We start from the raw sequence: 57,671 nt of genomic DNA on the forward strand, positions 1-57,671 counted from the left end.
AATCCTAGTACCCCAGCCATTATTACCTGTCATTGACTATGTTGATGACTTGCTGTGGTAAGCGTGCGAGATCTTGATCTCGTCAACGTGCCTAGGTTCAAACCCGGTACCCAGCGATTTTTGCTTGTATTTGACTCTGGTCGAACACAAGAAGGCTATGTAGCTCAGTTGGTTAGAGCATCGCACTCATAATGCGAGGGTCACAGGTTCGAATCCCGTCATAGCCACCATTAGTATTGCGGAAGTGGCGAAATTGGTAGACGCACCAGATTTAGGTTCTGGCGCCGTAAGGTGTGAGAGTTCGAGTCTCTCCTTCCGCACCATTATTAGTAGTAACAATCAGACCAGCCCAGGCTGGTTTTTTTGTATCCGCGATTTGGCTTTTCTCTCGAACCAATACCGCCATCCTGCGCGGCAAACCCCCTCCTCACTCATCCCGAACAGCCATTGCCAATCCCGTCTCACAGCCACAAAAAAGCGGCCCGCAAGCCGCTTGTATGCACCTCCATCCACCCGCTGATCAGAACGGGAAGAACCAGGGGATCGCCACCACACTCACCGCCATCACCAGCAGCGTAAAGGGGACGCCAATCCGCATAAAGTCGGCGAACCTGTAGTTGCCCGGCCCCAGCACCAGGGTATTGACCGGTGATGAGACCGGCGTCATAAAGGCAGCCGAAGCGGCAATGGCGATGGTCATGGCAAACGGATAGGGCGAGACCCCCATCTGTTGCGCCGTGCCCAGCGCAATGGGCGCCATCAGCACTGCGGTGGCGGTGTTGGAGATAAACAGCCCGATCACCGCACAGAGGGCAAACAGGCTGGCCAGCATCACCCGCGGCCCCATCTCCCCCACCGCATTCATCAAGCCGCCGACGATAAGGTCCACCCCGCCGGTTTTTTGCAGCGCCAGCGCGAAGGGGAGCATGCCGACGATGAGGATCAGGGTCGGCCAGTGGATCGACTTGTAGGCGCTCTCCATGTCGATGCAACGAAACTTGCCCATCAGCAGACAGGCGATCAGCGCCGCAATCACGTTGGGCACCGGATCGGTCACCATCAGCAGGATCATCACCCCAAGACAAAAGAGGGCATGGATCGCCTGGCTGCGGGCGGGGGCCATCTCGTCTACCTCGGCGGGCAGCCCCATCAGCAGAAAGTCGCGGCTGTGGGTCTGCAACTGTCTGATGTGACTCCAGTTCCCTACCACCAGCAGGGTGTCCCCCATCTGTAGCGATTCATCCACCAGCTTGCCCGCCAGCGCCTCGCCGTTGCGGCGCAGCCCTACCATGCTCAGACCATAGCGGGAACGAAAGGCCACCTCCCGCACGCTTTTGCCCAACAGTTTGGACTCGGGGATCAGTGACACCTCGGCCATCCCCACCTCCCGAGCCTGATCGGAGAAGTACTCCCCGCGCAGGATCATCGGTTCGAGCCGCGCCTCGCTGCAAAATTCCCGCACATCCACCGCAGGATCTGACATGTCGATCAGCAGCACATCCTTGGCCTGAAATTCACTGATCCCCGACACCGGCACCATCACCCGGCGAAACTTGCGCCAGCGCTCCACCCCGATAACGTGGGCACCATAACGGGCGCGCAGTTGCAGCTCGTCCAGGGTGTGACCAATCAGCGGGGAGTCAGGCCGCAGCGCCAGACGACGGGCCCTACCGGCCAGTCGGTAGTCTCGGATCAGATCGCGCAGAGTGCGGCGCCCGGTCGGCTTGCCTTTACCCTCTTCCCCTTCACCCACCAAGGAGCCGCGCACCAGCAGCATGTAGAGGATGCCCAGCCCCAGGATCAGCACGCCCATGGGGGTGAAATCGAAGAACCCGAAACCGTGAATGCCGTGACGCATCAGCTCGCTGTTGACCACCATGTTGGGGGGCGTGGCCACCAGCGTCATCATGCCGCTGATCAGCCCGGCAAAACCGAGGGGCATCATCAGGCGACCGGCCGGGATCCCCATCCGGTTCGCCACGCTCAGCACCACCGGGATAAAGATGGCCACCACCCCGGTGCTGCTCATCACAGCCCCCAGACTCGCCACCGCTACCATCAGCAGCACCAGCAGCTTGGTTTCGCTGCTGCCCGCCACCTTCACCAACGCGTCCCCCACCTGATAGGCTATGCCGGTGCGCACCAGCCCCTCACCCACCACAAACAGGGCGGCAATCAGAATGACGTTGGGATCGCTAAAACCCGCCAGCGCCTCCGGCAGGGTGAGGGTGCCGCTCAGCACAAACAGGATGACCACGCCCAGGGCGACCACGTCCATGCGCACCTTGTTGGTCATAAAGAGATAGATGGCGCCAGCCAGCAGACAGAGCACCCAGACAAGCTCGGAATTCAATACAACCTCCTGTAATCACGTGATTCTCCTCCCGGAGAGTGGACTCTATCAGACCACAGCCATGGCGCTATCATCTTGCTACATATCAATAAAGTCCGGCCCGCCGGGCCCCCATAACCCATCACTGCTGGAATAACCGGGCACCAGCGGCGATTTCTTTGATATGGGCCAAGCCCGGGGCGGACAAAAGTCCTGCCCCTCCTCCCCCTCACCCCTTAGAATGGCGCCCTCGCATACTAACCCTCATGCCCAAGGATCAGAAAATGAGCATATTCGAGCTGTTCAGCATCAATAACACGCTAGTGACCATCCCGCTGGGTGGCGGCTATGCCATGTCATGGATTGAAGCCATCGGCACCCTGTTCGGGCTGGCCTGTATCTGGTTCGCCAGTCAGGAGAAGACCATCAACTACCTGTTCGGTCTGATCAACGTCAGCCTGTTTGCCATCATCTTCTTCCAGATCCAGCTCTACGGACTGTTGATGTTGCAGCTGTTCTTCTTCTGCGCCAACGTCTACGGCTGGTACGCTTGGACCCGCCCGGCCAACGATCAGGGGGATACCCTGCAGATCCGCTGGCTCAGCAAATCCAAGCTGATAATGACCGCCGCCGTGAGCGTGCTGGCCATCGCCCTGCTGACCCGCTATATCGACCCGGTCTTCGCCACCCTGGCGCGCACCTCGGTCTCCCTGCTCAACCTGTTTGGTGCCAACCTTGCCACCCCCGAGCCCTCCCCCGATGCCTTCCCATTCTGGGATGCCAGCATGACGGTGCTCTCGGTCGTCGCCCAGATCCTGATGACCCGCAAATACGTGGAGAACTGGATCCTCTGGGTCGTCATCAACATCATCAGTATCGGTGTCTATGCCGCGCAGGGCGTCTACGCCATGTCGCTGGAGTACCTGATCCTGCTGTTTATCGCCGCCAACGGCACCCGCCTCTGGGTGATTGCCGCCAAGCGCCAGCCACAAGGTCTGTAAGCCATGACGCTATTACCCCATCTTCAGTGCCGCCCCGACCAGATTGCCGAGCGGGTGGTACTGTGCGGCGACCCGGCCCGGGTCGATCGCATCGCCAGCCAGCTTGAAGAGTGTGAGGTGCTGGGGCAAAACCGGGAGTTTCGCCTCATCAACGGATCCTATCAGGGGCAGCCCATCACGGTTTGCAGCACCGGCATTGGCGGTGCCTCGGCCATCATAGCGCTGGAGGAGCTGGTGCAAGCCGGCGCCCACTCGCTCATTCGGGTCGGCTCCGCCGGTGCTCTGCAACACGACATCGGCCTTGGCGACCTTATCGTGGTAGAAGGCGCTGTGCGCAATGAGGGGGCCTCACAGGCCTATCTGCCCGCCGAGTACCCTGCCTGCGCCGATATCTGGCTGCAAGCGGCCCTGCTCAACCATGTGGCGACCGGCAGCCAGCCTCATTGGCACGGGCTGGTACGCTCCCACGACAGCTTCTATCGGGATGATGAGCAGGAGGTGTGCCGCTACTGGCATGCCCGTGGTGTACTGGGCGCTGACATGGAGACCGCCTCCCTGTTGACCGTGGGTCGCCTGCGCAAGGTGCGGGTCGCCGCCGTGCTCTGCAACGTGGTGCTGTTCGAGCAGGATGTGCAGCAAGGGGTAGCGGATTACGCCAGCGCCGAACAGGCGATGATGGCCGGTGAGCAGCAAGCCATCGCCGCCGCCCTCCACGCTCTGGTGCAATAAACCGCAAACCGTTAACTGCGGCACATCCGCTACCGTGCGGGCTGGTATCCGGCCCGCACTCTTGCTAGCCTCATGGCCCTCGTCATCCGGTGCGACAGGCAAGTCATGCAGCAACAGCCCTACCCCCTCGGCCGTTTTCACGCCGAACTCCAGCAGCTTGAACCCCGCTTTGCCGCGGCGCTCGACGCCTGCACCCTGTTTCTGCGCCGCTACCTGCCGGGCGAATTGATCATGCGCCAGGGGGAGCAGAGCGAGCAGCTCTATCTGGTCGAACATGGCCGGGTCTCCCTCAACAGCACGGTACACTCTGGCCGCCGCTTCCAGCTTGGCGAAATTGAGTGCCACAGCCAAATCTTCGGCGAGATGGAGTTCTTCAGCGCCACCCCGGTACAGTGGAACGTGGTGGCCGAGACCGAGCTGGATGCCCGAGTCATCTGCGCCCACAAACTGGCCCAGCGCCTGCTGGCAGAACCCGAGTTGACCCTCTTTTTCGCCGCCGCACTCGCCAGCGACTATCTCGATACGCTGGAGATCACCACCAGCCGACTGCTCCATCCCATCGCCTACAACATCGCCTATGAGCTATGGCGTGAGCGCCAGCGCACTCCGATGCTGGGATCACGCAAGCGGGCCCACGAGGCGGCGCGCTTCGGCACCACAGAGCGGGTCTACCGCCGCGCCCTCAAGGAGCTGGTCGAGCAGGGCATAGTCGCCGACAGCTGCGACGGCCCCGTCATCGCCGATCTGGCCAGGCTGCGCGCCTATCTCGATCTTTGATTTCCATTAACCTCATTTCAATTCACCCTGTCAGGAGGCACCATGTCTGCCCATCCCTATCCCGAATTCACCTTCTTCAGCCGCTTCGTTGCCGATATCCAGGCGGGCCGCAAGACCATCACCATCCGCGACGAGAGCGAGGCCAACTGGCAACCCGGCCAGCGGCTGGCGCTGTTTACCAACCCGGAGCACCAGCCCTTTGGCACCATCGAGGTGATCTCCGTCAACGCAATAGCCTTCGATGAACTGAATGACGAGCATGCCCGTCAGGAGAACATGACCCTCCCAGAGCTCAAACAGGTGATCCGCGATATCTACCCCGATCTGCCGCCGCTCTATGTGATTGAATTCAAACTGATTGCCTGAACCGGATTTGGCCTTTGCCGAGCGATGTGTTAATAGTTTCCTCTTTTGAATCATGGAGGTGACCCGAGTGTTTGAGATAGCGAGCCTGAAAGAGGGGATGATGCACGGGGTCGAGCTGTTCCAGCTGCTGCTGGAGATCATCTCCATCGCCTGTGTGGTCATTGGCCTTGGCAAGACCCTCTGGCTGGCGGCAAGAGTGCGGGATCACCAACCCGGCTTTCCGCGCATTCGCCTCTGTTTTGGCAGCTGGCTTATTCTGGCGCTGGAGTTCCAGCTGGCCGCCGACATCCTGGCCACCACGATCGCGCCGAGCAAGGAGGAGCTGATCCGTCTTGCCATCATCGCGGTGATCCGTACCTTCCTGAACTACTTCCTCGGCAAGGAGCTGGAAGCACAAGCGGAACGCCAACAAGAGAAGGCAGAGCGCCAGCAGGAGCAGCGCAGCGAGCAGGCCAAGGCTGCTCAATAACCTGTATTCCTGCAGAGTATCAGCGCTAAGTGCCGTGTCATCCCGACCACAGCCGTGGCCCGGGATGGCACCTTTGTGACCCTTCCCGCACTTTTGGCAATCAGCCAACAATGGAACCCTTTTCAAGGTTTCCTCAGCCCTGTTGACTGCCCGTTCATCTGCGTAAGATAGAAAATCTTCTCCCCAACCGGCCACGCTGATGAATACGCACTCCCTCCACACTCCCGATATCGACCTCGATAGCTGCGTCATCTACCAGGTCTACCCAATGAGCTTTCAGGACAGCGATGGCGACGGACTGGGCGATATCAACGGTATTCGTCAGCGCCTCGGTTATCTGGCCACCCTCGGGGTCGATATGCTGTGGCTCACCCCCATCTATCGCTCCCCCAAACGGGACAACGGTTACGACGTGGCGGACTACCGTGCCATCGACCCCGTCTTCGGCACTCTGGCCGAGATGGAGCTGCTGATAGCCGAAGCGGCCGCCCACGGCATCGGCATCATGATGGATATCGTTGCCAACCACACCTCCACCGAGCATGAGTGGTTTATAAAGGCGCAGGCCGGGGATCCCCGTTATCAGGGTTATTACGTATTCCGGGATCAAGCCTTTGTCGATGCTCACCCCATTACCTCGATTTTTGGCGGCAGCGGCTGGCAGTATGTGCCAGCGCTTGATCGCTACTACCTGCACAACTTCGATCCCAGTCAGGCCGATCTGGACTGGGACAACCCGGCGGTGCGTGCCGAAATGGCAGAGGTGATCAACTTCTGGCTGGGCAAAGGGATCAAGGGATTTCGCTTCGATGTGATCGATATGGTGAGCAAGGAGTGGGACCGGCTTGCCATGAGCAGCGGCCCGCACCTGCACGACTATATCCGCGAGCTCAATGCCGCGAGCTTCGGCGGCAAGGGGATCATCACGGTGGGGGAGACCTGGGGAGCCGATCTCGCCCATATGCAGCGCTACTCCAGCATAGATGGCAGCGAGTTCAGCATGGTGTTCAACTTCGAGCATCTGGGGCTGGGCAGTGACAAGTGGTCATCCCGCTTCGATCCCCTCGCCTTCAAGCGAGCCATGGCCCGCCACCAGCAAGGGCTACACGGGCGTGGCTGGAACAGCCTGTTTCTCGGCAACCACGACCTGCCCCGCGCCGTCTCCCGCTTTGGCGATGACAGGCCCGAATGGCGTGAAACCAGCGCCAGGCTGTGGGCCATGGTGCTGCACATGATGCAGGGCACCCCCTTCATCTATCAGGGGGAGGAGCTCGCCATGACCAACCGCCACTGGCAGCCGGGCGAGCTGCGCGATGTGGAGGCCATCAACTACCGCGCCAGCCAGTCAGGGCTGGATCCTGCCGAGCTGAGTCGGCGGCTTGATGCCATCGGCCGCGACAATGCCCGCACCCCGATGCAGTGGAACGCTGGCCCCCACGCCGATTTCAGCACCATCACGCCCTGGATTGCCCTCAATGCCAACCACGTCGAGATAAATGCCGCCGAGCAGCTGACCCGCCCCGACTCGCCGTTTCACTGCTATCGCCAGTTCATCGCCCTGCGCAAGGCTCACCCTGTCGTTCGCCACGGCAATTTCGAGCTGCTGGATGGGGATGATCCCGAGCGCATCAGCTATCGCCGCCACTGGCAGGATCCGGCCAGCGGAGAGCAGCACACCCTGCTGCTGCTCGCCAATCTCACGGCGAACCCCTTGCCGATGCCCCACTTCGATAAAGTCGAGGGCGATATAGGCCTGCTGATGAGTAATTATCCAAACGAACCTGCTCAGCTCTTCGCCCCTTACCAATGTGTGGTGTGCCTGTTACTGAATTAAAACAGCCGGATAACTCTGATTCAAAATCTAGAAGATAACGAGTCACGTAGCATCTCGATAAATTCAGAGATTCTGGCTGGCAAAAGGCGACGAGTAGGAAGAACACACCACACAGAAGCTGTAGGTAACCACCATTCAGGTAAAACACGAACTAGCTTGCCACTATCCAAGAATGGCTTTGCTTTATGTTCACTTAATCCAGTAATACCAAAGCCTCGCAGAGCCATATCGCGAAGCAAATAAGGTGAATTAACAATAAGTGGCCCCGTCGGAACTCCTTGCCAAATATCACCATCGTTATTTTTCAATAACCACTTTTGAACATTACGAGCATTCCCCCCCAATCCAAGACCGATATGTTCGTTTAAGACATCAGGGGTGGTTGGGACGCCATAACGAGCAAGATAGTCAGGGCATGCATATAAAGCACACTTAATATCACAGATTTTTCTTGACAATAAAGTAGCTTCTTCTGGCCGTTGCTTTGATACTCTAATAGCCAAATCAAATTTTTCTTCAACAAGATCCACTCGGCGTGAAGATATATCCAACTCCAACCGTACATTAGGTAGCTTGGTTGAATATCGCTCAATTAGAGTCGCCAAATCCAGCTCATCAAAATCAACCGGCAATGAAACTCGCAGAAGCCCCGACGGAGTAGTCTGCCTACCCTGTATGAGTCCATCTACAGCATCCAATTCGCTAAGAATACATCTAGACGACTCTAGTATCTGTTCACCAAAGGCGGTAATGACAATCTGTCTAGTATTGCGGGTTATCAACCGCTCCCCTAAAGAGGCTTCGAGTGATGCCACACGTCGAGAAAGGGTTGATTTTGGCAAACCAATTTTATCTGCGGCTTTAGTGAAACTACCAGCTTCGATCAGTTGCGCGAATAGTGTCAAATCATTTGCATCTACAGGCATAAATGAGCCCCCATTATTCCATTAATGGAACAATATAACTCATTTTTGATAGTTGTCGCTATTGTTTACGCACCTTATCATTGGCGTATAACTTATTTTGACATCAATATATTGGGGTGGTTATGGATACTCGAGAAAAAAATAGCCAAATCATGATTGATTTTTTATCTACTGTTTTCGTGGTGACAGTATCTTTAGTTATATCACTTATCACACCAATTGATATTCTCGCAGGTGTAATGACGATAATTATCGTTTCCATGGTCCCCAGCTTTATGTTAATAAGCATTGCTTGGGAATGTAACTATCCACAATTTATTTCTAGCCTCCCACAACCATGGAGAGGATTGTCATATCTTTTTATGTGTATTTTCGTTGGAAGTTTTGTTGTTGTTGGACTATGGATATTCATCGACTCGGAATTGATGAAAGGCCATGTGAATACGGCTGTCTTTGTAATTGGTTCAGTGCCTGTTTGTCTTTATATGTTAACAATATTTCAATCATGGCCATTTAACAAGCTATCTGGAAATAAATTTATCATCGGCTTATGTTTATTGATTTTTACATATTTTTTAAATTATTTCGTTTATTCTTTTCTTATGAACTTTCAAAATTCAACTAGTATTGATATGCCAAAAGGACTATACCCATACGAGATCGTATTGGCTGTTATGGTTAGCGCAGTTATACCCATGATGCTAATCAACCAGTTTGATTCTTGGCCAATAACATTATTATACGATCGAGCACCTATTTTAGCTACGCAGCCATTTAGTGGTATGTTAAAAACAGTTTTTATTACTCTCTTTACATTCTGTTTTTACTATAGCTTTATAATTCTTGGCGAGGTAAATATAACTTACTTTGTCAATATACTATGTGTGTCATTGATTTTCGGTTGTTTTATTATACAGGTCATGTTTAAAGGTCTACCATCCATTAATATAAGACAGCCATGGCGAGGCATTATATTAACAACACTATCTTTTTTACTCAGTATTGGCATGTCATCACTATATATAAAATTAGCAACTCTGTGGCTAGGGAATGTTGAACAGTCGACCATAGCAATGTGGTTAGCACCTAGTCTGTTATCTGTCACATTTCCGCTGATGGTAATATTTGCAGATCTTTTTCAAGGGTGGCCGATAAAAAGGCACTAAACTCCATAAACGACAATGTATGAGGTTGTAAAATGAAACTATTACAAATCACTTCTAGTCCAAGAGGCTCCGAATCATCATCAACCATGTTGGCCAATAAAATAACCAATAAAATTAAGGAAGCCTATCCTGATATTCAGGTAACGCAAAGGGATTTGATTAAAGAACCACATCCACTCATTGATACATTTACGTTAAACGCATTATTTACGGAACCACAAGATCGTACCATTGAGCAAAAAAACAGAGTCATGCTTGATGACATTTTGATTGAACAAGTAATGGACGCTGACATTATCGTGATCGGCTCGCCGATGTATAACTTCGGCATACCTGTACAACTTAAAGCATGGCTTGATGCTATTTGTCGTGTTGGCACAACGTTCAGTTATGACGAGAATGGTTCGATGGGGTTAGTACATGGAAAAAAAGTCTATCTGGCAGCCAGCCGAGGAGGTAATTATCTTGGTATGCCAGAAGACTACCAACTACCATATCTGCAACATGTCTTGGGTTTTCTCGGCATGACCGATATTAATTTAGTGGTTGCAGAAGGGCTTGATATGGGGCCAGATGCTCAACAGGCTGGTTATGCCAATGCGCATGAACAGTTAAATAACATATCTATTGGATAACCAAACAGCTTAACAATAAATCAATATACATATCTAGCAGCATGATAGATATTTATTAAAAAATATTTAATCCATCCTGTCTGGTGAAAATCCAGACAGGATTAATAAATTAACTTTCAAAATAACATTTCTCCTCATAAAAATGGGGAAACACTTTACTCTGACAGCTGAACATATTTTTCTAATCATTAAGTAAATTACACATGATCACCACAGACGGGAATAACGCAGTCGCCTCGGTGGCGTACCGCACCAGCGAAGTCATCGCCATCTACCCCATCACCCCCAGCTCGTCCATGGCTGAGCAGTCGTCGGCCTGGTCGAGCGAGCGGGGCAAGAACCTCTGGGGGGATGTGCCCCGGGTTGTCGAGATGCAGTCGGAAGGGGGCGCCATCGCCGCCGTCCACGGCGCCCTGCAAACCGGCGCGCTGGCGACCTCGTTTACCTCGTCGCAGGGGCTGCTGCTGATGATCCCCAACCTCTACAAGCTGGCGGGTCAACTGATTCCCTTTGTGCTGCATGTGGCGGCGCGCACCGTGGCGACCCATGCGCTATCGATCTTTGGCGATCACTCGGACGTGATGGCTGTGCGCCAGACCGGCTGTGCCATGCTCTGTGCCAGCAATGTGCAGGAGGCGCAGGACTTTGCCCTGATCTCCCAGATATCGAGCCTCAACAGCCGCCTCCCCTTTATCCACTTCTTCGACGGCTTTCGTACCTCTCACGAGATCGCCAAGATAGCGCCGCTCGCTGACGACACCCTGCGCGCCCTGCTACCCGCAGATGCCATCCGTGCACATCGCGACCGGGCGCTCACCCCCGACAAACCGGTCATTCGCGGCACCGCTGCCAACCCGGACACCTACTTCCAGTGTCGGGAGGCGAGCAACCCCTGGTATGACGCCGCCTATGGCCATGTGAGCGAGGCGATGCAGGCTTTTGGCGAGCAGACCGGCCGCCACTACCGGCCGTTTGAATATGTCGGCCACCCGCAGGCGGAGCGGATTGTGGTGCTGATGGGCTCGGCCATCGGCACCTGTGAAGAGGTGATCGAGCGCCTGCTGGCCCAAGGTGAGAAGGTAGGTCTGGTGAAGGTGCGGCTGTTCCGTCCCTTCTCGGCCGAGCACCTGTTGGCCGCGATTCCCGAGAGTGCCCGCTCCATCGCCGTACTGGATCGCACCAAGGAGCCGGGTGCACAGGCCGAGCCCCTCTATCTCGACGTGATGACGGCGCTGGCCGAAGCGGTCAGCCGGGGCGAGCGGACAAGCCTGCCGCGGGTCATCGGCGGTCGCTACGGCCTCTCCTCCAAGGAGTTCGGCCCCGCCTGCGCACTGGCGGTGTTTGCCGAACTGGCACAAGAGAACCCGCGCCCGCGCTTTACCGTCGGCATCTTCGATGACATCACAGGTCTCTCACTACCGCTGCTCGCGCTGAATTCGCAAAGCCTCATTCACGGCCAGCAACACAAGCTGGAGGCGCTCTTTTACGGCCTTGGCAGCGACGGCACCGTCTCGGCGGCCAAGAACAGCATCAAGATCCTCGGCAACCACACCGACCTCTATCCGCAGGGCTATTTCGTCTACGACTCCAAGAAGGCGGGCGGCCTCACCGTCTCTCACCTGCGGGTGGGCGAGCGGCCGCTGCAATCGGCCTATCTGGTGGAAGAGGCGGACTTTATCGGCTGCCATCAGTGGCAGTTTGTCGACAAGTACCGGATGGCGGAACGCTTGAAAGCGGGCGGCATCTTCCTGCTCAACACCCCCTACAGCGAAGCGGAGATCTGGCAGCGCCTCCCCAGCGAGGTGCAGCATGCCCTGCGCGAGAAAGAGGCGCACTTCTACATCATCAACGCCGCCAAGATTGCCCGCGACTGCCAGCTCGGTAACCGCATCAATACCGTGATGCAGATGGCCTTCTTCCAGCTCAGCGCCATCATTCCCCCCGCAGAGGCGACCAGCCTGCTGAAGCAGGCCATCGCCACCAGCTATGGTAGCAAGGGACAAGCGCTGGTCGAACGCAACTGGCAGGCTCTGGAGGCAACCTGCGCCGCCCTGACCCGGGTGCCACTTGGCGAGCTGGATCCCGCCAGCCGCCCGCGCCCGCCGGTGGTTTCGGCCAAGGCCCCCGACTTTGTCCAGACCGTCACCGCCGCCATGCTGGCGGGGCTGGGTGACAGCCTGCCGGTCTCCGCCTTCCCGCCGGATGGCACCTGGCCGGTCGGCACCACCCGCTGGGAGAAGCGCAATATCGCCAAGGAGATCCCCATCTGGGAGGCGGAGCTCTGTACCCAGTGCAACTACTGCGTCGCCGCCTGTCCCCACTCGGCCATTCGCGCCAAGGTGGTAGAACCGGATGCGCTGGCCGCCGCCCCCGCCACTCTCGATGCGCTGGATGTGAAATCCCGTGACATGCGCGGCCAGCAGTACGTGCTGCAGGTGGCGCCGGAGGATTGCACCGGCTGCAACCTCTGCGTCGAGGTGTGCCCGGCCAAGGATCGCAGCAACCCGGATCGCAAGGCGATCAATATGGCTTCACGGCTCGATCACCTCGACGAGCAGAAGGCCAACTACGACGTCTTCCTCGACCTGCCAGAGCGCAGCGCCGAGCAGCTGGAACGCATCGACATCCGCACCTCCCAGCTCATCTCGCCGCTGTTTGAATACTCGGGCGCCTGCTCCGGCTGTGGCGAGACTCCCTATATCAAGTTGCTGACCCAGCTCTATGGCGATCGGCTGCTGATAGCCAACGCCACCGGCTGCTCGTCCATTTATGGCGGCAACCTGCCTACCACCCCCTACACCACCAACGCCGACGGGCGCGGGCCGGCCTGGGCCAACTCGTTGTTTGAAGACAACGCCGAATTCGGACTGGGCTTCCGTCTTACCGTCGATCAGCACAGGGAGCGGGTGCGCCGTCTGCTGGCGAGCCTGGGCGACACCATTCCGACAGCGCTGCGCGAGGCGCTCGGCGATGCCACCCTGCCGGTTTCCGAGCAGCGGGCCCATATCCAGCAGCTGCGGGAGCTGCTGCAACAGAGCAAGGCCCCGGAGGCCCTTGAGCTGGCTCGCGATGCGGACTATCTGGTGGAAAAATCGGTCTGGCTCATCGGCGGCGATGGTTGGGCCTACGATATCGGCTTTGGCGGGCTCGACCATGTGCTGAGTCTGGGGGAGAACATCAATGTGCTGGTGCTCGATACCCAGTGCTACTCCAACACCGGCGGCCAGCAATCAAAGGCGACCCCGCTTGGGGCCATCACCAAGTTTGGCGAGCAGGGCAAACGCAAGGCGCGCAAGGATCTCGGGGCCAGCGTGATGATGTATGGCCACGTCTATGTGGCGCAGATCTCCCTCGGCGCCCAGATGAACCAGACGGTAAAAGCGATTCAGGAGGCGGAAGCCTATCCGGGCCCCTCGCTCATCATCGCCTACAGCCCCTGCGAGGAGCATGGCTACGACATGGCCGAGAGCCATGAGCAGATGAAGCAGCTGACCGCCACCGGCTTCTGGCCCCTCTACCGCTTCGATCCGCGCCGCGCTGACGAGGGCAAACTGCCGCTGGCGCTCGACTCGCGGGCCCCCAATGCCTCGCTGGCCGAGACCTTGCGCCATGAGCCCCGCTTCCAGCGGCTGGAGCGCCAGCTGCCTGAGGTGGCCAGCCAGCTCTATGAAGAGGCTGAGCAGGAGGCCAACCGCCGCTTCGCCTGGCTGAGCCAGCTGGCGGGCAAGGAGAGTCCGGCGCAGGAGTAACCTGAGAATGGCTTGATGGCAACAGCCACGCTATTCGCCAAATAACAATCAGGGCTCCCCGCGGGGAGCCCTGATGCTAGCTATGGTGAGCCTATGTCGGCGCAGGCCGGATCAGGCGCTGATGGAGGCCAGCTCGTGGCGCTTCAACGCCAGCAGGGTGATGAGCAGCGCCAGCGTGGCGATCAGTGCCATGCCGATATAGGTCGCGCTGAAGCCCGGGGCCAGCAGATCGGGGGCGAGCCGACTCAGATCGCCATCGCTGCCGGCTGGCAGGCGGAAATGAAACAGCATGGAGCAGATGGCCACGCCGACGGCACCGCCAAGCTCACGCCCGAAGTTGAACAGCGACATGCCGATGCCGCGATCTTCCCGTGGCAGGGCATTCTGTACCACCACCGAGAGGGCGGGCAGCACCAGACCCAGACCAATACCGGCAAACCCGAGGGCCAGCTTGACCCAGGCATCGAAGTGGATCTGCCACAACGCCACCGCTGCCAGCGCAAACCCCACCGCAACAAAGCTCTTGTAGTGGCCGGTGCGACCGATCAGCTTGCCGCCGACAAAGGCCCCGGCGGTGATGCAGATCATGAAGATCACCATGCTCACCCCGCTCTGACTGGCGCTCAGCCCCTTCTGCCACTGCATCTGCAACGGCAGATAGACCAGCACCGCAAACATCAGCAGCTGGGAGAGCATCACCAGCAGCACACTCACCAGATAACCGGGCAGGCGCGCCAGATGGGCGGGCAGTATAGGATCGTGAGCCCGTCGCTCAATCAGGATCAGCAACAGCAGCGAGACCGCCAGTGCACCCGCCAGCCAGACGGCGGGCAGGGCCGTCTCCGGCGAAAGCAGCAACAGGGTCAGGGTGGTGACAGTAATGAGCAGCGCCGCCCCCTTCCAGTCGAAGCGGCTATGACGGCGTACGTTGAGCTGCTTGAGGTTGCGGTTGATGAGGAAGATCGCCAGCGCCCCGAGCGGCAGGTTGATCCAGAAGATCCAGCGCCAGCTGAGCTGCTCGGTAAAGTAGCCGCCCAGCAGCGGGCCAGCGATGCTGGAGACCGCATAGACCGCCGAGATGTAGCCCTGATACTTGCCTACCTCTCGTGGCGGTATGGTGTCGGCAATCACGGTAAACGCGAGGGCTATCAGGCCACCACCGCCCAATCCTTGCAGCACCCGGGCCGCCAGCAGGGTCGGCAGATCCTGAGAGAGGGCGCAGGCTACCGAGCCCGCCAGAAACAGACCGATACCGATATTGAGCATCCGCACCCGGCCAAACAGATCACTCAGTTTGCCGTAGAGGGGCAGCACGGCGGTAGCCGCCAGCAGGTAAGCGGTCACCACCCAGGTGAGGGCGGCACCGGCGTGCAGCTCGGCACCAATCATGGGCAGCGGGGTGGTGACTATGCTCTTTTCCAGTGAACCGAGCGCGATCACCAGCGCCACACTGGAGAAGATAGTTTTAGGGGATATTTTCGAGGTCATAAGCGGACTCGCTGATCTGATATGCCAAAGTATCCGGCAATGAACGGATTATTGTCTCACAAATCAGCAAGAGAGAGAAAAAACGGCGGCCACAATCAGCCCAATCATGAAGCAGATCCCACAAAGCGCCGACCGTTTCTGCTAGCCTGCCCTATTTGATCCGAGGAGCCCCCATGAGCGAGCGTGAGCAGTACGGGTTTGATCACTACGATGCCCTGATTTTCGATATGGATGGCACTTTGGTAGATTCCATGCCCCTCCATCTGGATGCCTGGGAGCTCACCTGCGCCGAGTTCGGCATCCCCTTCGAGCGGGAGCAGCTCTATCAATACGGCGGCATTCCCACCCGCAAGATCATCGCCATGCTGGCCGAGCAGCAGGGGCTAACGGTGGATGTCGAGGCCTTTACCCGTCGCAAGATTGCCCTCTACATGGCACATATCGACAAGGTCAGCGTCTTTCCCAAGATGTGGGAGCTGGTCAGGCACTATCACGGCAAGGTGAAGATGGGGATTGGCACCGGCTCACCGCGCAGTCAGGCGGATTCCATCCTGAAAAGCACCGGGCTCGATGCCTATATCTCGGTGGTGGTGAGCGCCGATGATGTCACCAACCACAAACCGCACCCCGACACCTTTTTACAGGTGGCCGAGCGGCTCGGCGCCAATCCGGCCAACTGTCTGGTGTTTGAAGATACCCGGATCGGGCTTGAGGCAGGTAAAGCGGCAGGGATGGATACCGTGCTGGTCATCGAAGGTGATCTGCACCAGCGATAAGCGGCTCAGGGGCGATCAGGCCAACCCGTCAAATGGTGTCATTGTCATGGCACCATTTTGCTTTTCAGTTCTCTGGCAAACCGGCTATCACCGCAGGTATAGCGGCAACTATCAGTCAAACGGCGCTCTGCGCCTCATCCTGCAACCCCTGATGCTTGCGCAGCAGTGCCAGGGCTTCGGCGGGGGTATCTGCGAAGGTGGGAGGGGCGATGGCGGCAAAGCCCTGCTCAACCAGTTGACGACGCTCATCACTATAGCTGGGGACATTGGCATCGAGATAGGTAAGCGCCTGACCCTGCTTGAAAAATTGATAATTTGGCATCGATTGGCCCCGCAAAAACAAAGCGCCATTCTACCTCTTTTGAGTCTTTTGCCAGCGCCAATATGTAGTCATTCTGGTGATCTCGTTCACATTTTTATCAACAACTCCCTGCCAAAGACGCGCCATTCAGCTCCGTTCAGCTCTGCTGCTTCCGGCAAGCCCCGTAACGCGACCAGGCTCCAAACAAAACGCCTCCGGTGAGGAGGCGTTGCGACTTGAACAGGGTTGTCCCCGTTACATGACCTGCTACATGGCATTAGTCGATTCAAAGATCTTGTCGGCCGACGCTTCGACAAAACCCGGATAGAGCACACCGTCGGCCTGCGGATAACGCAGGGCAAACTCGTAGAAGCAGCTCGGAATAGTACGTACCCCATCGCTGAACGGCACGTCAGCCTTGTCGGCCATGGTGGAGGATTGCTCCAGCATCACCTGCGGGTCCCCTTTCACCTCGCCACCCACGCTGTTGAGGATGAACCCCGCCGCTTTCAGCGCTCCATTGACCTGATGGATGGTGTCGAAATCCTTCAACTTGTTGATATTGACCGTGAAGTGGTTGGCACGATAGCCCCATGCCGCCATCCAGGCGGCGTATTCACTCTCCCCTAGCAGGGTCTGGTAATCGGCATAGGAGACCTGCCAAGGGGCGCCGGTGTAGAGAAATGCCGGGGTATCGGTCAGATGATCGGGCACCAGATCCGCCAGCTGGTGGATGATCGCCTGCGCCGCTGGGGAGAGTTCTTCGACCTTCAACTCGCTGATAAACACCTTGGGGGCATCGGGATCTTTATGCTCGAAGTGCTTGGCGTAGAGCTTCTTGGCCTTGAAGACATACTCGCCCTTCTGCTCGTAACCGAGCGCCAGGAAGTGGGCCGCCAGCTTCTCCAGCCCCAGCTTGGGCAGGTTGTAGGTTCGAAACGCTACGTGATCGTTGATGATGGGCTCGCCGCCACCCAGCAGGGTGTGCACCTTGAGGGCGCTCGGGGTCACCTTGATGTAGTTGTCCCACAGATGGCTGAACAGGGTGTCGATATCCTTTTGCATCTCTCTTTCCTTTGATTGCGGGTACAGGTCGGGGCACCGCTGGATGCCCCGTGTTGTTATTAGAAGCGCAGGCCGGGCGACAGTTGATCCGGCATGGCGGCTTTGCTGTCTTCAACTGAAGCAACCGGATACGCGCAATAGTCCGCGGCGTAGTAGGCGCTCGCTCTGTGATTGCCGGAGGCACCCACGCCACCAAACGGCGCGGCACTGGAGGCGCCGGTAATGGGCTTGTTCCAGTTGACGATACCGGCGCGGATCCGCTTGAAGAAGTGCTGCCAGTCCGCCTCGTTATCACCCAGCAGGCCAGCCGATAGACCGAAGCTGGTGGCATTGCCCTGATCGATGGCGGCATCGAAATCGTCGTAGCGAATGAGCTGCAACAGCGGGCCGAAATACTCTTCGTCAGGCAGTGCGGCGACTTGGGTCACATCGATAATGCCCGGAGAGACAAAGCCGGTGCCTGCTTTCAGGTGCTCAAGCACCTGCAGGCTTTCGCCGCCCAGCTGCTGCAGGTTGGCTTGTGCCTCAACCATGCCCAGCGCCGCTCTTTCGCTGATCATGGCCCCCATAAAGGGCTGCTCGGCGGCGTCATAGAGGCCGACCTTGATCTGGCTGACCACCTCGAGCAGTCGCTTGACCAGCGCATCGCCACGCTCACCGCGCTCGACAAACAGACGGCGCGAGCAGGTGCAGCGCTGACCCGAGGTGATGAACGCCGACTGGACGATGGCATGGACGGCGCCGTCGATGTCGCTCACATCCTTGACGATCAGCGGGTTGTTGCCACCCATCTCGAGGGCCAGAATTTTGCCCGGCTGACCGGCAAACTGCTGATGGAGGAAATGACCGGTGCGGGAGGAGCCGGTAAAGAAGAGGCCGTCGATATCGGGGTTGCCAGCCAGCGCCTTGCCGGTCTCGACCTCCCCTTGCACCAGATTGAGCACCCCTTTGGGCAGCCCAGCTTCTTGCCACACCTTGACCATGGCTTCGGCCACCATGGGGGTCAGTTCGGAAGGCTTGAACACCACGGCGTTACCCGCAATCAGCGCCGGTACGATATGGCCGTTGGGCAGATGGCCCGGGAAGTTGTAGGGGCCGAACACCGCCACCACGCCGTGGGGCTTGTGACGGACAAACGCCTTGGCGCCCGGCATGGCATTTTCAACGGTGCCGGTACGCTCGTCGTGCGCCCGGATGGAGATGGCAATCTTGCCCTGCATGGCCGCCACTTCGGTGCGGGTCTCCCACAACGGTTTGCCGGTTTCGCGGGCGATGGTCAGCGCCAGCACCTCTTTCTGCTCGCCGAGCAGGTCGGCATAACGACGCACTATGGCCAGGCGATCCTCAAGGCTCATGTCAGCCCAATGATAGAAGGCGGCGCGGGCGGCCTTGATGGCGGCGTCCACTTGCGCCGCGCTGGCGGCAGCCCCCTGCCAGATCACCTCGTTCTTTGCCGGATCCTTTGACTCGAACGGCTTGCCTTCACCGGCAAGCCATTGACCGTCGATAAATTGTACTGACTGGCTCATCCATTCACTCCCTGTCGCTGGCAGGCAGCCTCGGCTGCCTGTCTGATAATCGGTTTGCTTGTCCTGTTTGCCTCAGTCGAGGTCAACCACCCGCACCATGTCGCCATCCTGCACCTTGAGCGCCGTCGCCATCTTGGGCGGGATGATGGCCTCGTGCTTGTCGAGATCGACCCGGATATTGCCGAAGCAAGCGCGGTAATGTTCGAAACGGCTGTTGCAGATAAGGTGGGTCTTGCCACCGATGGGCTCACCCACCAGCACCCGCAGCTTCTTGCTGCGGCGTACGCTGCGGATATTCTTCACGTCGCACTCGACGGTGGGGCCCGCATCGAAGATATCGACATAGCCACGGTTCACGAAGCCCTCATCCTGCAGCATCTTGATGGCAGGGCGGGTCTTCTCGTGAGTCTGGCCAATGACGGCCCGCGCCTCTTTGCTCAGCAAATTGACGTAGATGGGGTACTTGGGCATCAGCTCGGCAATGAAACGCTTCTTGCCGATGCCGGTCAGATAGTCGACGGTGGGAAAATCCATCGAGAAGAAGTGGGTCTGCAACCACTCATAGAAGGGGCTGTGGCCATCGCCGTCGGATACACCGCGCATCTCGGCGAAGACGGTATCGTCAAACAGTTCCGGGTGCTCGGCCATAAAGAGAAAACGGTGCTTGGAGAGCAGCCGGCCATTGATCCCCTCACGGGCACATTCGCGCAAGAACAGGGTGCAGAGCTCGGAGTTGCCGGTGTAGTCGTTGGAGAGAGTCAGGGTTTCAACGACGTTGTAGATGCCGAGCTTGGGGGACGAGTGCACCACCTTGCCGATGTGGTAGTTGTAAAACGGCTGGGAGAGGCCCACGGCCGCATCGATGGCGCAAGTGCCGACCATCTCGCCACTCTCCAGATCCTCGGCCACGAAGAAATAAAGGCAATCGCCCTTGCCAGCGGGCTTGTCGGAAAAGGTCTGGGTAGAGGCGTCTATCTTGCGCTGCAGCAGATCATCGTTGACGGGCAACGAGGTCATGCCGGTGCCGGACTCGATGGCGCAAATCTTGAGCCCGGCAAAATCTTTTTGCTCGATGGGGCGGATAACCAACATAAATGACAACTCCCTTTCATTGACGACAGGTGGGGGCCCGGCTCCTGCCGGGAGAGCTCCCCACCTCAATTTGGAATCAGGCGTTAACCACCTGGGCAACCGCCTTCTCGAAGCGGGCCAACCCTTCCTTGATATCCGCTTCCGGGATCACCAGTGAAGGGGCAAAACGAATCACGTTGGTGCCGGCCACCAGTGCCATCAAACCCTGATCGATGGAGGCCAGCAGGAAGTCGCGCGAACGCCCCTTGTAGGCATCGTTCAGGGCGGCACCCAGCAACAGACCCTTGCCACGCACTTCACTGAAGCAGTGGTATTTGGCGTTGATCGCCTCAAGCCCGTCGCGGAACAGCTGTTCGCGCTGCTTGATGCCCGCCAACACTTCGGGGGTATTGATCACGTCGATCACCGCCTCGGCCACCGCACAGGCCAGCGGGTTGCCGCCGTAGGTAGAGCCGTGAGTGCCCACTTTCAGGTAAGCCGCGATCTCGTCGGTGGTCAGCATGGCGCCGATGGGGAAACCACCGCCGAGCGCCTTGGCGCTGGTGAGGATGTCCGGCGTGATGCCAAGACCCATATAGGCGTAGAGATCACCGGTACGGCCGACCCCTGACTGCACTTCGTCATAGACCAGCAGGGCATTGTGTTTGTCGCACAGCTCGCGTACCCCTTTGGCAAACTCGTCGGTGGGACGAATAATGCCCCCCTCCCCTTGCAGCGGCTCCATCACCACGGCGCAGGTGTTGTCGGAGATAACCGCAGCCAGCGCAGCCAGATCGTTGTAGGGAACATGGGTGATGTCACCGGGCTTGGGACCGAAGCCATCGGAGTAGGCAGCCTGGCCACCGACGCTGACGGTGAAGAAGGTGCGACCGTGGAAGCCCTGATGGAAAGCGATGATCTGGGTCTTCTGCTCACCAAACTTCTCGATGGCATAACGGCGAGCCAGCTTGAGGGCCGCTTCATTTGCCTCGGCGCCGGAGTTGCAGAAATAGACCTTGTCGGCGAAGGTGGCGGCGACCAGTTTCTTGGCCAGACGCAGCGCCGGCTCGTTGGTCATCACGTTGGAGAGGTGCCACAGCTTCTCGCCCTGGGTTTTCAGGGCCTCGACCAGCTTGGGATGACAATGGCCAAGGCCATTGACGGCGATACCACCGGCGAAGTCGATATACTCGCGCCCTTCCTGATCCCAGACACGTGACCCTTCACCACGCACCGGGATGATCTTGGCGGGGGCGTAGTTGGGAACCATCACTTCATCAAACACTTCACGTGTCACTGCCAACAACTCTGACATACAACTCTCCTTCAAATCAGCGACAGAATAATCTGCCGCCCAAAAGTTAAATCCATGTAAACGTGGCTGGATTATCACAGAACTAAAGTAAAATGTCTGTAACAAGCCAGCCCATGAGGAACAATGTTCGATTGCCCTTGAGATTTTAGGCAACCGCATTGCATAACGACTCAGGGTTGATTGGCAAGAGATAATTTGGACAAGAGAGGGGGGTGAATAAAGTGTCAGGGAGATTTTTTTTGCCTTCTCTCGAACTTGAGAAGGCGATCACAATTTTTTATGAACGCGCCAGAAAATTGGCCAGCAGTTGATGGCCCTGCTCGCTCAAAATGCTCTCCGGATGGAACTGAACCCCTTCGATAGGGAGCGTCTTGTGGCGTAGCCCCATGATCTCGTCAAACGAGCCATCGGCATGCTCACTCCAGGCGGTGATGTCGAAGCAATCAGGCAAACTCTCGCGTTCAACGACTAACGAGTGATAACGGGTCACCCGCAACGGATTGTTGAGCCCCTTGAAGACCCCCTCTCCACGATGACGAATGAGCGAGGTTTTGCCATGCATCACCTGGCGGGCACGCACGACGCGGGCGCCGAAGGCTTGTGCCAGCGACTGATGACCAAGACAGACGCCAAGAATGGGCAGCTTGCCAGCGAAATGGCTAATGGCGTCGAGAGAGATCCCCGCCTCATTGGGCGTACAGGGACCGGGGGAGATCACCAGAAAACGGGGGGAGAGCTGCGCTATGGAATCAAGGGTCAGTTCATCATTGCGCTTGACCACAACCTCTTGTCCCAGAGCGCCGAAATATTGCACCAGGTTCCAGGTAAAAGAGTCGTAGTTATCGATCAACAACAGCATGAGATAACCAACAGCGGAGAATTAACGATCGAGAAAACGACCCTGTTCCATTTCCCGCTCACGCTGACATTCGGCCAGATAGATGGCGGCAGCAACGGCAGGGGTTTTATGGTGTTTGTCGATGGCATTGGAGACCATCAATTGCAGGGTATTGAGGTTTTTCGCCTTGCGAAATTTACGCAGCCAGTGACCTTTGTCACTCAGCTCTTCAGCAGAAATAGTTGGTTGAACAGACATGCTTTCTCTTGGGGATATTACCCACGTTGAAATAAAAAATTAAACAAAATAGCCGGGTAGAAAATAAAGAAAGCCAGGCAAATACCCAGCTCCCTTCTACTACACCTTCCCAGTATGTCAGGCTCGAGGAACGAAGCCGACTACATCATATACGCTGGTCAGGGTTTTTTCAGCTCTTTCACGCGCCTTTTGTGCCCCTTCAGCCAGAATCGCGATCAGATGGGCCTCATCCTGGCGCAGCTCGTGGAAACGTACCTGAATGGGCTCCAGCAGCGCGACCACGGCTTCGGCGGTCTCGGTTTTGAGGTGGCCGTACATCTTGCCTTCGAAGTGCTGCTCCAGCTCGGGGATGGAGCGACCGGTCACCCCGGACATCAGGGTCAGCAGGTTGGAGACCCCCGGTTTGTTTTCCGGATCGAAACGCACTACCGCAGGCTCGTCAGAGTCGGTCACCGCACGCTTGATCTTCTTGACGATCTGCTTGGGGTCTTCCAGCAGGCCGATGAAGTTGGCCTCGTTGTCATCCGACTTGGACATCTTCTTGGTCGGATCCTGCAGGCTCATCACCCGCGCCCCTTCGGTCGGAATGAAGGGCTCCGGCAGGGTGAACACATCACCATGCAGGTTATTGAAACGGGTGCAGATGTCACGAGTCAGCTCCAGATGCTGCTTCTGGTCGTTGCCGACCGGCACCTGATTGGCCTGATAGAGCAGAATGTCAGCGGCCATCAGCACCGGATAGCCGAACAGGCCGACGTTGACGTTGTTCTCGAAACGGGCGGACTTGTCCTTGAACTGGGTCATCCGCGACAGCTCACCCATCTGGGTGTAGCAGTTGAGGATCCAGCCCAGCTCGGCGTGCTGCGGCACGTGAGACTGGATGAAGACGGTGCTCTTCTTGGGATCGATACCGACCGCCAGATAGAGGGCCGCCGCATCAAGGCAAGCCTTGCGCAGTGCCAACGGATCCTGGCGGGTGGTAATGGCATGCAGATCAACGATGCAGTAGAGGCAGTCGTACTCATCTTGCATGTTGACCCACTGACGCAGGGCCCCCATGTAGTTGCCGATGGTCAGTTGACCGGAGGGTTGCGCCCCGCTCAATACAATTGGTTTAGTCATAAAAGTGTTAATCCTTGTGATTCAGCCAGCCCGGTTGCCCGATTAGACCAACAGTGCGTCGAGCTGGGAAAACTGCTCGAACACCCAGTCAGGATGGGAGTCTGCAATGGGGCGGCCATAGTTATAGCCATAAGTCAGCCCGACCACCTTCATGCCCGCCGCTTGGGCTGCCAGCACGTCATTTTCGGAGTCGCCCACCATCAGGGTGCGCGCCGGGCTCACTCCCAGCTCGCGGCACGCATACAGCAGTGGCTCCGGGCTGGGTTTTTTAACGGGAACGCAGTTGCCGCCGAGCCAGAGCACGAAGCAATCGCTGATGCCGAGGGCATCGAGAATGGGAGCAACAAAATCGCTCGGCTTGTTGGTGACTATCGCCTGCTGGTAACCCAGCTTTTGCAGCCGACGCAGACTAGGAGCAACACCGTCATACATGGCCAGCCCTTGCAGCAGACAGGCGTTGTAGTGCTGGAAAAAGATGGGGCGGGCCTTGGCAAACAACTCGGGATCGGCCGCACGATAAGCGAGCGCACGCTGGATCAGCTTGTCGGCCCCGTTACCGACCCAGGTACGGATCACGGCTTCGTCGGCCTGCGCCAAATCCAGATCAGTCAGGGTCAGATTGACCGCCAGCGCCAGCTGGGCGGCGCTGTCAATGAGGGTGCCATCCAGATCGAACAGCACCAGGTCAAATGCGCGCTCAGCGTGTGACATGAGCCAGCTCCGCACGCATCTTGTCGATCACCGCCTTGTAGTCAGGCTGGCTGAAAATGGCAGAACCGGCGACAAACATGTCGGCGCCCGCTTCGGCGATCTCGCGAATGTTGTCGACCTTGACCCCGCCATCGATCTCGAGACGGATGTCACGGCCGCTCTCGTCGATCAGACGGCGCACCTGACGCAGCTTGTCGAGGGTGCCGGGGATGAAGCTCTGGCCACCGAAGCCCGGATTGACCGACATCAGCAGGATCACGTCCAGCTTGTCCATCACATACTCCAGGCAGGAGAGGGAGGTCGCAGGGTTGAACACCAGACCCGCCTGGCAGCCCATCTCCTTGATGAGGCTCAGGGAGCGATCGAGGTGATCGGACGCTTCCGGGTGGAAGGTGATCAGGGAGGCACCCGCCTTGGCAAAATCTGGAATGATGCGATCCACCGGCTTGACCATCAGGTGCACGTCGATGGGGGCCTCGATACCGTAGTCACGCAGCGCCTGACAGACCATGGGGCCGATAGTCAGGTTGGGAACATAGTGGTTGTCCATCACGTCAAAGTGAACCACGTCGGCACCGGCAGCCAGCACCTTGGCTACATCGTCACCCAGACGGGCAAAATCGGCAGAGAGGATCGAGGGGGCAATCAGAAAGTCTTTCATCAGCATCATCCATTGGCAGCCAGGGAGAAAAAGCGGCGCAATTTTAACGTAAAAGGCAGGCGAACACGACTCGAATGCGGGGGAAATGGGGCAATAGGCCAGCGACCCCGTCCCGCCCGCGCTCCGGCGCATCGGGACACGGGCAAGCCACCCACAAAAAACGGCACCCTTGAGTGCCGTTTGAAGTGTTACGCCAGTGGCAACAGTTCGCTATCGCTGGGGTAGAACCCCTGCTCCGGCTCGATGCCGGGGGGATAGAGCGCCAGCAACTCGGCCACCTTGTTGCGGGTGCCGCCATTACGGCTGATGGTGCGCTTGACCAGGATCTCGTCGAGACGGGCGCCGCGATAGAGCTCCCGGGTCAGTTCGATATCGTGGTTGCTGATCAGCACCGGCACCCCCTTTTCTGCCGCCGTATGGCGCGCCAGACGGGCAAGTACAGCCTGATCATCCAGGGTAAAACCACCCGCCGCATAGCTGGTGAAGCTGGCGGTGGTCGATAGCGGCACGTAAGGAGGATCGCAATAAATCACCCAGTCCTCTTCGGCACGCTTGATCGCATCGGCATAACTTTCACAGATAAAGGTCGCCTTTTGCGCCTTCTCGGCAAAAGCCCACAGCTCTTTTTCCGGGAAGTAGGGTTTTTTGTAAGAACCGAACGGGACGTTGAAGCCCCCTTTCTTGTTATAACGGCACAACCCGTTGAAACCGTGTCGGTTGAGAAACAGAAACAGCAGTGCGCGATCGAAGGTCGCTTCGGTCTGATTAAACTGAATGCGCAACCGATAGTAGGCCGCTTTGTGATTGTTCTCTGCCACGAACAGCTTGCGAGCTTCAGCGATGAAGCGATCTGGCGTCAGTTTGAGATGGTTATAAAGACAGATCAGATCCGGATTGATGTCATTGAGCACATACGCATCGTAATCCGTGTTGAGGAACACAGACCCGGCACCGACGAAAGGCTCCAGCAACACACGCCCGGCGGGCAGACGCTCGGCGATCTCTTCAACCAGGGAGTATTTTCCCCCGGCCCATTTTAAAAAAGCGCGTGTTTTCTTCATGGAAATCCGGTGTGTAAGAAGGCAAGAACCAAAAAGGGGGACGATTCTACCCCCTTATTTGGTATCAAGGCTATTGCTTCAACTCTTTTTGTATCTGGGCAAATGACTTGGGCCAGGGCTGACCTTTGAGCAAGGCAGGGGAGAGCTTGCGAATGGCACTCTTGGCCGGATTCAGCCCGGCATAATCCCCTTGTAGCACCACATACCAGGGGCTACCGCGGAATTTGGTCTGATAGACCCACACCTTGCCCGCCAAACCATGCTCGGCGACAAACTGATCCACCGCCTTGGTGTTGCTCGCCCCCATTAGCTGGATGCTGTAATGATTACGCGGTTTTTGAGTCAGGGTTGCGACAGGGGTCAACGCCACTTGGGGGGCTGCTACCGCCGCAGGCTCACTGGCGACGGGGGCCGCTGTTGCCACGGGGGGCGTCGCTACACGAGCAGCATTCTGCGCGGGGGGATTCACCACGGGATTGACTGGCAACGTGGCGGCCACAGCACCACTGGCAGACATACCACTCGGGCTCTTGCCAGTCAGCTGGTCGACCACATCAGTGGGCAGTGCGCCACTCACCTTGGGCTCGGTCATCAGCTTTTGCACGACTTCGTCAGAGATCACCACCCGACGCCCTTCGTAATTACCGGATTCGGTGGTCAGGCCTTCATTTTCGACCGACTTTGGCAGCACTTTACCTTCCGGCTGCCAATCCTTTACCACACCATTCGGATTGCTCGCCGGGCGGCTGTCAACACCTTGGGTCACATTCGCCCCTTGCGCATTGCCAACGGTGAGAGGATCTTCCCCCGATACAGCAACAGGCAGGGCAGTGCTCTGTGCCGGGTCCTGCAGCGCGGGCTTGCTTGCCCCGTCAAATAGCGCCGGCAGCAGATAACTCAACCCCAGCAACCCACCGGCTACCACCGCAATGGAGACAGCTATTTTCTTGACAGGCAACTCTGCCTGACGCTTCTTGGGTCTTCTGTCGGTCATGATATCCTCCAATAACTGCATGATGGTGGACGGATGCCCATTCGCCGTTTTCAGAATCTCTTCCACGGTCAACTTGGGCAAGAGGGTCGCCGGGATCTTGAGCTCTTTGGCTTTCTCATACAAGAAGATGCGCTGCTCGGGCGGGCTCAGTGGCGACACTTCCAGCTCAAGGGCCGGCATGGCACGCCCTTTCAGCTGCGACTTCTGATCACGGCACCAGCTATCGCTACCTGACACCAAAATGGCCAGCTGATGCGGCATGGCCAGGGTGTCATTGTGTCGGCTGATCGCCCACAGTTCCGCAGGCAACTCGGCCGGTAATTGATCGGCACGTTCGATCATCAGCAGCAAGGTGGCCGGTTTGGCCCCCTCCAGCATGCGAAAGAAGCTCTCCGCCAGCGCATCCTGTGGGTTGAACAGCGGCCGCGCCACCACTTGTGGCAACAACAATTGGCGCACATCCACCATCTTCATGGCGGGCGTGCCGATCAGGCTCACCACCCGTACTTTTTCCGGCAACTTGCCAAGCAGGGATTCACACAAGGTGCCTCGACCACTGCCAGCCTTACCGGAAAGAAATATAAAGGGGTGATTGAACTCAATCAGATGCAGCAGCCGATCAGCCAGCTGCCGCTGGGAAGGAAGGTTAAGCAGTTTATTCGTCACGACCAGACTCAATCACCGCCAATAGTTCAGCATCAGATACATCGGCGACCACCTTGGCATGACCGATACCGACCGGCAACACCAGACGCAGCTTGCCTGCCAACACTTTTTTGTCACGACGCATATGGCGAATGAAGGCGGCAAAATCCATCTCGGCAGGGGCCTGAATGGGCAAATTGGCGGCGAGCAACAGGGCGCGAACCCGCGCAACGTCCGCTTCGCTCATATCGCCACGGGCCTGTGCAGTCCAGGCAGCCAGCATGGTGCCGGCTGATACCGCCTCACCGTGCAGCCAGTTGCCATAACCCTGTTCGGCTTCGATAGCATGACCAAAAGTGTGGCCAAGATTGAGTAGCGCGCGCACACCGTGCTCGGTCTCATCCTGAGCGACGACGTCGGCTTTGATTTCACAGCAGCGTTTGATGGCATAAGCCAGCGCGGCAGGTTCCAACTGTTGCAGACGCACCATGTTCTGCTCCAGCCAGCTGAAGAAATCAGCATCCCAAATGATGCCGTACTTGATCACCTCGGCCATCCCCGCGGCAAATTCGCGGGCAGGTAAGGTAGTCAGACACTCGGTATCAATAACAACCTGTTTGGGCTGGTAAAAAGCACCAATCATGTTCTTGCCGAGCGGGTGATTAACAGCAGTCTTGCCGCCAACAGAAGAGTCGACTTGGGAAAGCAGGGTGGTCGGGATCTGGATAAAAGGAATGCCACGTTGATAGCTTGCTGCCGCAAAGCCCACCAGATCACCAATCACCCCGCCCCCCAAAGCGATCAAGGTGGTATCACGCCCATGGTTAGTTTCAAGCAGAGCAGACATGATCTGCTCAAAGGTCGCCAGGTTTTTGTATGCCTCGCCGTCCGGCAACACCAGGTGTTCCACCTGAAATCCGGACAGCAGTGCAGTTACCCGTTCAAGATAAAGCGGAGCCACTACCGAATTGGTAACGATCATGACTCGCTTGCCCTTGATAGTCGATGCCAGCACCTCGGGACGCTGCAACAACCCCGCAACTATCTCGATGGGATAGCTGCGTTCACCCAGTTCGACCTTCAACCGTTCCATGGACGTCCTCTAGATTACATACCGATCAGCTTTACAATTTGATTGGCAACGATTTTTGCACTCTGATCATCAGTCTGGATGACAAAGTCAGCCACTTCTTGATAGAGGGCATTACGCTCTTGTGCCAAACGCTCCAGCACTTCGCGCGGCGGCTCTTCGGTCTGTAGCAGAGGGCGGCGTTTGTCTCGCTGTGTGCGCGCCAACTGCTTTTCAATGGTGGTTTCGAGGTATACCACGATACCGCGAGCAGAGAGTTTATTGCGTGTTTCACGACTCTTGATGGCACCGCCACCCGTTGCCAGCACGATCCCCTGCTGTTCTGAAAGGTCACCTATGACCTTCTCTTCGCGGATCCGGAACCCTTCTTCGCCTTCAACATCGAACACCCAGCCGATATCGGCACCACTACGGCGCTCAATCTCATGATCTGAGTCGAAAAACTCCATATGCAGTTGTTCTGCCAGATGTCTACCTATGGTGCTCTTGCCCGCACCCATGGGACCTATCAGGAATATATTGCGTTTCTCAGCCATGTCTTTTCGTTAGTAATTACAAACTGTACGACCCCGAAAACAACTCGTTCGGGGTACCTATGAACCTTATCTTGCGATGGATCAGGAGGGGGATTATCTCAATAGAAATCGGGACTGGCAACCGCAGCCCTCACGCCCCTGCCTCATTGGGGCGTAAGGTTATATGTGTTTTACCCTCACATGTAAAGCATTCAAAAGGCGTCAGTGACGATCCGCGGCGTTACAAATATCAGCAATTCCCGCTTTTTGTTCTCACTGGTGGTCTTGCGAAACAGCGCTCCCAATCCGGGGATATCACCCAGCAATGGCACCTTGGTCACATCACTCTTGATGGTTTGCTGATAGATGCCACCAAGCACCAGCGTCTCACCGTTGTTGACCAATACCTGAGTGGTGATGGACTGGGCATTGATAGAGACAGCATCTCCGGTACCGGTTGGCACAGTTTCCCCCTTGGTATCCTGAGTGACGGTCAGATCGAGAATAACCCGGTTATCGGGGGTGATTTGCGGCGTAACTTTCAAGCTCAGCACCGCTTTCTTGAAAGTCACTGACGTTGCACCACTGGATGACGATTCCACATAGGGGATCTCGGTGCCCTGCTCGATCAACGCCGGTTTCTGGTTCGCCGTGGTCACGCGCGGACTGGCGATAATCTCGGCCTTACTCTCTTTTTCCAGTGCCGACAATTCAAGATCCAGCAAAGTCCCATCAGCCAGACGAGCGACCTGGAAGGCCAGGGTACCAGCTGCATTGGTGACCGGCAGGTTAACGTTCATCCGATCATCGACGGTTGGCTTGGTGTTTGTGCCTGTACCGTTACCTGAGCCATCATTTCCCTCGATCGAGCCGGAGGTACTGTTGCCATGACCATCGTTCTTGGTCACCCCCCAACGGACCCCGAGCGCCTCGTCAAAGCCGTCATCAATAGTGACCATTCTCGCCTCGATGACCACCTGTTTAACCGGAATGTCGAGAATATCGAGCATCCGCTTGATGCTGCTGATGACATCGGCAGTGTCCTTGACCACCAACACGTTAGTTCGCTCATCCACACTCACTGCACCACGGGGAGACAGCAGTTTGGTGCTTTGGGAGGAGAGCAAGGCTGCCACTTCCGTGGCCTTGGCGTAGTTTATTTGCAGATACTCGGTATACAGCTGAGCCAGATCGGCGACCTGATTACGGCTCTCCAGTTGCTGCTTCTCGCGGGTCGCAATCTCCTCCGCAGGAGCCACCAGCAGGATGTTGTTATCCAACCGCTTGTCCAGACCACGTACCTTCAAAATAATATCGAGTGCCTGCTCCCAGGGTACCCCATCCAGACGCAGGGTGATGTTCCCAGACACCGAATCGGTCGTCACCAGGTTCAGGTTGTTAAAATCGGCAATCAACTGCAACACGGTTCGAACTGGAATATCTTGGAAGTTCAATGAGATGGGTTTACCTTGATACTGCTTCGCGGCGGTAGCTGCGGTGCGCTTTTTTACCTCGATAATCAACAGTTTGTCGGCCTGATCATAACGATAATCAAACTGGCCATTGATCGACAATTCAAACAGCGTGTCACTGCCCTGCCGAAAGACTTCAACCTGGGATACCGGGGTGGCAAAATCTTGCACATTGATGAGATTAAGCAAACTATCCGGTACACGGGTACCATGAAATTTGGCCAATACCGTTTGGCCACGACTGCTCACATCAACAGCAGCAGAGCTGTTATCAAGCGTCACCAAAAACTCCCCCTGGCCATCCTTGCCACGACGAAAATCGACCCCTGTAACGGTATTGAAATAGGCGCCACTGCCACTGCTCTGGTAGTTATTCAGGACCGGCTTGCTGGCGGGAAGCACAACAGGGGCAGATGTCGAGGCAACAGGCATCGACTTTGCAACAACTTGTGAATTAATAAGGGCAGAGGGTGCCACAACAGGCATCGCGGCGGGAGTCACTGCAGATGGTGCGATCAAGGCACTCTCGTTGTTGATCAAAGAAGAGGATGCCCCCTCACCTAACGAGACCAGCAGTTTATTGCCTTGTTGCTGAACCTGATAAGGTGCCAGTTGATCGAGGGCTATCTTGATATCAAGACCAGCCCCCTTCCCTTCCACCTTGATATTATCGACCCCCTGACGCTGGATCGGCAGCGGGTTGACCTTCAACGCACCCACAGCCCCTGGTACATGCAATAACAGTTGGTTGGGTTGATAAGAGAGACGATCGGTAAAGCCTGTGACCGGCTCACTGAAACTGAGCTCCAGCTGCAACTGATCAGCCAGCAATGGATTGACCTTGATCTCCTGCAGGGTTGCCACTGCCCACACCTGACTGAAGGCGCTGGCGCAAAACAGCAAAGCCACTTTGGATACACTCTCTATTGTTGTTCTCATTGCTGTTCGTCCCTGATTATTGTTTTTCTTGCACATTGGCCATGGCCAACTGGGTTTCTCTTGTGACCCAGCACCCCTTCCCGTCCGGGATGGTTTCTAGCAAATCCACGGCAGTGTCGGTGATCTTGATAACCCTGCCCTGATCCAGCCCCATGTATTGATTAAGCCCAACCCGCATCGACTGACCATCCGGCGTCCGGACCAATGCCCACAACTGACCTTTTTTACCTAGCGAACCTTGCATCGACAAACTGGCAAGCGAGTAGCTCTCCAACACTTCTTTTTCCCTCTCCATCACAGTCTGAGCGCAATCAGGCTTCAGTTTGGCAGTGCTGTCACTCCCGACGCTTGCCTCTGGCTGCGGCATCATAAAAGGGCTGCGCAGCTCTCGCTGCTGATAGCTCATAGGAGAAAAAGGCTTAAGTTCGGGCAAGGGTTCGATAGGGATGGGGGGTCTAGCCTTGACCTGTGCCACATAAGCATCCATATCCTCCTGGCCACCACACGCCGCCAGCAGGAGGGCAGGTAACAACCAGCAGCTGCGTTTCATTGTTTCGGCTCCACAGTTTTACCGTTGTACTTGTAGGTCTTGGCCAGCATCGACATTGAAATCAGGTCTCCCGACTCCTTGTTTTGGCCCAGAGTGAAAGAGTCGAGGATCACAATACGGGGCAAGGCGGCCATGTCTGCGGTGAATTTGCCAATTTCATGATAACTTCCCACTACTTCAATGCGCATCGGGAGCTCGGTCGAAAACTCGTGTTTGAGTTCCGGCTCCCAGTTTATCCTGTTCAATTTCAAGCCATTATCAGTAGCGATGAAACTCATGTCGTCCAATAGACCGGCCACTTCATGGGTATTGGGTAACTGCTTGAGCTGGGTATCAACCATCTGTTCCAGCTTGATCATTTGCGCCTTGTAGGCCCCCAGATTTGCTGCCAGCATGGCTTTACTTTCAAACTGCCCTTTCAGCTCAGTCTCCTTACCGGTTTCCTGAGTTAACCTGGTCAGCGAATTGGCGATCACATAGTGATAAATGGCTCCTCCGCTCAGCACGCAGCAAAACAGAATAAAGATCCCCTTTGCCCATTTTGGCCAGCTGGTTATGTCATTTAAATCCAGCTCGTTAAGTTGCTGAAGATTCATTGGTTCTCCTTGGCCACATCCGCTGAAACCGCAGCGTTGTTAGCGATCAGGAACATCATGGAAAACTGGCTCAGGGACACGGGTGCAACATCGGCTGCAAAAATAGTACTTATCTTCGACTGTCCCAACCAGCCGGAGGCATCGATCCGCCGCATCATGCTCGCCACCCGGCCATAGGCTTCGGTCTTGCCGTTGACATCAATGGTATTGCTCTGCATGGCAAGGGTATTGAGATACACGCCATTTGGCACCAGCTCAGGAAGCTGATTAAAGAGGCGAACAGGGACATTACGGCGCAACTGTAATAATTCGATAAGCTCCATTCTATCAATAAGCTCCTTACGGCGCTCTTTTAGCAGGCGAATTTCACCCAGTTGGGCATCCAGAATAGCCATCTCCTGCACCAGTCGCTGATTACGCTGTTGCTGGGTACTGATCTCGCGCTCAACCAACCAGTCGGCGAAGAACCCCAACGCCACCGTCACCAGAACAAACACCCCCAGTAAGGCACCAAACTGTTTTTTCTGCCGCTGCGCCCTGGCTTCACGCCAAGGTAATAGGTTTATATTTGACATGGTGTGAAACTCCTCAGAGCCAACCCGAATGCCGTCATGTACCTGGCGCCATGGCTCAGCTCGGCCTCACCTTTCGGTTTGCCAAATAACGCGAACAGATCCGGATGCAGCACCTCGCAATTCACCTCTTCCTTGACCTGCACCACCAAGCCGGGCAGCAAACTGCCACCACCGGTCAGTACCAGTGTCGATAATTCGCGATAACCGGACGAACTGCAAAAAAGCTGGATATTACGGCGTACTTGCTGCAGCAATAAATTGATATGGGGCATCAGCACATCCAGCTCATGATCGACCGGCAAGGTCCCCTTGGTTTTAGCCTGTTCAGCATCGTCCAGAGTCATGCCGTAAAAGGAGGAGAGCGCCTGACTATATTGATCGCCACCAAAATTCTGCAGACGGGAGTAGATCACTTCCCCTTTGATCAACGCCGCAAATGTCATGGCGCTGGCCCCGATATCGATCACCCCGACAGGCCGCTCACTGATCTGTAATTCAGGCAAACAAGTGACCACGGCACGACCCAGCGCATGGGCCCCCACATCAACCACCTTGACCACCATGCCCGCCTCGGCCAGGGCACTTACCCTGCCGTTGACGCTTTCGGTCCGAGCGGCACTTAGCAAGACATCCTGACGGTCATCATTATTGAGCGTGGGGCCAAGTACCTCAAAATCGAGGCTCACTTCATCGATGGGGAAAGGGATGATCTGCTCAGCTTCCAACTGCACCTGATTCTCCAGCTCCTTGTCGCCAAGACGAGCATCGGTCTGGATAACTTTGGTGATCACGTTGGAACCCGTCACCGCGGTGGCGGCATATTCACTGTTGCCAGCGATCAAGCGTTTGAGGGTTTTGAGAGATTGGCTGACTCGCTCGATATCTTGCAATTGATAATCGACCAGCGTCCCTTTGGGTGTAGGGATATCGGCAACCGATTCGAGATGTAGTTTGCCAGGGCGCCCACTGAGAGTGACGGCCTTGATGGTCTGACTGCCAAAGTCAATTCCCACCAGCGGCAAAAGAGAACCCTTATTGAATAGCCCAAACATATACACATCCATGCGTTATTGGGTTTTTTTTACTCATACTGAGTGTAGGACACACAATCAGAAGAGTCCTTCACTCATCCTAAATGCTCTATCTATCAATGTCATAAAGTTTATACCGAAAAGTGACCTGGTTCGCTTTCTTGGTGCCGGGTGGCCATCCTTGGTTATTGCGGCCCGTAGTGCTAACCTTTCGCCTCATTTTGAGGTGGGTGGCTTGCCACAGGAAAACCTCGAATTCCCGATGGCAAAAGGGCTATACTCTGCGCCCGTTGGCTAATTTTAAGACGATTGGTAGTTCTTCCATGCTGAAATGGCTCGTTCGCCTGTTTATTGTCATGATGCTAGGTGCTGCGCTGGGTGTTGCCAGCCTCATCGGTATCTACTTCTATATCAAACCCCAACTTCCTGATGTCACCGCACTGCGTGATGTCAAGCTGGCGACCCCTATGCGGGTTTACAGTCGCGATGGGGAATTGATCGCCCAATATGGCGAAATTCGTCGTATTCCGTTGCGTCTGGACGAAATTCCACAACCGATGATCGATGCCGTACTGGCGACTGAAGATGCACGCTTCTATGAGCACCCCGGCATAGATCCGATTGGTATCATCCGTGCTGCATCAGTATGGGCCGTCTCCGGTCATGCCCGTCAGGGTGCCAGTACCATTACCCAGCAGGTTGCCCGTAACTTCTTTCTGAGTAACGAAAAAACCATCATTCGTAAGGTCAAGGAAGTATTCCTGGCGTGGCGCATAGAGCAAAACCTCACCAAAAACGAGATCCTTGAGCTGTATCTCAACAAAATCCCGCTTGGTTACCGCTCCTTTGGTATCGGTGCTGCGGCTCAGGTTTACTTCGGTAAAGAGGTCAAGGATCTGGAGCTGGACGAGATCGCCATTATCGCCGGACTGCCTAAAGCGCCATCCATGCTCAACCCGATCCGCTCTCCCGAGCGCGCCTTTGCGCGTCGCAACGTGGTGCTGGGCCGGATGCTGGAAACCGGCAAGATCACCCAAGCCCAGTTTGACGAAGCCTCAAAAATGCCCATCAAGGCCCGTTTCCACGGCGCTGAAGTGACCCTCCACGCTCCCTATCTTGGCGAGATGGTGCGGCAAAAAATGCTGGAGCAGTTTGGAGAGGATGCCTACACAATGGGCATTCACATCTACACCACTGTGAGTGCTGAACGTCAGCGGGCAGCCAGACAGGCACTGTTGGATGGCATCTTTGCCTACGACATGCGCCACGGTTATCGCGGCCCAACAGCACAGCTGTGGAAAGCGGGTGAACCCAGCTGGGATTACGAGCAGATCGTGGCTCACCTTGGCAAGCAACCCACTTATGATCCGCTGATGGCGGCGGTCGTCACCAAACTGGGTGATCGCAACGCCACGCTGGTACTCAAGAATGGCAAAGAAGCGGAGCTGGGTTGGGACGGCATCAAATGGGCTCGCTCATTTATCACCGATGACCGCCAAAGCTATGCGCCCAAATCGGCGCGCGATGTGCTGAAAGTCGGTGCCCAGATTTGGGTAAGAGCAGAAGGTGAAAATCTGCTGCTGGCGCAAGTGCCCGACGTTAACGCCGCGTTGGTTGCCATGAACCCGAAAAATGGCGCGCTGGAAGCAGTGGTGGGTGGTTTCAGCTTCGAGCTCTCCAAATTCAACCGGGTTGATCAGGCCCGTCGCCAGATCGGTTCCAACATCAAACCGTTCCTCTATGCCACCGCGCTGGAGCATGGCTACACCCTGGCATCTCTTATCAACGATGCCCCCATCAACCAGTGGGACCCGTCAAAAGGTCCGATGTGGCAGCCAAAGAACTCACCGGCCGTCTATGATGGGCCAACCCCGCTGCGCCTTGGTCTGGCAAAGTCCAAGAACGTGATGTCGGTACGTCTGATGCGCGCCATCGGGCTGGATACCTATATCGATGGGCTGACCCGCTTTGGCTTTCCACGCAACTTTATCTCGCCCCATGAATCGCTGGCACTCGGTGCAGCCGAGTTCACCCCGCTAGAGGTGGTTCGCGGTTACTCGGTCCTGGCCAACGGTGGCTTCCTGGTGACCCCTTATTTTATCGACAAGGTCACCGACAGCCAGGAGAACACCCTCTATCAGGCTAATCCTGTCATTGCCTGCACCACCTGCGAACAGCAGGTGATGCCCGAGCAGGAGACCATGCAACAACCAGCAACGGCTGATAACACTGCGCAGCAAGATGGTTCGCGGACCCCGCTCGCACCAACCATTGCTCCCCATACCATCAGTGCCCAAAGCTCATTTTTGATCACCGATACCCTGAGCACGGCCATCTGGGGTGGCAATGGCTGGCGTGGTACTGGCTGGCGGGCAGCCCGCGACCTGAAACGTCACGACATTTCCGGTAAAACCGGTACCACCAACGAATCACGGGATGCCTGGTTCTCCGGCTATACCCCGGACATAGTCGCCACCTCCTGGATCGGTTTTGACAACCACCAGCGTGGCCTTGGCCGTGCCGAATTTGGCGGTGGCGCCGCGCAGCCTATCTGGATCGACTTCATGAAAGTCGCCCTCAAGACACTGCCCGAGCACAAGATGCCAGTTCCCGAAGGGATAATGACGGTGAAAGTTGACAGCGAAACCGGCCTGCTGGCGACCGGTGGCGGCAGCGACGAATACTTCAAGGAAGGTACCGAGCCGACCCGCTACGCCGCGCCCAGCTCGGATGGCAATCAGGTCTATGGCGGTGACAACCCTGATGTGGAAGGGCCCGTCTCCACCGACGATATCTTCTAAGCCCGCCCTCGCGGCAGAGACAAAACCGGCAGCCAAGGCTGCCGATTTTGTTTATTGGGCCAACTGCTTGGTCATCAACGTAGCTATCGAGGCAGCCAGCTCGTTGAAGCAGGGGCGACGTACCGAGTAGTGGCGATAGAGCAGCGAGATGGTGCGCCCCGGCACCGGGTCGACCACCGGCCGATAGCTCACCCCCCCCTCATCATGATCGGCTGGTACTGCCAGCTTTGGCACCAGCGTCATGCCACTGCCAGCCGCCACCATGTTGCGCAGGGTCTCCAGACTGGTGCCCTTGAAGCGCTGATCCTCCCCGATACCGCCGGCAAAACAGAATCCCATCGCCTGATCCCGCAAGCAGTGCCCATCCGCCAACATCAGCAATTTTTTGCCCTTGAGATTGCCGAGCGGCACCTGCTTGGCCTGTGCTTCGGGATGATGGCAAGGCACCGCCAGCCACATCGGCTCGTGATAGAGCTGGATTGAACCAAACCCCTCCATCCCCGGCATCTCCGCCAGAATGACGCAATCCAGTTCGCCCTCTTCCAGCTTCTTTAACAGGGCCTGGGTCTGCTCCTCGTAGAGGTAAAACTCCAGTTGGGGAAAACGCTCACGGAGGGTCTGAATGATGCGGGGCAACAGATAGGGGCCCACGGTCGGGATGAAACCGATGTGGATCTCCCCAGACATCGGTTCGGAGAAGTGCTGGCCGATACTTTTGAGCTCGCGCACCTCCTTGAGCACCCGGCGCGCCTGATGAGCCATGGCGTCACCCGCCGGGGTGAACAACACCTTGCGTGAGGTACGTTCGATCAGGATCACCCCGAGCTCATTTTCCAGTTTTTGTAGCTGACCGCTCAGGGTTGGTTGACTGACAAAACAGCGCTCGGCGGCTTTGCGAAAATGTTTTTCCTCATCCAGCGCCACCAGATATTCGAGATCGCGAAGATTCATACAGCAAGAGTCCTGCCTGGAAATGGGCCATCAGCATGCACAATATCGCCTTGCAGGACAAGTCATCACCCCCAGACCTGACTCCCCCGTCACGCCCCAAATAGCAACAGCCCGATCACCTCGCGGCAACCGGGCTGTTTGACTAACTGATGGATTACACCCTGAAACGACGCACCATCTCCTGCAACTGAGTCGCCAAATGGTTCAGCTCGTTGCATGCCTGAGACATCTGATTGGCACCGGCTGCCACCTCTTCAGAGGCATGGCTGATATTGACCACGTTGCGGTTGAGCTCCTCACTCACCGCACCCTGCTCTTCGGTAGCAGTCGCAATCTGGATGTTCATATGCGAGATGCTGCTGACCGAGCCACTGATCTGGGAGATGGATGCCCCCGCTTCCCGCGCGGTAGAGACTGTGGTATTCATCAGCTCCTGACTCTGCAGCATGGTAGTGCCTGCCTGTTCGGCACGCTGCTGCAGCTCGGCAATGATGGTGTTGATCTGGGAGGTGGAGTCCTGGGTCCGTTTGGCCAGAGTGCGCACTTCATCAGCGACCACCGCAAAGCCGCGCCCCTGCTCACCGGCCCGAGCGGCCTCGATGGCGGCGTTGAGCGCCAGCAGGTTGGTCTGTTCAGCAATACCGCGGATCACTTCCAGCACCATGCCGATATTGCGGCTGTCATCCCCCAACTGACGGATCACCACAGCAGTACTCTCGATGGCACCAGCGACGCGTTCGATCCGCAAGATGGAGTCGTTCACCGTCTTGGCACCAATCTCTGCGGTTTCGCTGGCCGAGGTGGCGGCACTGGCGGCATCGCTGGTGTTGCGCGAGACCTCCTGCACCGTGGCCTGCATCTCGTTCATTGCCGTGGCCAACTGGTTCAGCTCGTGTTGCTGGGCACTCATGTTACTGGCCGACTGACGGGCCACCGAACTCATCTCCTCGGCGGCAGAGCTCAGTTGCACCACAGACCCGGAAACCTCACTGACCAGGGCACGCAAATTGTCCTGCATCTCGCCAAATCCTTTGGCAAGGGTTCCCAGTTCATCATTGTTGAACTGTTGCATGTCGATACGGGAGGTGAGATCACCAGAGGAGACCCGACGGGTCTGTTCCAGTAACGCCATCACGGGGTTGCGGATCTGACCTGTCAGCAGCCAGGCAATGGCCACAACAAAACCCAGCGTCACCAGACTGACGATGACGCTCATGGTTCTGGCACTGCTGTAGAGCGCCTCCACATCTTTTGTCATCTGGGCCGCAATCTCGTTATTGATTTCCCGCAGGCGATAGGATTTTGCTCCCACCTCCTCCAGTGCGACCCGGGTTTCGTTTTTGCGCAAACTTCTGACCCGTTCCAAATCGCCTGCTGTAAAAGCGCTCATCAACTCTTCATGCACCGCAAAATACTTGGCACCTGCTGCGACCACCTGTTCATAGACCTGCTTCTCTTCGGCCGTACTGAATGGCAAAGCCCCATATTTCTGGGCGGCCTGATCGAACTCCTGTTTGGCCTTGTTGAAGGTAGCGGTACGATCGCTCACCTCTTGCATATCTTTATTCAAGCTGCCGATCACCTGGGCTAACTCTGAACGGCGCGCGTCCAGCACAGCGACATGCATCTGGCTAGCCAAACGGGTAGATGGCAGCAAGTTGCTGGCAATAGTGTCGGTATCACTGTAGAGCCGAGCCAACTGGCTGCTGGAGAACCAGGCCAACCCCAGAACAAGCACGGCCAGAATGGCAAATCCGGCGCTCAACTTCTGGCCGATAGACATGTTTTTGAACATATGAGGGCTTCCTTGAAATGGGTCTTCACTCCCGTGACATCCTCCGGGAATGGTCATATAGAGCATAGCCTGCGCACAGAAAACGGAAGGATTTCATATCGTTTCTGTGCATGCTTGGCTATCGGCCCAAGGCTCGTTTCCTGAAGCCTCCCACAGTTCAAACAACAGCCGTTATTTCATCAGCGCCAGCAGATGTGCACGCAGACCATCGGGATCACCCAGAAAATCGGCAACACGAACAGAGGTCATTCGACCGTTGTGCAGCAGCCCAAGGGTGGGATAGCCCTGACCGCCCAGCTGTTTCATCCAGCCCTGGCTATCTGCCAGATGTTGCAGCAAAGGGGCCTGCAGATAGGCTTGCTGGAATGCCTCGGCAGCAATCCCCTGCTCTGCCGCCAGGGGGGCGAGAAACGCCGGCTCACCAATCCAGATCCCGTCCCGATAGTGGGATTGCTGGATCCGGTGCAACATCGCCAGACCATTCCCCCCCAGTGCCGTGACAGCCAAAACCCCACGGATCGGCGGCTCGGAGTCCAGCAGACACCCTTCCTGCAGCAGCAGTTCGTTGAAGTAGCGCTCGCCAAAATGCTGGCCGGTCAGCGCTTCGATCCGCTGATCGTGGGGACGCACATAATCACGCAATGCCTCGCCCATCGGCTGACGGCGGCTGCCCAGCCAAAGGCCGCCCGCATGCAGCTCGATCTTGAGTCCGTCAATGGTGGCTGCCACCTGCAGCAGAGGAGCTGCACCGTAGCACCAGCCACAGAGCGGGTCATAGACATAATGGAGGGTGGTTTGCTGTGCGTTCATCGTCATTCTCACTTCAATCTTGGATAAAAAACCGGGCACTGAGGCCCGGTAAAAAAACACAGGGAGAGCAGGCTCAGTGGCTTACCACTTCATCTCGCCGGTATTGACCTTGGCACCGATGGCCAGACCATCATCAACCGGCAGCGCCGGGTAGGCCTTCTTCAGAGCCTCAATCAGCTCACCGGAGTTTTTCGCCTTGGCCAGCTCCTGCTCGAAACGCTCTACATAGTCACGGGTAAAGGTCACAGCGGCAGTGCCTTTGGGCGCGGTCCCCAGGAAGTGGCCCGGTACCACGCGCTCGGGTTTCAGGGCCAGCAGGCTGTCCAGCGCCTTGACCCAGTTGCTGCGGGCTGCTTTGGTCTGGCTGTCGGCCATCCAGACATGCACCCCGTGGTAGACAGGCACCCCACCAAAAGCAGTCTTGATGGAAGGGGCCCAGAGGTAGGCATTCGGGGTGTTCATCTCTTTGATTTCAATCTTCTCACCATCCAACGTCAGATGGCTGGCAGTCATCACTTGCGGCACGGTCAGGCTCTTCGGTGCGCCCTTGCCGAGGATCGGGCTCCAGTAGCTCAGCTTGGCATCCTTGGTCTGGTTGATGTGGTCAACCACATGCTGGTCGGCCAGCACTTTGACATCTGGGAACGCAGCCATGACAGGCTCCAGACCGAAGTAGAAGTCGGGGTCACCGGCACTGATATAAACAGTGGTCAGCTTCTTGCCGCTCTTCTTGATCATGTCGACCAGCGCCTGGCCATTTTGCACGTCGAACTGGGCATCGATCAGGATTGCCTCTTTGTCACCGGTCACCAGTGAGGAGGAGACCGGGAAGATCGCCTTCTCGCCAGGGTTGTAGACGGTCACGCTCAGGGGGGCGGCCAGTGCGGCGCCACTGAGCAGGGTGGTAGCCAGAGTCAGGTTGCGGATCAGGGTGTTGTTCATCATCTATTCCTCATTAAGTATTCGGGGGTTCATTTGATGGACACAGTGTATTGGATCATTTAGGGTGCAAATACAGCATAAAAAGCACATCACTGTTGCACATATCGAACATATAGAGAGCCATACATGGATCGACTGACCGCATTGCGGGTCTTCGTCAGCGTAGTCGAACAAGGGAGCCTGAGCGGCGCCGGAGATAAACTGGATATGTCGCGCGCCATGGTGTCGCGCTATCTGGCCGAGCTGGAGAGCTGGATGGGTGCCCGCCTGCTGCACCGAACCACTCGGCGCTTGAGCATGACCGGGCCGGGAGAGGAGGCGCTGAACCGGGCCCGCGCCATGCTGGCGCTCGGAGAGGAGATGGAGCAGATCGCCGTGAAGGGCGATGACGCCCCCAAAGGGCAGCTCAGGATCACCAGCAGCTACTCCCTGTCGGAAGCCTTGTTGGTCGGAGCCGCCAACGACTATCTGGCGCAATACCCGGGGACGGCCATCGACATCCTGCTGCTCGATAGAACCGTCAATCTGGTGGAGGAGCGGATCGACCTGGCGGTGCGCATCACCAATGACCTCGACCCCAATCTGGTGGCGCGCCGTCTCGGCACCTGCCACTCGGTGGTCTGTGCCAGTCCGGCCTATCTGGCTCGCCATCCGATGCCGCACAAAGTGCAGGATCTGGCGCTGCATAACTGCCTCACCTACACCTACTTCGGCAAGAGCCTGTGGGAGTTCAATGGCCCAGATGGCCCCGAGTCAGTGCCGGTCAGCGGCAACCTGAGCGCCAATATCTCCAACCTGTTGCTGGAGGCGACGCTGGAAGGCGCCGGGATCAGCCTGCAGCCCCGCTACTCGGCCCAGCCCTATCTGGAGCGGGGGGAGCTGGTACCCCTGCTGACTGACTGGCAACCCAAGCGGCTCGGCGTCTACGGGGTGTATGCCACCCGCAAACAGATGTCGCCGCTGCTGCGCAGCTTCCTCGACTTTCTGCTGGCGCGCATGGCAGTCGATCCCATCTGGCAGGAGTGAGTTCATGCCTTTGCGGCCTTGTGAACCGGCAAACTCAGAGGGCGCTCTTCATTGAGCCAGTGATCGCCATCGGCTTCACTGGCCGCCTGTAAACCGAAAGGTTCATCAGGTGTCACGACGATCCCACTGACCTTGGCTGCCCACCCAAACCGCTAACACATTGAAAAACGCCCGGTAACCACACAGGAGCTTGTGGTGCCTCTGCCTGAAAAAACAGCGTTACTTGGCGTGACGGTATGTGAAGGGGCTTGCACTTTGGTAATAACAACAAACTCATCAGCGATTAACCCACCGCTGATTCAGCTCCAGTCAAGGTTAATAGCTCTACCTTGTCCCCATCGGCTCTAATCCGATCACACATCAACAAGGACCGGTACAGGTCCAAGTGCTTACATCAGAGGAATAAAGCATATGAAGAAGTCTGCACTGACTATCGCCATCTCCAGCCTGCTGCTGGCCAGTGGCGCCCATGCTGCTACCGTCTACAACCAGAACGATACCAAGCTGGAAATCGGCGGCCGTGCTCAGGGTATGTACTACGGTACTGACGACAATGGCTCCGAAGGTGATCAGAGCTATTTCCGTGTCAATATGCGCGGTGAGACCAAAATTGCCCCCGAGATGAAAGCATTCGGTTTTGCCGAGTACAACCTGCCGACCTCCGGTTCTGACAACGACGAGCTGCGTTATGCCTACGCTGGCATCAAGCACGACCGTTTCGGCGCATTCAGCTACGGTCGTCAGGATGGTCTGTTTGCCATCGTGAACGACTACACCGACGTTCTGCCAGAGTGGGGCGGTGACGGCCTGGGTAAAGGCACCGAAGTATTCGGTACCGGCCGCACCAACGGTGTTGCCAAGTACATGTTCAACCAGAATGGCCTGACCCTGGGTGCCCAGTTCACCGGCAACAACGATCCGCAGAATGCTGACCGTAGCGCCATCGATAAGAGCTTTAGCAGCACCCCGATCAAACCGGATACTACTTGGAACACTAAAGGTTCTAAAGAAGGCTTTGCCGTAGCTGCTTCCTATGATTTCGATATGGGTCTGGGTCTGTCTGCTGCCTATAACCAGGCTGGCAAGACCGACGAGCAAGCTCGCTATGCCGCCTTCGGTGGCGACAAAGATGCCAAGCTGATGGGCTTCGGCGCCAAATATGCAACTGGCGACCTCTACCTGGCTGCAACCTACTCCCACGGTGAGAACCACCTGTTCGTGAACAACGGCTACGCCGAGAAGCACGACGGTTACGAAGCTGTAGCCCAGTACACCATCGGCAAGTTCAAGCCTTCTCTGGCTTACCTGCGCACTGATGTAAAAGATACTGCTAACAATATCGATGATACCTACACCGAGTACGTATCTATCGGTGCTTGGTACAACTTCACCAACAACTTCAACGCCTACGTTGATTACAAGCTGAACCTGCTGGATGACGGCGCTGTTTCCGGTACCAGCAAGCTGGGCCAGAACACTGACGACGTAGTTGGTGTGGCTCTGCAGTACAACTTCTAAGCAATTGGAAGTCAGTTATACCCTGTAATACCAATGTCTACTGTTTGAATTACTTCCGGCCGCTCTGCGGCCGGTTTTTTTATTGCCCCTTTTCAACACCTTGCATATAACTATCAAGCGGATTGGCTGTCGTATCCGCGTGGTTGGCAGGGAGTACAAAAGGAGATATTCACGGATGATGCAAGTTCGCGGGAACAGAGGCTGGCAAAGCGAGTGGCTGCTGTTGCCACTGCTGTGGATGTCGCTCATCTGGAGCAGCACGGCAGATGCCAGCTGGGATCAGAGTCTCTATCGTCAGCTGGGTCTGGCAGGCAAGCTGGATAAACAGACCTTTCGCCAAGCACTCAACAGTTATCAAACCGTGCGCCACAAGCGCAAATCTATTCTCACCATCATCGATTACAGCAAGCCGTCTACCCAGCGCAGGCTGTTTGTCATCGACATGAAACGCCACAAGCTGCTTTATCACACCTGGGTCAGTCATGGCCGCAACTCGGGTGAGCTGGCCGCAGAGCGCTTTTCCAACCAGCTCAACTCCCGACAAAGCTCCCTCGGCGTCTATCGCACCGCTGAAACCTATCTGGGCAAGCATGGCTACTCTCTGCGGCTGGACGGCCTCACCCCCGGCAAAAACAGCAATGCCCGCAAACGCGCCATCGTGGTGCACGGCGCCACCTATGCCAGCCCGACCCATCTGCGCAAATATGACAAGCTCGGCCGCAGCTGGGGTTGCCCCGCCCTGCCCAAGGAGCAGGCCCGGGCCATCATCGACACCATCAAGGGTGGCAGTGTCATCTACGCCCACGGCTAACGGGCACAGCGCCAGAAAACGCAAGGCCAGCAATCGCTGGCCTTGTTTATTACGCTTGTCACACTAAACGGGGCGCGTTATTGGCGCACCACCAGTACCGGGCAGGGTGCATGGCGCACCACAGATTCGGCAACGCTACCGACCAGCAGATGGCTAATACCGGAGCGGCCGTGGCTGCCCATCACGATCAGATCCACCTCATCATCTTTGGCTTGAATGACGATCTCGTCGGCGGCACGGCCAAAGCGAATCTCAAAGGTGGCAGGGATCGGCAGCGTCGCCACCAGCTCTTTGAGCTGGGCTTTGGCCTGACGCTCCATCTCATGGGTAATTTCCACTGCGGTCATATGCAGAATTTTGTAGCTGTCAAAACCGTGCAGTTGATCAACCACGTGGATCAGCTTGAGCTGGGCCTGATGGCTCTGCGCCATAAACACGGCATAGTCGAGTACCGCACGAGACATTTGGGAAAAATCGACCGGACAGAGCAGAGTTTTAATGGATGGCATAATGCAGTCTCCTCTACTGATTGGGGTGCTATTGAATCTTTACTCGATCATAGCGATCCGACTGCAAATAACCCTCGACCCTGTCGCAAAATGAAGATGAGAGATTTTTTCTCCGCATCACCACAATAGATGCCATGGTATAAATCAGGCTATCCGGTTTTCCACTCACACAAGGCCTGCCCTGACCATGTTGCGCATCGCCTGCCTGTTGCTCTGTTGTCTCTGTGGCTCTTTTAACTGCCGCGCAGCATCTATTGATGTCTATTGCGATGACTGGCCAGACTTTTGCCAACCGGATGGCAAAGGAATTTATCTCGATCTGGTGCGAATCATCTACCAACCTCACGGCTATCAGATCGTGCCCCATATCGTGCCCTACAAACGCGCCGTCGCCATGATAGCCAGGCAAGAAGGCGATATGGCCATGAGCGTCTATCGGGACGAGGTCAAGGGTGTGCGGCAACCTGAACATCCCGCCTCGGCTGATGATCTGACCGTAGTGATGCTCAAGCGGTGGCAACCACAGTGGCAAGGGGAGATCAGCCTGCAGGGACAAACCGTGCTGTGGCGACGGGGATGGGCGCTGGAAAAATATCTCCCGGTCGCCATGCAGTGGCATGAAATCGACAGTGACGAGATAGCCCTGCAGCTGCTCGACAAAGGGCGTTATCGCTATTACCTGACTGCCGGGGTACTTCATTCCACCGATGCCGCCCCCACCAGCATGTACCACGTTTTTTTACGCTGGATCCCGACCTACCCCATTTTTGCCGACACAGAGCAGGGTGGCCGGCTACAACAACTCTGGGATCAAGAGATGGTGAAGCTGATCCGCAACGGCACACTGGCCGAGACATATCGCCGCTATCAGCTCTATGACTACTACCAAAGCTTTATCAAAGAGCAGGAACAGAACGTCACATCAAGCGCATCTCCTGAATGATCCGTATTGGCGCTATCTCCCTCGATAGCCCTTCGCCAAGCGGTCATAGAGGATCACATTGACCGAGGCGGCCAGATTCATGCAGCCCTGAGTCGGTACATAGACCACATCTTGCACCGCCCCGTAGAGCGCGGGATCCAGGGTGCCATCCTCCGGCCCGAAGATATAAAAGGCGCGCTCCGGGTGGACATAGTCGGGAAGCGGCGTGGCGCCGTTGATCAAATCGACCACCACGGGCACGCATCCCTGCGGGATAAATGCCATCAGATCATCCACCCCCAGCAGCGGGATCTTCTCCACCATCTGCTTGGTATCGGTGGCAAAGCGGCGCGCCAGCTCGAAGCGGTTGCCGGTGTAGTAGACCTCGTCCACCCCGTAGCAACCCGCAGCCCGCATCACGGAGCCGACATTTTCCGGGGACTTGGGATTGACCAGCCCCACGCAGCAGAATGCACTCTTTTCCATCATCTCTCCTCATCTTGCGGCGGCCATTATAAGCAGCAACGGGGCCACCGACCCGTTAAAAGTACCCCGCCCGGCTCAACCGCTCGCCAACCCATCACGAATGGCGGTTTTTTGTGCGCCAACCGACAAATTTTGGATAACCCGATAGCCAGCAAACGTTTATCGGAAATAATAGACAAACGTTTGTAAATGGATAGTTATCTATGACGACGCGTGAACAAGAGATCCTCGCCCTGCTACGCCAGGACCCCATGATTGCCCAGCAGGATCTGGCCGATCGCCTCGGCATCAGCCGCTCTGCGCTGGCCAGCCACATCTCAAGCCTGATCCGGCAGGGGTATGTGCAAGGCAGAGGTTATGTACTGCGAGAAGGCCCCTACGTAGTGGTGATCGGCGGTGCCAATATGGATATTTGCGGCACCAGCCACGACAACCTGCTGCTCGGCGACTCCAACCCGGGCAAGGTGCGCACCTCGGCGGGCGGTGTCGGCCGTAATATCGCCGAAAATCTGGCACGGCTCGGCAGCGATACCCGGTTGCTGACCGCGGTCGGCAACGACCAGTATGGCCACCATCTATTGGAGGTGAGCCAGCGGGCCGGCGTCGATGTACGCCAGACTCTGGTGCTCGATGGTCACGCCACCTCCTGCTATCTCAGCCTGCATGATGGTAGCGGCGAAATGAGCTGCGCCATCAACGACATGGCCATCATAGAGCAGCTCACCCCAGCCCGCCTGACCCCCCTCGCAGGCTTTCTCGGTGGTGCCCGGCTTTGGGTGCTCGACACCAATCTGGCTATCCATACCCTCGACTGGTTGTTTGAACGGCAAGGTGAGCACGCCATCTTTGTCGATACCGTTTCGGTGGCCAAAGTGGAGAAGATCCGCCCCTGGCTCGGCAAGATCCACACCCTCAAACCCAATCGCAGCGAAGCCGAGCAGCTGTGCGGCATGACCATCGCCGGGCCCGAAACCTGGCCCATGGTGGCCGCCTGGTTCCACCGCGCCGGGGTCAAGCGACTGTTCCTCAGTCTGGGTGAACAGGGGATCTTCTACAGCGATGGCGAGCAGCAGGGTCACCTGTCGGTGCTGGGCAGTCCGGTGCTCAACGTCACCGGCGGCGGGGATGCCTTTATGGCTGGCCTCGCCCACGCCTGGCTGCAACAGCTCGACATTGCCCAAACCACCCGCTTTGCCCTGGGCTGCGCCGCCCTCACCGTCAATTGTTCCGATACCGTTTTTTCCGGTCTGAGCAAGACCGCCGTTGACCGCATACTGGAGGAATACTCATGCTGAACGCTCACCTCGATATCCAACCGGAAGTTGCTGCCGCGCTGGCTGCCGGCAAACCGGTCGTTGCCCTCGAATCCACCATCATCTCCCACGGCATGCCTTATCCGCAGAACGTGGAGACGGCCCGTCAGGTGGAGCAGGTGGTGCGCGATAACGGCGCCATTCCGGCCACCATCGCCATCCTCGACGGCCGCCTCAAGGTGGGTCTCGATGCGGGTGCGCTGGAAGCGCTGGGCCGGGCTGGTCACGACGTAACCAAGTGCAGCCGCCGCGACATTCCGTTCGTGCTGGCACGCAAGGGGATGGGGGCCACCACGGTCGCCTCCACCATGATCATCGCCGCCATGGCGGGGATCCGGGTCTTTGCCACCGGCGGCATCGGCGGGGTACATCGCGGCGCGCAGGAGACCTTCGATATCTCGGCGGATCTGCAGGAGCTGGCGCAGACGCCGGTGGCCGTGGTATGTGCGGGGGCCAAGTCGATCCTCGATATCGGGCTGACCCTGGAGTATCTGGAGACACAAGGGGTGCCGGTGATCGGCTATCAAACGGGCGAGCTGCCCGCCTTCTACACCCGCGAGAGCGGCTTCAAGGTTGATTACCGGCTCGATACCCCGGCTACCATCGCCGAAGCGTTGCGCCTCAAGTGGGAGCTGGGGCTGACGGGTGGCGCCGTGGTGGCCAACCCCATCCCGTTTGAGCACGCCATGCCTAAGGCCGATATCGATGCGGCCATTGCCCAGGCGCTGCGTGAAGCGGACGAGCAGGGGATCAAGGGCAAGGCTTCGACCCCCTTCCTGCTGGCCCGCGTCTGTGAGCTGACCGGCGGCAACTCGCTCGCCGCCAATATCCAGCTGGTGCTGAACAATGCAGCGCTCGGCGCCCGCATCGCCGCCAGCCTGTGATGCAACTCGACTTAAAAAGCCATGTAAATAGGGCCAGGCAGCCATACTCGACCAATCAGTGACCGCCATGTCAGAACCTTGATGAAGAGTGATAAAAGCTTCAGGTCACGCAAGAGCAACAAGGCGAAAAAAATCCCCAAGTGATACTTGGGGATTTCTGTATATCAGAGACAGACCACTGGCTGCTCTTTAGGGCTGCGTAAGGGACGACAAACCCCGATAACGAATCAGTTACACCCTTCGTTAGAAGTGGAGTTCAGGTAGCTCACTTCGTTGGCTGGCTGGTAATCAGCCACATTGATGACCTTCTTGATCTCGATGTACTCCTTCAGCACAGCGGCATCCACCAGCCCGGCGTTGATGGTATCGATCTTCGGATAACCGTCACCACCAGAGGCGCTGAAGCTCGGGATGGCGAAGCTGTAGGTCGCAGCCGGATCGAAGGCCTTGCCACCAACGCTGATGATATTGACGCTCTTGGCCTGGCAGTCTACCGCCATCTTGATACCACCAAACTGGGCATAACCACCGGTGTTGCGGGTCTTGGTAGCTACCTTACCCAGATAGGTCGCCAGATCGCTCCCCTTCAAAACCGCTTTGTTCACCGTGTTGCCAAAGGGGTGAACCAACAGCACGCTGCGATAGGTGATATCACCGGCAGGGATGCTGTCACGCACACCACCAGAGTTGACGATGCCAAAGTCGACAGCCAGTTTGCTGCTGGTGGCAGTGGTGATGAGACGCCCAAGGTTGGTCTGCTTATTGCGAACCGAGTTACGATCACCGACCAGCTGGGCGTCGGTAGAACCTATGAGCACATTGAGTTCCTGCTGACCTTTATCTTGGTATTTCTGTAGCGTGCGATAGAGATCAGGATCCTTGGTAATCTCTTTTTGCACCCACTGCATCAAAGCTGGATTTAATGTGGCCTTGCCCTGGTTGTCAATAGGCTCGCCCTTAGCGTTACGCTTGACAAGGTTGACCGGGATCAGCTCATAGCTGGTCAGGGTCAACTTGCCATTTTGGTAGTCAAATTGAGCACGGCCCACATATTTGCCCCACTCGTAAGCCTGCATGATCCAGGTGCCCTTCTGCTGATCCGGCTGGCAAGTATCACCCGGTTGAAAATTGGCGTACTTGTTGATCGTGCTCGGCTCCATACAGACCGGATTCTGGGAATGGCCACCAATAATGGCATCAAGGGTACCCGCAGGAAGGGCGCGAGCCATCTCTACATCACCCGGTGCATTGCTGCCATGCTGACCATTCTCGTAATGGCCCATATGGGTGATGGCGAAGACCAGATCGGCTTCCTTATTGCTGCGGAGCTGCTGACCCAGTTTGGCCGCTTCGCTGGTCGGATCGCGAAACTCCAGGGTTTTCACGTTATCAGGATCCACCAACTGGGCAGTATCCTCGGTGGTCAGGCCCAATACAGCGACCTTGAGACCACTCTCCAGCGTGAACACCTTGTAGGGGTCAAAATAGTGCTTACCGCTGGCTTTGTCGTAGATGTTGGCCGACAGCATGGGGAACTGGGCCCACTTGCGCTGCTTTTCCAGCACGCTGAGGGGGTTGTCAAACTCATGGTTGCCCACCGCCATGGCGTCGTAGCGAATGCTGTTCATCGCCATGAAATCTGGCTCGGCATCCTGCAGATCCGATTCAGGCACCCCGGTGTTAACGTCACCACCAGAGAGCAACAGCACCTCGCTGCCAGCGGCCTTGGCCTCGGCACGCAGTCGATCGACCAGGGTCTTCTGGGCTGCCATGCCGTACTCGTTTTCTGCGTTGTGCCAGAAACGGCCGTGGGTATCGTTGGTGTGCAGTATGGTCAGCTTGCAGACATTTTCGGTGCAGGGCGTAATGACGCCATTGGCAGAGGAATTGCAGCCAGTCAGTGCAGCAAGCAAGGTCAGAGCCAAGCTGCCTTTGATAAAGTTATTATTCATTTCCATATCACCTTGGTTATTATGTTATTTAACAACTATTTACTAAGATGGGTTGCCAATTGAGTTGCCAATATAACAAACTGCAGATGACCATTTTTCATCCGTGACCCACAAATTCTACTAATTGTGATCTTCGACCCAAGATCCTGTCCGCTACCAATTTCCTGCGACATCACGGCTCTCATTATCCACTTGTAGCCTTAAGCCCCTGCTTGATGGTCAACATTGGATTACTTATTTTCATGGCAAATACAAATGATAATTATTGTCAAGTGAGTGGCGTAATTAAAAACTTAAAATTTTTTTGAAAATACCTAAAAAGAGAGGCGATTCGCATTTTGTTGAAAGAAAACTACGTATAATCTTGGGGTTAAAGTATTCATAGCAAGGTGTTTAACTGCTCAGCAACACCATAAATGGCGATAATAACGACATTTTCATCCAGGGATTTGGGTGTTTTACAAAAAAACCAGTAAGAAAAACGGACTAAAACCTAGCAGTTTGACTTGCATCAAGCCTGAATTTTTTTCATAGAGCAAAATTGTGCCCAGCAAATCTATCCCTAAGGAGGCAGATGTGGATATTATCAAGACCGATGTTGCCATCATCGGTGCCGGTGGTACTGGCCTGCGTGCCGCTATCGCCATTGCAGAAGCCCATCCGGAACTCGAAATCGCCCTGATTTCAAAAGTCTATCCGATGCGTAGTCACACAGTGGCTGCGGAAGGCGGTGCTGCAGGCGTAGTTCGCGATGACGACTCCCTCGAAAACCACTTCAATGACACCGTTTCCGGTGGTGACTGGTTGTGCGAGCAAGACGTGGTCGACTACTTCGTCAACAACGCGACCAAAGAGATGGTCCAACTTGAGCACTGGGGTTGCCCCTGGAGCCGCAAGCCGGATGGCAAAGCCAACGTGCGTCCTTTTGGTGGAATGAAGATCCCCCGCACCTGGTTTGCAGCAGACAAGTCCGGTTTCCACATTCTGCATACCCTGTTCCAGACCTCTATCAAATATCCGACCATCAAGCGCTTCGATGAGCACTTCTGTCTCGATTTGATCGTGGATGATGGCCGTGTGCAAGGCGTGCTGACCTTTGATATCCAGAACGGCATCACCCGTTTCATCCAGGCCAAATCCGTGATTATGGCTACCGGTGGCGCAGGTCGTGTTTACCGCTACAACACCAACGGTGGCATCGTCACCGGTGATGGTATGGCACTGGCTTATCGTCACGGCGTACCGCTGCGTGATATGGAGTTCGTCCAGTATCACCCGACCGGCCTGCCTGGCACCGGTATCCTGATGACCGAAGGTTGCCGTGGTGAGGGTGGTGTTCTGCTGAACAAAGATGGCTACCGTTACCTGCAAGACTACGGCTTGGGCCCGGAAACGCCGATTGGCCAGTCAAAAAACAAGCACATGGAGCTGGGTCCACGCGACCGTCTCTCTCAGGCATTCTGGCAAGAGCAGCAAAAAGGCCGCGTGATCCAGGGCCCGATGGGCGACGTGGTTCACCTTGACCTGCGCCACCTGGGTGAGAAGTACCTGAAAGAGCGTCTGCCTTTCATCTGCGAACTGGCCAAGGCCTACGTGGGTGTGGATCCGGCCAAAGAGCCGATCCCGGTACGTCCGACTGCCCACTACACCATGGGTGGTATCGAGACTGACAACAAGTGCGCAACCCGCATGCCTGGCCTCTACGCCGCAGGCGAGTGTGCTTCTGTAGGTCTGCACGGTGCCAACCGTCTGGGTTCCAACTCGCTGTCCGAGATCGTGGTATTCGGCAAGCTGGCGGGTGAACAGGCTGCCGAATTCGCAGCGACTCAGCAACACGGCAATACCGAAGCACTGCTCGCCAAAGCCGAAGCGCTGATCAAACAGCACCTCTCGCTGATGGACATCGACGGTACCGAAAATCCGGCGGATATCCGCAACGAATTGGGCCTGTCCATGGAAGCCGGTGTCGGTATCTACCGTACCGAAGAGCTGATGCAAGGCACCATTGACAAGATTAACGAGCTGAAAGCCCGTTACAAGAAGGTCAAGATCAACGACAAGTCCTCTGTCTTCAACACCGACCTGCTGTACGCCATCGAACTGGGCTACATGCTGGACGTGGCCGAAGCCATGGCTCACTCCGCCATCAACCGTAAAGAGTCTCGTGGTTCCCACCAGCGTCTGGATGGTTACGAAGAGCGTGATGACGTGAACTTCCTCAAGCACTCTCTCTCCTTCTACGCACCGGAAGGCGCCCCGACCATCGATTATTCCGATGTGAAGATCACTAAATCCCAACCGGCCAAACGCGTGTACGGTTCCGAAGGTGAGAAACAAGACGAGGCTAAGAAGAATGGCTGAGATGATTGAAATTGAAATCCTGCGCTACCGCCCGGAGCAGGACAATGAACCCTGGATGCAGACCTTCCAGGTACCGTACCTCAGAGAGATGTCTCTGCTGGATGCCCTGCAATACATCAAGGATCACCTGGACTCTACCCTGAGCTTCCGCTGGTCCTGCCGGATGGCGATCTGCGGCTCTTGCGGCATGATGGTCAACGGTGTACCCAAGCTGGGTTGTAAAGCATTCCTGCGCGACTATCTGCCAGGCAAGATGACTATCGAGCCGCTCAACAACTTCCCGATTGAGCGTGACCTGGTGGTCGACATGTCCGATTTCATCGAGAAGCTGGAGAGCATCAAGCCCTACATCATCCCGAGCGAACCGCGCAGCCTGTGTGATGGCGAATACAAGCAGACCCCTGCTGAAATGGCCAAGTATCACCAGTTCTCCCAGTGCATCAACTGTGGTCTGTGCTATGCAGCCTGCCCGCAATATGGCATCAACAAGCAGTTCACCGGTCCGGCAGCACTGGCTCTGGCCTATCGCTACAACGCCGACAACCGCGATGGCGCGTCCAAAGAGCGGATGAAGATCATCAGCCAGGACGAAGGCGTCTGGGGTTGTACCTTCGTTGGCTACTGCTCGGTAGTCTGCCCGAAAGGTGTGGATCCGGCCGCAGCCATCCAGCTTGGCAAGGTCGAAAGCGCCAAGGACTACATGATCGCCATGTTCAAGCCAGATTGAGATCAGGAATGAGACCATGAACAACACCAATAGCAAACGTAAGCCTTACGTCCGCGAAATGAAGAAAGACTGGTGGCTAAAGAGCTCCTTTTACACCAGTTACATGATCCGTGAAGGCACCAGTATCTTCGTCTCCATCTATGCCGTCGTGCTGATGTGGGGCCTGATGCGTCTGGTTCAGGGTCAGGAAGCGTTCAACGGCTGGCTGGAATCCCTGCAAAGCCCGATCGCCATCCTGTTCCATGTCATCGCCCTGGCGGCGTGCCTGTTCCATGCCAAGACCTGGTTCGCCCTGGCGCCGAAAGCCATGCGTATCTTCCGTGGTGAAGACCTGGTGCCTGAGAAACCGATCGTACTCGTCCAATATGTGGCGCTGGCGGTGGTATCCCTGCTCGTCCTGATCATCGTGGCCTGAGGAGAAAACCATTACACGTTCTGACGAGCCACGTGTTGGGTGCCAGTTTGGCGCCCATCACCGCGACCCGGCAACGTGGGCCACGAAATCCCTGTTAACGATGATTTGAGGAAAAATCATGAGACGTTCTGACGAACCAATTTACTGGGGTCTGTTTGGTGCGGGTGGCATGGTCGTTGCCATGCTGCTGCCGGTCATTGTCCTCATCACCGGTCTGCTGGTACCCATGGGTATCATGGACGTAGAGACCATGAGCTACGAACGTGTACTCGAGTTCGCCAGCTCCTGGTGGGGTGCCTGCATCCTGCTGGTGATCATAGCCCTGCCCATCTGGCACGGCATGCACCGTATCTACCACGGTCTGCACGATCTGGGGATCCACACCACCAAGCTGCACCACTATGTGTTCTATGGCTTTGCCTTCCTGGTATCTGCCATTACCGTCGGTCTGCTGATGGTGCTGGTATTCCAGTAATCACCAGCATCTAACTGATTGACCAAACCGGGCCCAGTGCCCGGTTTTTTATTGCCCCGCGATCCAGCCCTGCTTTTTATTCACTCAACAAATTCGATAAAAACAATATTATCGCCCAGACATATCACGATCTCCGTCACATAACACCAATACACTCATCATCTGCAGCAAACCCTTTTGACCATCGTCAATTTATTGATATCCATATCAATCATAATTACTCAGATTAAATAATTATTCATATGGAGCTTAATGATGACGGATAAAACACGCTCGGTGAGCATAGGCAGTTACTTGGCACTGGCCTTTGCCGTGGTCTTCTTCTCGGGGCTGCTGCAATCTGGCGAGTGGTACGGGGTTTTCGATTTCACCACGCTGAACGGTTCGTTCGGCACCATGGTGCAGAGCGTCAGCGAGAACGGTGACGGCATCAAGACCGCCATGACCGACATGCGCGGCAAGGGGGGCAACGGTGCCCGTGATGGCTTCCTGTTCGCCCTGACCCTGATCCCTACCGTGATGTTCGCCCTCGGCATGATCAACGTACTGGAGCACTACGGCGCGCTGGAAGCAGCCCGCAAGTTGCTGACCCCGCTGCTGCGTCCGCTGATGGGGATCCCCGGCAATACCGGTTTGGCGCTGATCGCCTCCCTGCAGAGTACCGATGCCGGTGCCGCCATGACCCGCCAGCTCAAGGATGAAGGGCTGATCACCAAGCGCGAAACCGACGTATTCACCATGTTCCAGTTCTCCGCGGGTGCCACCATAGTCAACTTCTTCTCCTCCGGCGCCGTGCTGTTCACCCTGACTTTGGCGGACGGCAGCCCGGCGGTCAGCTCCTCCATCGGTCTGGCGGTTATTGTGATGTTCGCCTTCAAGTTTGTCGGTGCCAACCTGTTCCGGGTCTATCTCAACATGACCGAAGGCAAGCACGTCGATAGCAGCAACACCCCGCAGACTCTCAACACTCAGGAGCAAGCCAAATGAGCCAGGCCAACGTCAAAAAACCCATCGTCACCGATATCTTCGTCGAAGGGGCCAAAAAGGGCTGGGTCATCGCCACCACCTCCACCGTCCCCAACGTGCTGATGGCTTTCGTCATCATCAAGGCGCTGCAGATCACCGGCGCGCTGGATGCCATGGGTGCCATTTTTGCACCTATCATGGCCATCTTCGGCTTGCCCGGTGAGGCGGCAGCCGTGCTGATCGGCGCCTGGATGTCGATGGGCGGCGCGGTCGGCGTGGTCATTACCCTGTTCGATCAGGGGATCCTCAACGGCACCCACATCGCCATTCTGGCTCCGGCCATCTACCTGATGGGCTCCCAGGTGCAGTACATGGGCCGCATCATCGGCTGTATCGGCACCGAAGGGCGCTACATCCCCATCATGGTCGCCATCTCGGTACTCAACGCCTTCGGCGCCATGCTGGTGATGAACATCCTTCTCTAACCCCGGACCTGATAGTGGAGCAATCAATGACTTTTTCTCTGGATCAATACCTGGCCGAACTGGCCCCGCTGATCAATCTGGATTGCGGCTCCCTGCACCAGCCGGGCATTGCGGCAGTGGCCGACCTGATGGCCGCCAAATATGAAGCCATGGGCGGCTGGCAGATCAAACGGGTCGACTGCGGCGTCGCCGGAGTGGGGCTGGAGATCCGCAACCAGCCTGATGCAGCGCAGATCGATGTGATGCTGATCGGCCATATGGATACCGTCTTCCCGCTCGGCACCGCCGCTGCCCGCCCGATGAGCGTCGATGGCGAGCGCGCCTACGGCCCCGGTGTCTCCGACATGAAATCCGGCCTGCTCAACATCGTCTACGCCCTGCGTGAACTGCCCAGCGAGGTGCGCGATCGCCTGAGCATCTGCGTCTGCATGAACCCTGATGAAGAGATCGGCTCCCTGCACTCCAGCGACTGGCTGGCAGCGGTGGCCAAACAGGCGAAACAGGTGCTGGTGGCCGAAGCGGCCCGCGCCGACGGTTCGCTGGTCAAGGCGCGCAAGGGGATGGCCCGTTATCGCATCGACTTCACCGGCAAGGCGGCTCACGCTGGCAACGAGCCGCAGAAAGGACGCAGCGCCATCACCGAGTTGGGTCACTGGATCCTGGCCATCAACGCCCTGACCAACTTCGAGAGCGGCACCACCCTCAACATCGGTGTTGTCGAGGGGGGCAACGGCGCCAACATAGTGCCAGCCCATGCCAGCGCCGTGGTGGATGTGCGTTTCTGGGACAATCAGGAGTACCAGCAGATCAACGATCATCTGCTCACCCTGGTCGAGCGTCCCCATCTGGACGGCGTCACCATCCGGCTGACCCGTGAGGCCCACAAACCGGCCATGGTGCCGTCAGAGGGCACTCAGGCACTGATGCAGCTGGTG

General features: G+C 56.7%; 53 protein-coding genes and 2 tRNA genes (1 of these 55 running past the window's edge). 26 read left to right on the forward strand and 29 right to left on the reverse strand.

Annotated features, from left to right (window positions below):
* Positions 1-153 precede the first annotated feature (153 nt).
* Positions 154-230 (forward strand) — tRNA-Met (locus CF137_RS19215).
* 8 nt (positions 231-238) lie between these two features.
* Positions 239-323: transfer RNA gene (locus tag CF137_RS19220), tRNA-Leu, on the forward strand.
* 197 nt (positions 324-520) lie between these two features.
* Here the strand turns inward: CF137_RS19220 and CF137_RS19225 are convergent.
* Positions 521-2,353, reverse strand: a complete 1,833-nt coding sequence (locus CF137_RS19225) for an SLC13 family permease (RefSeq protein ID WP_139721007.1) — start codon at positions 2,351-2,353, stop codon at positions 521-523.
* Between the two features lie 263 nt (positions 2,354-2,616).
* Between CF137_RS19225 and pnuC the strand changes: the two genes are divergently transcribed.
* The 6 genes from pnuC (at position 2,617) to CF137_RS19255 (ending at position 7,508) form a co-directional block, all read left to right on the forward strand.
* Positions 2,617-3,333, forward strand: coding sequence for a nicotinamide riboside transporter PnuC (gene pnuC / locus CF137_RS19230; RefSeq protein ID WP_139721009.1), 717 nt, complete (start codon positions 2,617-2,619; stop codon positions 3,331-3,333).
* A 3-nt stretch (positions 3,334-3,336) separates the two neighbouring features.
* Complete coding sequence (locus tag CF137_RS19235; protein WP_139721012.1) at positions 3,337-4,062, forward strand: nucleoside phosphorylase; 726 nt, start codon at positions 3,337-3,339, stop codon at positions 4,060-4,062.
* A 105-nt stretch (positions 4,063-4,167) separates the two neighbouring features.
* Positions 4,168-4,839: a Crp/Fnr family transcriptional regulator gene (locus CF137_RS19240; protein WP_139721014.1), complete on the forward strand. Its 672-nt coding sequence runs from the start codon at positions 4,168-4,170 to the stop codon at positions 4,837-4,839.
* A 42-nt stretch (positions 4,840-4,881) separates the two neighbouring features.
* Positions 4,882-5,205, forward strand: coding sequence for a N(4)-acetylcytidine aminohydrolase (yqfB, locus tag CF137_RS19245; RefSeq protein WP_139721017.1), 324 nt, complete (start codon positions 4,882-4,884; stop codon positions 5,203-5,205).
* A 67-nt stretch (positions 5,206-5,272) separates the two neighbouring features.
* Positions 5,273-5,674, forward strand: coding sequence for a DUF1622 domain-containing protein (locus CF137_RS19250; protein WP_162515989.1), 402 nt, complete (start codon positions 5,273-5,275; stop codon positions 5,672-5,674).
* A gap of 199 nt (positions 5,675-5,873) precedes the next feature.
* Positions 5,874-7,508 carry an alpha-glucosidase gene (locus CF137_RS19255; protein WP_139721020.1) on the forward strand — a complete coding sequence of 545 codons (1,635 nt, stop codon included), beginning with the start codon at positions 5,874-5,876 and terminating at the stop codon, positions 7,506-7,508.
* Positions 7,509-7,528: 20 nt separating this feature from the next.
* Here the strand turns inward: CF137_RS19255 and CF137_RS19260 are convergent, their stop codons facing one another.
* Entirely contained in the window at positions 7,529-8,434 is a 906-nt protein-coding gene (locus CF137_RS19260; RefSeq protein ID WP_101325476.1) for a LysR family transcriptional regulator, read from the reverse strand.
* Between the two features lie 122 nt (positions 8,435-8,556).
* On the opposite strand from CF137_RS19260, the gene CF137_RS19265 reads away from it, so the two are divergent.
* From CF137_RS19265 to nifJ, 3 genes are all read left to right on the forward strand, one after another.
* Positions 8,557-9,600, forward strand: coding sequence for a hypothetical protein (locus CF137_RS19265; protein WP_139721022.1), 1,044 nt, complete (start codon positions 8,557-8,559; stop codon positions 9,598-9,600).
* 32 nt (positions 9,601-9,632) lie between these two features.
* On the forward strand, positions 9,633-10,235 hold the full coding sequence (locus tag CF137_RS19270; protein ID WP_139721024.1) for an FMN-dependent NADH-azoreductase: 603 nt from the start codon (positions 9,633-9,635) through the stop codon (positions 10,233-10,235).
* Between the two features lie 203 nt (positions 10,236-10,438).
* Positions 10,439-13,984, forward strand: coding sequence for a pyruvate:ferredoxin (flavodoxin) oxidoreductase (gene nifJ / locus CF137_RS19275; RefSeq protein WP_139721026.1), 3,546 nt, complete (start codon positions 10,439-10,441; stop codon positions 13,982-13,984).
* Positions 13,985-14,095: 111 nt separating this feature from the next.
* On the opposite strand, the gene CF137_RS19280 is transcribed toward nifJ, so the two are convergent.
* Positions 14,096-15,472 (reverse strand): MDR family MFS transporter, encoded by a 1,377-nt coding sequence (locus CF137_RS19280; protein ID WP_193556574.1) that lies wholly within the window; start codon positions 15,470-15,472, stop codon positions 14,096-14,098.
* A gap of 173 nt (positions 15,473-15,645) precedes the next feature.
* Between CF137_RS19280 and CF137_RS19285 the strand changes: the two genes are divergently transcribed.
* Positions 15,646-16,248 carry an HAD family hydrolase gene (locus CF137_RS19285; RefSeq protein WP_101325479.1) on the forward strand — a complete coding sequence of 201 codons (603 nt, stop codon included), beginning with the start codon at positions 15,646-15,648 and terminating at the stop codon, positions 16,246-16,248.
* A gap of 115 nt (positions 16,249-16,363) precedes the next feature.
* Here the strand turns inward: CF137_RS19285 and CF137_RS19290 are convergent, their stop codons facing one another.
* The 19 genes from CF137_RS19290 to tapM all read right to left on the reverse strand — a co-directional run bounded on the left by CF137_RS19290 (position 16,364) and on the right by tapM (position 34,608).
* Positions 16,364-16,570: a hypothetical protein gene (locus CF137_RS19290; RefSeq protein ID WP_042020427.1), complete on the reverse strand. Its 207-nt coding sequence runs from the start codon at positions 16,568-16,570 to the stop codon at positions 16,364-16,366.
* A 246-nt stretch (positions 16,571-16,816) separates the two neighbouring features.
* Positions 16,817-17,614, reverse strand: coding sequence for a DUF1338 domain-containing protein (locus tag CF137_RS19295; RefSeq protein WP_139721028.1), 798 nt, complete (start codon positions 17,612-17,614; stop codon positions 16,817-16,819).
* Between the two features lie 59 nt (positions 17,615-17,673).
* Complete coding sequence (gene astD / locus CF137_RS19300; protein WP_139721030.1) at positions 17,674-19,143, reverse strand: succinylglutamate-semialdehyde dehydrogenase; 1,470 nt, start codon at positions 19,141-19,143, stop codon at positions 17,674-17,676.
* A gap of 72 nt (positions 19,144-19,215) precedes the next feature.
* A complete protein-coding gene (astA, locus tag CF137_RS19305) occupies positions 19,216-20,235 on the reverse strand; it encodes an arginine N-succinyltransferase (RefSeq protein WP_139721032.1) in 1,020 nt (339 codons plus the stop codon).
* A 76-nt stretch (positions 20,236-20,311) separates the two neighbouring features.
* A complete protein-coding gene (locus CF137_RS19310) occupies positions 20,312-21,529 on the reverse strand; it encodes an aspartate aminotransferase family protein (RefSeq protein WP_139721035.1) in 1,218 nt (405 codons plus the stop codon).
* 277 nt (positions 21,530-21,806) lie between these two features.
* Positions 21,807-22,388: an aminodeoxychorismate synthase component II gene (locus CF137_RS19315; RefSeq protein ID WP_042020418.1), complete on the reverse strand. Its 582-nt coding sequence runs from the start codon at positions 22,386-22,388 to the stop codon at positions 21,807-21,809.
* Positions 22,389-22,409: 21 nt separating this feature from the next.
* Positions 22,410-22,625, reverse strand: a complete 216-nt coding sequence (locus CF137_RS19320) for a hypothetical protein (RefSeq protein WP_042020416.1) — start codon at positions 22,623-22,625, stop codon at positions 22,410-22,412.
* Positions 22,626-22,742: 117 nt separating this feature from the next.
* Positions 22,743-23,747 (reverse strand): tryptophan--tRNA ligase, encoded by a 1,005-nt coding sequence (trpS, locus tag CF137_RS19325; RefSeq protein ID WP_139721037.1) that lies wholly within the window; start codon positions 23,745-23,747, stop codon positions 22,743-22,745.
* A gap of 42 nt (positions 23,748-23,789) precedes the next feature.
* Entirely contained in the window at positions 23,790-24,458 is a 669-nt protein-coding gene (locus CF137_RS19330) for a phosphoglycolate phosphatase (protein ID WP_139721039.1), read from the reverse strand.
* Positions 24,445-25,119 (reverse strand): ribulose-phosphate 3-epimerase, encoded by a 675-nt coding sequence (gene rpe, locus CF137_RS19335; RefSeq protein WP_068977995.1) that lies wholly within the window; start codon positions 25,117-25,119, stop codon positions 24,445-24,447. The genes CF137_RS19330 and rpe overlap by 14 nt, the downstream gene beginning before the upstream one ends.
* A gap of 188 nt (positions 25,120-25,307) precedes the next feature.
* Complete coding sequence (locus CF137_RS19340; RefSeq protein ID WP_042020408.1) at positions 25,308-26,180, reverse strand: Dam family site-specific DNA-(adenine-N6)-methyltransferase; 873 nt, start codon at positions 26,178-26,180, stop codon at positions 25,308-25,310.
* Between the two features lie 70 nt (positions 26,181-26,250).
* Positions 26,251-27,840 carry an SPOR domain-containing protein gene (locus CF137_RS19345; protein ID WP_139721041.1) on the reverse strand — a complete coding sequence of 530 codons (1,590 nt, stop codon included), beginning with the start codon at positions 27,838-27,840 and terminating at the stop codon, positions 26,251-26,253.
* Entirely contained in the window at positions 27,830-28,912 is a 1,083-nt protein-coding gene (gene aroB / locus CF137_RS19350; RefSeq protein WP_139721043.1) for a 3-dehydroquinate synthase, read from the reverse strand. The genes CF137_RS19345 and aroB overlap by 11 nt, the downstream gene beginning before the upstream one ends.
* Before the next feature lie 14 nt (positions 28,913-28,926).
* The gene (gene aroK, locus CF137_RS19355; RefSeq protein ID WP_042020402.1) at positions 28,927-29,445 is read right to left on the reverse strand and encodes a shikimate kinase AroK; all 519 of its coding nucleotides are present in this window, start codon (positions 29,443-29,445) and stop codon (positions 28,927-28,929) included.
* A 191-nt stretch (positions 29,446-29,636) separates the two neighbouring features.
* Positions 29,637-31,835, reverse strand: coding sequence for a type IV pilus secretin PilQ (locus tag CF137_RS19360; RefSeq protein WP_139721045.1), 2,199 nt, complete (start codon positions 31,833-31,835; stop codon positions 29,637-29,639).
* Between the two features lie 16 nt (positions 31,836-31,851).
* Positions 31,852-32,385, reverse strand: coding sequence for a pilus assembly protein PilP (locus tag CF137_RS19365; RefSeq protein ID WP_068977999.1), 534 nt, complete (start codon positions 32,383-32,385; stop codon positions 31,852-31,854).
* The gene (tapO, locus tag CF137_RS19370) at positions 32,382-32,981 is read right to left on the reverse strand and encodes a PilO family type IV pilus biogenesis protein TapO (RefSeq protein WP_101325490.1); all 600 of its coding nucleotides are present in this window, start codon (positions 32,979-32,981) and stop codon (positions 32,382-32,384) included. The genes CF137_RS19365 and tapO overlap by 4 nt, the downstream gene beginning before the upstream one ends.
* Positions 32,978-33,556 (reverse strand): PilN family type IV pilus biogenesis protein TapN, encoded by a 579-nt coding sequence (tapN, locus tag CF137_RS19375; protein WP_139721047.1) that lies wholly within the window; start codon positions 33,554-33,556, stop codon positions 32,978-32,980. Before tapN ends, tapO begins: the two co-directional genes overlap by 4 nt.
* Positions 33,544-34,608 carry a PilM family type IVa pilus assembly protein TapM gene (gene tapM / locus CF137_RS19380; RefSeq protein ID WP_162515990.1) on the reverse strand — a complete coding sequence of 355 codons (1,065 nt, stop codon included), beginning with the start codon at positions 34,606-34,608 and terminating at the stop codon, positions 33,544-33,546. Before tapM ends, tapN begins: the two co-directional genes overlap by 13 nt.
* Before the next feature lie 302 nt (positions 34,609-34,910).
* Between tapM and CF137_RS19385 the strand changes: the two genes are divergently transcribed.
* A complete protein-coding gene (locus tag CF137_RS19385; protein WP_139721051.1) occupies positions 34,911-37,388 on the forward strand; it encodes a penicillin-binding protein 1A in 2,478 nt (825 codons plus the stop codon).
* Between the two features lie 51 nt (positions 37,389-37,439).
* Here CF137_RS19385 and oxyR read toward each other — a convergent pair whose 3' ends face one another.
* The 4 genes from oxyR to CF137_RS19405 form a co-directional block, all read right to left on the reverse strand.
* Entirely contained in the window at positions 37,440-38,339 is a 900-nt protein-coding gene (gene oxyR, locus CF137_RS19390) for a DNA-binding transcriptional regulator OxyR (RefSeq protein WP_139721053.1), read from the reverse strand.
* A 154-nt stretch (positions 38,340-38,493) separates the two neighbouring features.
* Positions 38,494-40,134 carry a methyl-accepting chemotaxis protein gene (locus CF137_RS19395; protein ID WP_139721056.1) on the reverse strand — a complete coding sequence of 547 codons (1,641 nt, stop codon included), beginning with the start codon at positions 40,132-40,134 and terminating at the stop codon, positions 38,494-38,496.
* 171 nt (positions 40,135-40,305) lie between these two features.
* The gene (locus CF137_RS19400) at positions 40,306-40,950 is read right to left on the reverse strand and encodes a DsbA family protein (RefSeq protein ID WP_139721058.1); all 645 of its coding nucleotides are present in this window, start codon (positions 40,948-40,950) and stop codon (positions 40,306-40,308) included.
* Between the two features lie 75 nt (positions 40,951-41,025).
* A complete protein-coding gene (locus tag CF137_RS19405) occupies positions 41,026-41,886 on the reverse strand; it encodes a Vmh family MBL fold metallo-hydrolase (protein WP_139721108.1) in 861 nt (286 codons plus the stop codon).
* Between the two features lie 126 nt (positions 41,887-42,012).
* Between CF137_RS19405 and CF137_RS19410 the strand changes: the two genes are divergently transcribed.
* From CF137_RS19410 to CF137_RS19420, 3 genes are all read left to right on the forward strand, one after another.
* Positions 42,013-42,912 (forward strand): LysR family transcriptional regulator, encoded by a 900-nt coding sequence (locus CF137_RS19410; RefSeq protein WP_139721061.1) that lies wholly within the window; start codon positions 42,013-42,015, stop codon positions 42,910-42,912.
* Positions 42,913-43,323: 411 nt separating this feature from the next.
* Positions 43,324-44,430: a porin gene (locus CF137_RS19415; protein WP_139721063.1), complete on the forward strand. Its 1,107-nt coding sequence runs from the start codon at positions 43,324-43,326 to the stop codon at positions 44,428-44,430.
* 175 nt (positions 44,431-44,605) lie between these two features.
* Positions 44,606-45,241 (forward strand): murein L,D-transpeptidase catalytic domain family protein, encoded by a 636-nt coding sequence (locus tag CF137_RS19420; RefSeq protein ID WP_139721065.1) that lies wholly within the window; start codon positions 44,606-44,608, stop codon positions 45,239-45,241.
* 77 nt (positions 45,242-45,318) lie between these two features.
* On the opposite strand, the gene CF137_RS19425 is transcribed toward CF137_RS19420, so the two are convergent.
* The gene (locus tag CF137_RS19425) at positions 45,319-45,750 is read right to left on the reverse strand and encodes a universal stress protein (protein ID WP_139693697.1); all 432 of its coding nucleotides are present in this window, start codon (positions 45,748-45,750) and stop codon (positions 45,319-45,321) included.
* 187 nt (positions 45,751-45,937) lie between these two features.
* Here CF137_RS19425 and CF137_RS19430 point away from each other — a divergent pair, with 187 nt between their 5' ends.
* Positions 45,938-46,693 (forward strand): hypothetical protein, encoded by a 756-nt coding sequence (locus CF137_RS19430; RefSeq protein WP_139721067.1) that lies wholly within the window; start codon positions 45,938-45,940, stop codon positions 46,691-46,693.
* Positions 46,694-46,705: 12 nt separating this feature from the next.
* Here CF137_RS19430 and CF137_RS19435 read toward each other — a convergent pair whose 3' ends face one another.
* Positions 46,706-47,158, reverse strand: coding sequence for an RNA methyltransferase (locus CF137_RS19435; RefSeq protein ID WP_139721111.1), 453 nt, complete (start codon positions 47,156-47,158; stop codon positions 46,706-46,708).
* Positions 47,159-47,361: 203 nt separating this feature from the next.
* Between CF137_RS19435 and CF137_RS19440 the strand changes: the two genes are divergently transcribed.
* Positions 47,362-48,453, forward strand: a complete 1,092-nt coding sequence (locus CF137_RS19440) for a PfkB family carbohydrate kinase (RefSeq protein ID WP_139721069.1) — start codon at positions 47,362-47,364, stop codon at positions 48,451-48,453.
* Complete coding sequence (locus CF137_RS19445) at positions 48,447-49,355, forward strand: pseudouridine-5'-phosphate glycosidase (RefSeq protein ID WP_139721071.1); 909 nt, start codon at positions 48,447-48,449, stop codon at positions 49,353-49,355. Before CF137_RS19440 ends, CF137_RS19445 begins: the two co-directional genes overlap by 7 nt.
* A 227-nt stretch (positions 49,356-49,582) precedes the next feature.
* Here the strand turns inward: CF137_RS19445 and ushA are convergent, their stop codons facing one another.
* The gene (gene ushA, locus CF137_RS19450; RefSeq protein ID WP_139721073.1) at positions 49,583-51,307 is read right to left on the reverse strand and encodes a bifunctional UDP-sugar hydrolase/5'-nucleotidase UshA; all 1,725 of its coding nucleotides are present in this window, start codon (positions 51,305-51,307) and stop codon (positions 49,583-49,585) included.
* 576 nt (positions 51,308-51,883) lie between these two features.
* Between ushA and frdA the strand changes: the two genes are divergently transcribed.
* The 7 genes from frdA to CF137_RS19485 all read left to right on the forward strand — a co-directional run.
* On the forward strand, positions 51,884-53,668 hold the full coding sequence (gene frdA / locus CF137_RS19455) for a fumarate reductase (quinol) flavoprotein subunit (protein WP_042020383.1): 1,785 nt from the start codon (positions 51,884-51,886) through the stop codon (positions 53,666-53,668).
* Positions 53,661-54,395, forward strand: a complete 735-nt coding sequence (locus tag CF137_RS19460; RefSeq protein WP_042020382.1) for a succinate dehydrogenase/fumarate reductase iron-sulfur subunit — start codon at positions 53,661-53,663, stop codon at positions 54,393-54,395. The genes frdA and CF137_RS19460 overlap by 8 nt, the downstream gene beginning before the upstream one ends.
* 16 nt (positions 54,396-54,411) lie before the next feature.
* Positions 54,412-54,810 carry a fumarate reductase subunit C gene (locus tag CF137_RS19465; protein ID WP_042020381.1) on the forward strand — a complete coding sequence of 133 codons (399 nt, stop codon included), beginning with the start codon at positions 54,412-54,414 and terminating at the stop codon, positions 54,808-54,810.
* 118 nt (positions 54,811-54,928) lie between these two features.
* Positions 54,929-55,285 (forward strand): fumarate reductase subunit FrdD, encoded by a 357-nt coding sequence (gene frdD / locus CF137_RS19470; protein ID WP_042034677.1) that lies wholly within the window; start codon positions 54,929-54,931, stop codon positions 55,283-55,285.
* 255 nt (positions 55,286-55,540) lie between these two features.
* Positions 55,541-56,272 (forward strand): nucleoside recognition domain-containing protein, encoded by a 732-nt coding sequence (locus CF137_RS19475; RefSeq protein WP_069526405.1) that lies wholly within the window; start codon positions 55,541-55,543, stop codon positions 56,270-56,272.
* A complete protein-coding gene (locus CF137_RS19480) occupies positions 56,269-56,736 on the forward strand; it encodes a YjiG family protein (protein ID WP_139721075.1) in 468 nt (155 codons plus the stop codon). Before CF137_RS19475 ends, CF137_RS19480 begins: the two co-directional genes overlap by 4 nt.
* Before the next feature lie 26 nt (positions 56,737-56,762).
* A protein-coding gene (locus CF137_RS19485; protein ID WP_139721077.1) for a M20 family metallopeptidase crosses the window boundary here: on the forward strand, positions 56,763-57,671 show its 5' portion. It continues 216 nt past the right edge of the window; the window shows 909 of its 1,125 coding nt (coding positions 1-909); it begins with the start codon at positions 56,763-56,765; its stop codon lies off the right edge, out of view.

Source organism: Aeromonas sobria, from assembly GCF_006243315.1.
Lineage (GTDB): Bacteria > Pseudomonadota > Gammaproteobacteria > Enterobacterales > Aeromonadaceae > Aeromonas > Aeromonas sobria_A.

Bases quoted from the DNA above. Each gene is read 5' to 3' on its own strand.
- pnuC (WP_139721009.1), top strand. From the start codon at position 2,617: ATGAGCATATTCGAGCTGTTCAGCATCAATAACACGCTAGTGACCATC.
- CF137_RS19235 (WP_139721012.1), top strand. From the start codon at position 3,337: ATGACGCTATTACCCCATCTTCAGTGCCGCCCCGACCAGATTGCCGAG.
- CF137_RS19240 (WP_139721014.1), top strand. From the start codon at position 4,168: ATGCAGCAACAGCCCTACCCCCTCGGCCGTTTTCACGCCGAACTCCAG.
- yqfB (WP_139721017.1), top strand. From the start codon at position 4,882: ATGTCTGCCCATCCCTATCCCGAATTCACCTTCTTCAGCCGCTTCGTT.
- CF137_RS19255 (WP_139721020.1), top strand. From the start codon at position 5,874: ATGAATACGCACTCCCTCCACACTCCCGATATCGACCTCGATAGCTGC.
- CF137_RS19260 (WP_101325476.1), bottom strand. From the start codon at position 8,434: ATGCCTGTAGATGCAAATGATTTGACACTATTCGCGCAACTGATCGAA.
- CF137_RS19265 (WP_139721022.1), top strand. From the start codon at position 8,557: ATGGATACTCGAGAAAAAAATAGCCAAATCATGATTGATTTTTTATCT.
- CF137_RS19270 (WP_139721024.1), top strand. From the start codon at position 9,633: ATGAAACTATTACAAATCACTTCTAGTCCAAGAGGCTCCGAATCATCA.
- nifJ (WP_139721026.1), top strand. From the start codon at position 10,439: ATGATCACCACAGACGGGAATAACGCAGTCGCCTCGGTGGCGTACCGC.
- CF137_RS19280 (WP_193556574.1), bottom strand. From the start codon at position 15,472: ATGACCTCGAAAATATCCCCTAAAACTATCTTCTCCAGTGTGGCGCTG.
- CF137_RS19285 (WP_101325479.1), top strand. From the start codon at position 15,646: ATGAGCGAGCGTGAGCAGTACGGGTTTGATCACTACGATGCCCTGATT.
- CF137_RS19290 (WP_042020427.1), bottom strand. From the start codon at position 16,570: ATGCCAAATTATCAATTTTTCAAGCAGGGTCAGGCGCTTACCTATCTC.
- CF137_RS19295 (WP_139721028.1), bottom strand. From the start codon at position 17,614: ATGCAAAAGGATATCGACACCCTGTTCAGCCATCTGTGGGACAACTAC.
- astD (WP_139721030.1), bottom strand. From the start codon at position 19,143: ATGAGCCAGTCAGTACAATTTATCGACGGTCAATGGCTTGCCGGTGAA.
- astA (WP_139721032.1), bottom strand. From the start codon at position 20,235: ATGTTGGTTATCCGCCCCATCGAGCAAAAAGATTTTGCCGGGCTCAAG.
- CF137_RS19310 (WP_139721035.1), bottom strand. From the start codon at position 21,529: ATGTCAGAGTTGTTGGCAGTGACACGTGAAGTGTTTGATGAAGTGATG.
- CF137_RS19315 (WP_042020418.1), bottom strand. From the start codon at position 22,388: ATGCTGTTGTTGATCGATAACTACGACTCTTTTACCTGGAACCTGGTG.
- CF137_RS19320 (WP_042020416.1), bottom strand. From the start codon at position 22,625: ATGTCTGTTCAACCAACTATTTCTGCTGAAGAGCTGAGTGACAAAGGT.
- trpS (WP_139721037.1), bottom strand. From the start codon at position 23,747: ATGACTAAACCAATTGTATTGAGCGGGGCGCAACCCTCCGGTCAACTG.
- CF137_RS19330 (WP_139721039.1), bottom strand. From the start codon at position 24,458: ATGTCACACGCTGAGCGCGCATTTGACCTGGTGCTGTTCGATCTGGAT.
- rpe (WP_068977995.1), bottom strand. From the start codon at position 25,119: ATGAAAGACTTTCTGATTGCCCCCTCGATCCTCTCTGCCGATTTTGCC.
- CF137_RS19340 (WP_042020408.1), bottom strand. From the start codon at position 26,180: ATGAAGAAAACACGCGCTTTTTTAAAATGGGCCGGGGGAAAATACTCC.
- aroB (WP_139721043.1), bottom strand. From the start codon at position 28,912: ATGGAACGGTTGAAGGTCGAACTGGGTGAACGCAGCTATCCCATCGAG.
- aroK (WP_042020402.1), bottom strand. From the start codon at position 29,445: ATGGCTGAGAAACGCAATATATTCCTGATAGGTCCCATGGGTGCGGGC.
- CF137_RS19360 (WP_139721045.1), bottom strand. From the start codon at position 31,835: ATGAGAACAACAATAGAGAGTGTATCCAAAGTGGCTTTGCTGTTTTGC.
- CF137_RS19365 (WP_068977999.1), bottom strand. From the start codon at position 32,385: ATGAAACGCAGCTGCTGGTTGTTACCTGCCCTCCTGCTGGCGGCGTGT.
- tapO (WP_101325490.1), bottom strand. From the start codon at position 32,981: ATGAATCTTCAGCAACTTAACGAGCTGGATTTAAATGACATAACCAGC.
- tapN (WP_139721047.1), bottom strand. From the start codon at position 33,556: ATGTCAAATATAAACCTATTACCTTGGCGTGAAGCCAGGGCGCAGCGG.
- tapM (WP_162515990.1), bottom strand. From the start codon at position 34,608: ATGTTTGGGCTATTCAATAAGGGTTCTCTTTTGCCGCTGGTGGGAATT.
- CF137_RS19385 (WP_139721051.1), top strand. From the start codon at position 34,911: ATGCTGAAATGGCTCGTTCGCCTGTTTATTGTCATGATGCTAGGTGCT.
- oxyR (WP_139721053.1), bottom strand. From the start codon at position 38,339: ATGAATCTTCGCGATCTCGAATATCTGGTGGCGCTGGATGAGGAAAAA.
- CF137_RS19395 (WP_139721056.1), bottom strand. From the start codon at position 40,134: ATGTTCAAAAACATGTCTATCGGCCAGAAGTTGAGCGCCGGATTTGCC.
- CF137_RS19400 (WP_139721058.1), bottom strand. From the start codon at position 40,950: ATGACGATGAACGCACAGCAAACCACCCTCCATTATGTCTATGACCCG.
- CF137_RS19405 (WP_139721108.1), bottom strand. From the start codon at position 41,886: ATGAACAACACCCTGATCCGCAACCTGACTCTGGCTACCACCCTGCTC.
- CF137_RS19410 (WP_139721061.1), top strand. From the start codon at position 42,013: ATGGATCGACTGACCGCATTGCGGGTCTTCGTCAGCGTAGTCGAACAA.
- CF137_RS19415 (WP_139721063.1), top strand. From the start codon at position 43,324: ATGAAGAAGTCTGCACTGACTATCGCCATCTCCAGCCTGCTGCTGGCC.
- CF137_RS19420 (WP_139721065.1), top strand. From the start codon at position 44,606: ATGATGCAAGTTCGCGGGAACAGAGGCTGGCAAAGCGAGTGGCTGCTG.
- CF137_RS19425 (WP_139693697.1), bottom strand. From the start codon at position 45,750: ATGCCATCCATTAAAACTCTGCTCTGTCCGGTCGATTTTTCCCAAATG.
- CF137_RS19430 (WP_139721067.1), top strand. From the start codon at position 45,938: ATGTTGCGCATCGCCTGCCTGTTGCTCTGTTGTCTCTGTGGCTCTTTT.
- CF137_RS19435 (WP_139721111.1), bottom strand. From the start codon at position 47,158: ATGGAAAAGAGTGCATTCTGCTGCGTGGGGCTGGTCAATCCCAAGTCC.
- CF137_RS19440 (WP_139721069.1), top strand. From the start codon at position 47,362: ATGACGACGCGTGAACAAGAGATCCTCGCCCTGCTACGCCAGGACCCC.
- CF137_RS19445 (WP_139721071.1), top strand. From the start codon at position 48,447: ATGCTGAACGCTCACCTCGATATCCAACCGGAAGTTGCTGCCGCGCTG.
- ushA (WP_139721073.1), bottom strand. From the start codon at position 51,307: ATGAATAATAACTTTATCAAAGGCAGCTTGGCTCTGACCTTGCTTGCT.
- CF137_RS19460 (WP_042020382.1), top strand. From the start codon at position 53,661: ATGGCTGAGATGATTGAAATTGAAATCCTGCGCTACCGCCCGGAGCAG.
- CF137_RS19465 (WP_042020381.1), top strand. From the start codon at position 54,412: ATGAACAACACCAATAGCAAACGTAAGCCTTACGTCCGCGAAATGAAG.
- frdD (WP_042034677.1), top strand. From the start codon at position 54,929: ATGAGACGTTCTGACGAACCAATTTACTGGGGTCTGTTTGGTGCGGGT.
- CF137_RS19475 (WP_069526405.1), top strand. From the start codon at position 55,541: ATGACGGATAAAACACGCTCGGTGAGCATAGGCAGTTACTTGGCACTG.
- CF137_RS19480 (WP_139721075.1), top strand. From the start codon at position 56,269: ATGAGCCAGGCCAACGTCAAAAAACCCATCGTCACCGATATCTTCGTC.